The 49,952-nt window shown below is 34.0% G+C and carries 44 protein-coding genes; 16 read left to right on the forward strand and 28 right to left on the reverse strand.

The window, feature by feature from the left end; translation table 11 throughout:
* The first annotated feature begins 644 nt into the window (after positions 1-644).
* Both CJF42_RS12450 and CJF42_RS12455 read left to right on the forward strand, forming a co-directional pair.
* Positions 645-1,001, forward strand: coding sequence for a winged helix-turn-helix transcriptional regulator (locus tag CJF42_RS12450; protein WP_095366996.1), 357 nt, complete (start codon positions 645-647; stop codon positions 999-1,001).
* A gap of 8 nt (positions 1,002-1,009) precedes the next feature.
* On the forward strand, positions 1,010-1,627 hold the full coding sequence (locus tag CJF42_RS12455; RefSeq protein WP_095366997.1) for an acyl carrier protein phosphodiesterase: 618 nt from the start codon (positions 1,010-1,012) through the stop codon (positions 1,625-1,627).
* A 5-nt stretch (positions 1,628-1,632) separates the two neighbouring features.
* Here the strand turns inward: CJF42_RS12455 and CJF42_RS12460 are convergent, their stop codons facing one another.
* A complete protein-coding gene (locus CJF42_RS12460) occupies positions 1,633-2,532 on the reverse strand; it encodes a LysR family transcriptional regulator (RefSeq protein ID WP_095366998.1) in 900 nt (299 codons plus the stop codon).
* 105 nt (positions 2,533-2,637) lie between these two features.
* Between CJF42_RS12460 and CJF42_RS12465 the strand changes: the two genes are divergently transcribed.
* From CJF42_RS12465 to CJF42_RS12475, 3 genes are read left to right on the forward strand one after another with little or no spacing between them, the layout of a single operon-like run.
* On the forward strand, positions 2,638-3,459 hold the full coding sequence (locus tag CJF42_RS12465) for a CmcJ/NvfI family oxidoreductase (RefSeq protein ID WP_095366999.1): 822 nt from the start codon (positions 2,638-2,640) through the stop codon (positions 3,457-3,459).
* A gap of 44 nt (positions 3,460-3,503) precedes the next feature.
* Complete coding sequence (locus CJF42_RS12470; RefSeq protein WP_095367000.1) at positions 3,504-4,844, forward strand: aldehyde dehydrogenase family protein; 1,341 nt, start codon at positions 3,504-3,506, stop codon at positions 4,842-4,844.
* On the forward strand, positions 4,841-5,626 hold the full coding sequence (locus tag CJF42_RS12475) for a prolyl hydroxylase family protein (protein WP_095367001.1): 786 nt from the start codon (positions 4,841-4,843) through the stop codon (positions 5,624-5,626). Before CJF42_RS12470 ends, CJF42_RS12475 begins: the two co-directional genes overlap by 4 nt.
* Before the next feature lie 350 nt (positions 5,627-5,976).
* Here the strand turns inward: CJF42_RS12475 and CJF42_RS12480 are convergent, their stop codons facing one another.
* The 5 genes from CJF42_RS12480 to CJF42_RS12500 all read right to left on the reverse strand — a co-directional run bounded on the left by CJF42_RS12480 (position 5,977) and on the right by CJF42_RS12500 (position 11,508).
* On the reverse strand, positions 5,977-6,576 hold the full coding sequence (locus CJF42_RS12480) for a GTP cyclohydrolase II (RefSeq protein ID WP_095367002.1): 600 nt from the start codon (positions 6,574-6,576) through the stop codon (positions 5,977-5,979).
* A 257-nt stretch (positions 6,577-6,833) separates the two neighbouring features.
* Positions 6,834-7,523 (reverse strand): hypothetical protein, encoded by a 690-nt coding sequence (locus CJF42_RS12485; protein ID WP_095367003.1) that lies wholly within the window; start codon positions 7,521-7,523, stop codon positions 6,834-6,836.
* A 30-nt stretch (positions 7,524-7,553) separates the two neighbouring features.
* Entirely contained in the window at positions 7,554-9,758 is a 2,205-nt protein-coding gene (locus CJF42_RS12490; protein WP_502694791.1) for a xanthine dehydrogenase family protein molybdopterin-binding subunit, read from the reverse strand.
* 125 nt (positions 9,759-9,883) lie between these two features.
* Positions 9,884-10,375: a (2Fe-2S)-binding protein gene (locus tag CJF42_RS12495; protein ID WP_095367005.1), complete on the reverse strand. Its 492-nt coding sequence runs from the start codon at positions 10,373-10,375 to the stop codon at positions 9,884-9,886.
* Positions 10,376-10,449: 74 nt separating this feature from the next.
* On the reverse strand, positions 10,450-11,508 hold the full coding sequence (locus CJF42_RS12500; RefSeq protein ID WP_095367006.1) for an XdhC family protein: 1,059 nt from the start codon (positions 11,506-11,508) through the stop codon (positions 10,450-10,452).
* A 457-nt stretch (positions 11,509-11,965) separates the two neighbouring features.
* Between CJF42_RS12500 and CJF42_RS12505 the strand changes: the two genes are divergently transcribed.
* Positions 11,966-12,592 carry a GlxA family transcriptional regulator gene (locus CJF42_RS12505; RefSeq protein ID WP_095367007.1) on the forward strand — a complete coding sequence of 209 codons (627 nt, stop codon included), beginning with the start codon at positions 11,966-11,968 and terminating at the stop codon, positions 12,590-12,592.
* A 37-nt stretch (positions 12,593-12,629) separates the two neighbouring features.
* On the opposite strand, the gene CJF42_RS12510 is transcribed toward CJF42_RS12505, so the two are convergent.
* The 6 genes from CJF42_RS12510 to CJF42_RS12540 form a co-directional block, all read right to left on the reverse strand.
* Positions 12,630-13,220, reverse strand: coding sequence for a nucleotidyltransferase family protein (locus CJF42_RS12510; RefSeq protein ID WP_170940597.1), 591 nt, complete (start codon positions 13,218-13,220; stop codon positions 12,630-12,632).
* A gap of 214 nt (positions 13,221-13,434) precedes the next feature.
* Positions 13,435-14,574, reverse strand: coding sequence for a low temperature requirement protein A (locus tag CJF42_RS12515; RefSeq protein WP_095367009.1), 1,140 nt, complete (start codon positions 14,572-14,574; stop codon positions 13,435-13,437).
* Between the two features lie 2 nt (positions 14,575-14,576).
* Entirely contained in the window at positions 14,577-15,221 is a 645-nt protein-coding gene (locus CJF42_RS12520; protein ID WP_095367010.1) for a DsbA family oxidoreductase, read from the reverse strand.
* A 72-nt stretch (positions 15,222-15,293) separates the two neighbouring features.
* Positions 15,294-15,842 carry a redoxin domain-containing protein gene (locus CJF42_RS12525; RefSeq protein WP_095367011.1) on the reverse strand — a complete coding sequence of 183 codons (549 nt, stop codon included), beginning with the start codon at positions 15,840-15,842 and terminating at the stop codon, positions 15,294-15,296.
* A gap of 10 nt (positions 15,843-15,852) precedes the next feature.
* Positions 15,853-16,434, reverse strand: coding sequence for an NAD(P)H-dependent oxidoreductase (locus CJF42_RS12530; RefSeq protein ID WP_095367012.1), 582 nt, complete (start codon positions 16,432-16,434; stop codon positions 15,853-15,855).
* A gap of 882 nt (positions 16,435-17,316) precedes the next feature.
* Positions 17,317-18,834, reverse strand: a complete 1,518-nt coding sequence (locus CJF42_RS12540) for a sigma 54-interacting transcriptional regulator (RefSeq protein WP_095367013.1) — start codon at positions 18,832-18,834, stop codon at positions 17,317-17,319.
* Positions 18,835-19,113: 279 nt separating this feature from the next.
* Here CJF42_RS12540 and CJF42_RS12545 point away from each other — a divergent pair, with 279 nt between their 5' ends.
* Together CJF42_RS12545 and megL are read left to right on the forward strand one after the other, a co-directional pair.
* On the forward strand, positions 19,114-19,329 hold the full coding sequence (locus CJF42_RS12545; RefSeq protein ID WP_095367014.1) for a hypothetical protein: 216 nt from the start codon (positions 19,114-19,116) through the stop codon (positions 19,327-19,329).
* Between the two features lie 80 nt (positions 19,330-19,409).
* Positions 19,410-20,630, forward strand: a complete 1,221-nt coding sequence (megL, locus tag CJF42_RS12550) for a methionine gamma-lyase (protein WP_095367015.1) — start codon at positions 19,410-19,412, stop codon at positions 20,628-20,630.
* Positions 20,631-20,839: 209 nt separating this feature from the next.
* Here megL and CJF42_RS12555 read toward each other — a convergent pair whose 3' ends face one another.
* From CJF42_RS12555 to CJF42_RS12605, 11 genes are all read right to left on the reverse strand, one after another.
* Complete coding sequence (locus CJF42_RS12555) at positions 20,840-22,396, reverse strand: glycogen synthase (RefSeq protein ID WP_095367016.1); 1,557 nt, start codon at positions 22,394-22,396, stop codon at positions 20,840-20,842.
* A gap of 13 nt (positions 22,397-22,409) precedes the next feature.
* Positions 22,410-23,717: a glucose-1-phosphate adenylyltransferase gene (glgC, locus tag CJF42_RS12560; protein WP_095367017.1), complete on the reverse strand. Its 1,308-nt coding sequence runs from the start codon at positions 23,715-23,717 to the stop codon at positions 22,410-22,412.
* 20 nt (positions 23,718-23,737) lie between these two features.
* Positions 23,738-26,212 (reverse strand): glycogen/starch/alpha-glucan phosphorylase, encoded by a 2,475-nt coding sequence (locus CJF42_RS12565; protein ID WP_095367018.1) that lies wholly within the window; start codon positions 26,210-26,212, stop codon positions 23,738-23,740.
* Positions 26,205-28,307: a glycogen debranching protein GlgX gene (glgX, locus tag CJF42_RS12570; protein ID WP_095367019.1), complete on the reverse strand. Its 2,103-nt coding sequence runs from the start codon at positions 28,305-28,307 to the stop codon at positions 26,205-26,207. Before glgX ends, CJF42_RS12565 begins: the two co-directional genes overlap by 8 nt.
* Positions 28,307-30,556: a 1,4-alpha-glucan branching protein GlgB gene (gene glgB / locus CJF42_RS12575; RefSeq protein ID WP_095367020.1), complete on the reverse strand. Its 2,250-nt coding sequence runs from the start codon at positions 30,554-30,556 to the stop codon at positions 28,307-28,309. Before glgB ends, glgX begins: the two co-directional genes overlap by 1 nt.
* The gene (malQ, locus tag CJF42_RS12580) at positions 30,549-32,618 is read right to left on the reverse strand and encodes a 4-alpha-glucanotransferase (RefSeq protein ID WP_095367021.1); all 2,070 of its coding nucleotides are present in this window, start codon (positions 32,616-32,618) and stop codon (positions 30,549-30,551) included. Before malQ ends, glgB begins: the two co-directional genes overlap by 8 nt.
* 13 nt (positions 32,619-32,631) lie before the next feature.
* On the reverse strand, positions 32,632-32,931 hold the full coding sequence (locus tag CJF42_RS12585) for an isoamylase early set domain-containing protein (protein WP_095367022.1): 300 nt from the start codon (positions 32,929-32,931) through the stop codon (positions 32,632-32,634).
* A gap of 417 nt (positions 32,932-33,348) precedes the next feature.
* Complete coding sequence (gene yjjG, locus CJF42_RS12590; RefSeq protein ID WP_095367023.1) at positions 33,349-34,020, reverse strand: pyrimidine 5'-nucleotidase; 672 nt, start codon at positions 34,018-34,020, stop codon at positions 33,349-33,351.
* A gap of 9 nt (positions 34,021-34,029) precedes the next feature.
* Complete coding sequence (locus tag CJF42_RS12595) at positions 34,030-34,509, reverse strand: thioredoxin domain-containing protein (RefSeq protein ID WP_141235549.1); 480 nt, start codon at positions 34,507-34,509, stop codon at positions 34,030-34,032.
* Positions 34,506-35,729 (reverse strand): hypothetical protein, encoded by a 1,224-nt coding sequence (locus tag CJF42_RS12600; RefSeq protein WP_095367025.1) that lies wholly within the window; start codon positions 35,727-35,729, stop codon positions 34,506-34,508. Before CJF42_RS12600 ends, CJF42_RS12595 begins: the two co-directional genes overlap by 4 nt.
* Entirely contained in the window at positions 35,723-37,846 is a 2,124-nt protein-coding gene (locus tag CJF42_RS12605; RefSeq protein WP_095367026.1) for a TonB-dependent receptor, read from the reverse strand. Before CJF42_RS12605 ends, CJF42_RS12600 begins: the two co-directional genes overlap by 7 nt.
* 523 nt (positions 37,847-38,369) lie before the next feature.
* Between CJF42_RS12605 and CJF42_RS12610 the strand changes: the two genes are divergently transcribed.
* From CJF42_RS12610 to CJF42_RS12645, 8 genes are all read left to right on the forward strand, one after another.
* Positions 38,370-39,749 carry an alanine/glycine:cation symporter family protein gene (locus CJF42_RS12610; protein ID WP_095367027.1) on the forward strand — a complete coding sequence of 460 codons (1,380 nt, stop codon included), beginning with the start codon at positions 38,370-38,372 and terminating at the stop codon, positions 39,747-39,749.
* Between the two features lie 218 nt (positions 39,750-39,967).
* Positions 39,968-40,576, forward strand: a complete 609-nt coding sequence (locus tag CJF42_RS12615; RefSeq protein WP_095367028.1) for a PepSY-associated TM helix domain-containing protein — start codon at positions 39,968-39,970, stop codon at positions 40,574-40,576.
* A gap of 17 nt (positions 40,577-40,593) precedes the next feature.
* The gene (locus CJF42_RS12620) at positions 40,594-41,094 is read left to right on the forward strand and encodes a DUF2271 domain-containing protein (protein WP_095367029.1); all 501 of its coding nucleotides are present in this window, start codon (positions 40,594-40,596) and stop codon (positions 41,092-41,094) included.
* Between the two features lie 28 nt (positions 41,095-41,122).
* Entirely contained in the window at positions 41,123-41,956 is an 834-nt protein-coding gene (locus CJF42_RS12625; protein WP_095367030.1) for a DUF4198 domain-containing protein, read from the forward strand.
* Positions 41,957-42,168: 212 nt separating this feature from the next.
* Entirely contained in the window at positions 42,169-43,368 is a 1,200-nt protein-coding gene (locus CJF42_RS12630; RefSeq protein WP_095367031.1) for a beta-propeller fold lactonase family protein, read from the forward strand.
* 173 nt (positions 43,369-43,541) lie between these two features.
* Positions 43,542-44,042 carry a MotA/TolQ/ExbB proton channel family protein gene (locus CJF42_RS12635; RefSeq protein ID WP_252097600.1) on the forward strand — a complete coding sequence of 167 codons (501 nt, stop codon included), beginning with the start codon at positions 43,542-43,544 and terminating at the stop codon, positions 44,040-44,042.
* Positions 44,043-44,045: 3 nt separating this feature from the next.
* Complete coding sequence (locus tag CJF42_RS12640) at positions 44,046-44,384, forward strand: DUF2149 domain-containing protein (protein WP_095367033.1); 339 nt, start codon at positions 44,046-44,048, stop codon at positions 44,382-44,384.
* A 342-nt stretch (positions 44,385-44,726) separates the two neighbouring features.
* Positions 44,727-46,127 carry a sensor histidine kinase gene (locus CJF42_RS12645; protein WP_170940598.1) on the forward strand — a complete coding sequence of 467 codons (1,401 nt, stop codon included), beginning with the start codon at positions 44,727-44,729 and terminating at the stop codon, positions 46,125-46,127.
* A 74-nt stretch (positions 46,128-46,201) separates the two neighbouring features.
* Here the strand turns inward: CJF42_RS12645 and murQ are convergent, their stop codons facing one another.
* From murQ to CJF42_RS12670, 5 genes are all read right to left on the reverse strand, one after another.
* The gene (gene murQ / locus CJF42_RS12650; protein ID WP_095367035.1) at positions 46,202-47,140 is read right to left on the reverse strand and encodes an N-acetylmuramic acid 6-phosphate etherase; all 939 of its coding nucleotides are present in this window, start codon (positions 47,138-47,140) and stop codon (positions 46,202-46,204) included.
* A gap of 152 nt (positions 47,141-47,292) precedes the next feature.
* Complete coding sequence (locus CJF42_RS12655; protein ID WP_095367036.1) at positions 47,293-47,826, reverse strand: hypothetical protein; 534 nt, start codon at positions 47,824-47,826, stop codon at positions 47,293-47,295.
* Positions 47,827-47,836: 10 nt separating this feature from the next.
* Positions 47,837-48,535, reverse strand: a complete 699-nt coding sequence (locus CJF42_RS12660) for a HupE/UreJ family protein (protein ID WP_095367037.1) — start codon at positions 48,533-48,535, stop codon at positions 47,837-47,839.
* Positions 48,536-48,674: 139 nt separating this feature from the next.
* Positions 48,675-49,058, reverse strand: coding sequence for a hypothetical protein (locus CJF42_RS12665; RefSeq protein ID WP_141235550.1), 384 nt, complete (start codon positions 49,056-49,058; stop codon positions 48,675-48,677).
* A complete protein-coding gene (locus CJF42_RS12670; RefSeq protein WP_095367039.1) occupies positions 49,051-49,743 on the reverse strand; it encodes a Gfo/Idh/MocA family protein in 693 nt (230 codons plus the stop codon). Before CJF42_RS12670 ends, CJF42_RS12665 begins: the two co-directional genes overlap by 8 nt.
* Between the last annotated feature and the right edge of the window lie 209 nt (positions 49,744-49,952).

A 49,952-nucleotide genomic window follows, 5' to 3' on the forward strand; every position in this document is an offset into this window, starting at 1 on the left:
CCCAAAAACTATAGTTGCTGTTGTGTGAAATACACAACAGATTAATAATTAACTATGAAATACCAATACCGATAATAGAATGGCCACTCAGAGCAAATGAGCTTTAAAGTTTTAGTGCCTTATGATTATTTCCTTAGAGCTGACATAACAAAAATGCCAATTTTCCAGAAACGCTTTTAATTCACGTGAGTAAACAGCTAATTAACGGAGATGGTATAAATTTGGTTTTTGGTTATTCGTCGAACCATTCACTTAAATGAAAGTCCACAGAACATATATGCAGATCACTTGGAGTTTTTAATGTTTTATTTTTCATCTTACCTCCAGTGATTATTTGAATAGAATTTACAGCTAAGCTGTATCTATAACTTACCACTAATTGAAGGGATGTAAACAATCCATTTACAAAAAATACATTTGATTGTTACCTTAAATTCGATTTTATCATAAATATCAAATTTCTAGGTGTAAAAAGTTTTTGTACATTTTTAACTTGTTCTTTTTAGTTACACGGCTTTTTTAATATGGTGTATATATATCATATATTTTCCCTATTACATTCACATGTGGTATATTTTAGTATCTTAAGAAAATTTATAAGCCAGTTTACATTATGTAACTTAGGAGCTTTATAGGGCAATAAAATGGAAAGTATCGTAAAAACTGATAGTAAAGGTAGAAAAAAAGTATTAAATGCGTGTACTGAACCATGTGCTATCGAAAAAGGCATGCGTTTAATAGGCGGTAAATGGAAAGGCTCAATTATATATCATCTTAAAGATGAACCAGTTAGATTTAATGATTTAGCACGTATGTTAGGTGGCGCCAGTAAAAAAATGGTCGATCAGCGTCTCAAAGAATTAGAAAGTGAAGGCATGGTATTAAGAAAAGTAATCAGTGACAGACCTGTTGCTGTTACCTATGAATTGACTGATTTTGGTAAAACTGCTTTAAATATTTTAGATGAACTTAGAGTTTGGTCTGAGTCTCACAAGATATAAATTTAACCATGAATTATTTAGCGCATTTATATTTAGCACAAACAAATGCAGACTCCTATTATGGCAACCTATTAGGTGATTTTGGCGGTAAGAAGTTAGCTAAATTCTTACCGACACCAATAAGATTAGGTCTTGATAACCACTATTTAGTTGATAAATTTACAGATTCACATGCTGAAATTAAACAAGCTAAGCGACTATTTTCTAATAAAAGAAAGCGATTCTCGGGGATCGCTTTAGATGTTTTGTTTGACCATTTTTTAATTAAAAATTGGTCGAAATTTAGTAATAAAGATTTTAATGACTTTAAACATAATTGTTATAACATGCTTCAAACAAACCTTCCGAATATGCCTTCAAATATGCAGCAAGTTATTTCTCGTATAACACAAGATGATTGGTTCAAATCATATGAATCACCTGAAGGTATTGGTATTGCCCTAGATAATATTGCAAAACGAATTAGATTTAACAATGAGTTTTCTGGCTGTATCGACGATATCAATAAACATTATGACGAGTTAAACCAAGTGTTTTTAAGCTTATTCCCTCAATTAATCAACCACGTTTCATATCACGCATTAGAAAAAAATGAATCCTTATATGTGTTAAAAGTATTATCTTGATGTGATTAATTCAAACTACAAAACTCTGTTCTTAATATTTCTAATAACCATTTATGCATCGCACTGGTATCTGATCTTGGATGCCAAGCTGCAATTACTTCAAAACTTGGTGGAAGTTCATGCAAATCAATCGGAATTAGTTTTGGATCAGGCAGTATCCTTGAAGGTAAAAATGCAATTGTATTTGTTGATTGAATAATATCAGCTGCGGTGGCAAAGCTAGGAACTGACATAATAACATTTCTGGTTAAGCCTTTTTTAGCGAACCATGTATCATGAGAGCCTTTAAGATTTGGCCTTGAAGGAGAAACAATAACTTGCGCTAAACCAGCAAGTTGCTTAAGCGTAAATTTTTTATGTGCATAAGGCGAATTATTACCTGTTACACAAATATGTTGCTCATCAAATAACTTTAATGTTGAAAAGGTATTAGGAATAAATTCAGGAAAAGTAATCACCAAATCTAACTCACCGGTAACCATCAACGTTTCTAAATTATCTGATTCAAAGTCACGAATTACTATCTTTAAGTTTGGTGCTTGTTTATTCACTACTTTTAATAACTGAGGTAAAACCGTAGCAAGGGCATAATCAGATGTGCTGATTTGTAACAGGCCTGTCAGAATTGAGGGATCAAAATCTTCAGGATTTAGCAATTGCGCTATATCAAGCAAAATATGGTTTATTTTATGTGCCATATTTTCTGCTACTTGCGTCGGGATCACCCCATTATTCGTTCGTATAAATAATTCATCATTAAAAGTATCTCGTAACTTTCTTAATTGTTCACTTATCGCTTGCTGCGTTAAACCCATAAGATTTGCAACTTTAGATAAGTTTCTTTGTTGAAGTAACAATTGCAGTATTCTCAATTGTTTTATATCAAGACGATTGATACCAGCCAAAGTTGTATCCCCTACAAGATGTAGTTGTTTTTAATTGTATGAATTCAAGCATAACATACTGCTTAAGTTATTTAATAACAGCATTAGAATTTGTTGGAGATAAAGATGCAATTACACAGTAGTGCTAAAACACTTAACGCAACACTCAATTATATATTTCCCGAAAATATAGAAGCATTTGATCTGAAATCAGATGCTAAGAGCGCTGATGTCCTTGTATCTAAGGTAGATGCACGCTCAATGAATATCAATAATGCAAGAGTTTTAAAAACACCACCGACTTTAAATACTATGGGTTTTGAACTTGTTGACAATACATACAAAGTGACAGATTACTTTGATGACAATATCGTAAAAGAACAGCTTTACCCACAAGTGATCAAACACCTCAAGTCTCAAACAGGTGCAGTTTCGGGTTTGATTTTTGATCATACTATCCGTTCTGTTGAAGATTCACTGTCCAGATCTGAGAAGCGCTCTCCAGTAAAAACGATACATAATGATTATACCCAATCATCAGCTGAGCACAGGATAAACGTTGAACTTAATAAACATGGCATATCACCAGATAGTTTTAACCATTATCAGTTTATTAATACCTGGATCCCTTTAGTTGATTTAGTTGTAGATAGTCCGTTGGCATTTCTAGATATTAATACAGTTTCTGATCAGGAATCTAATTTAATGCCAGTCATATATCCCAATAGAACTGGAGAAATTGAAGTATTTAGTCACAGTGAAAAACATCAATGGTACTTTTATCCGAAAATGACAGCAAAAGAACAACTCATTTTTAAAGTATTTGACAGTAATTCAAATAGTCTAGTCAGTAGAGTACCTCATACAGGTTTTACAATTTCAAATGCCGATCCTGCACAAGCTAAACGCATCAGCATTGAAGTTAGAAGCATCATGCTTTTTGAATAAACCAACTTTTAAAATTTAAAAGATAGCACAAAATTGGAACAATTATGAAAGAAACAATTAAGTCAATCAATCCGAGTAATGGTGAAGTAATTGGTGAAGTATTGATTACTTCAGACAGAGAACTTTCAACTAAAATGAACCAAGCAAAGTCTGCATTTAAACTATGGCGCAATACACCTATTGATGTCAGAGTTGAAACAATCTCCCGTGCTTTTGAGTCTTTAGCCTCACAACAAAGAGATTTAGCACGACTAATGAGCATGGAAATGGGAAAAGATGCAAGACGCTCTTCTGGTGAAGTATCAGGTGTGATCCACAGTGCCGAATATATAGCCGATTTAGTATCTGATGCACTTAAACCAATCAAACAAGGACCTGGAACAGAAATTCAATATACACCATTAGGCGTAGCTGCAATCATATCACCTTGGAATTATCCGTTGGTAATGGCTGCTAATCTTATAATACCCGCTTTAGTTGCTGGTAATACCGTTATTTTTAAACCGTCAGAAGAAACGCCTCTTGTGGCAAATGAAATGGTTGCTTCATTAAATGAAATTTTACCAGAACATGTTTTACAAATTGTTCATGGTAAAAAGGAATTAGGCCAAAAACTTGTTAAATCAGATATCAACTTAGTGGCATTTACGGGTTCTAAAGATGCTGGTAAAGATATTATGGCTAAAGCAAGTTCGGGATTAAAGCGATTAATTATGGAGCTTGGTGGGAATGATCCTATGATAGTGATGCACAATGCAGATCTTGATGCTGCAGCTAGATTTGCAGTAGGCAGTAGTTTTGAGAATGCTGGCCAAATGTGTGTCTCTACCGAACGGGTTTATGTTGATGAGTCAGTAGCTGATGACTTTATACGTAAAGTCACAGATGTAGCAATGAGATATAGAGTAGGTACTTGGGATGATAGGCACGCTAACATTGGACCTATTGTAAATCATTCACAATATTCGAAAATAAAAAATCATATCAATGATGCCATAACTAAAGGCGCCAAATTAATATTAGGGGACGCCTCACACCCTGCCCCATTTATTGGTCCTACTGTTATTACACAAATGCAACCTGATATGTTGATAGAAATAGAGGAAACCTTTGGTCCTATCGTTAGCATTGCCACATTTGCACATATTGATGATGCCATAAATCGGGCCAATGATTCTGACTATGCTTTAGGTGCCGTTGTTTTTGGCACTAAAGGTGCAAATAATATCGCAAACCAATTAGAAGCAGGCATGGTAGGCATTAATCGAGGCGTTGGTGGAGATGGTGATAGCCCTTGGGTGGGTGCAAAACAAAGCGGTTTTGGTTACCGAGGTTCTGTAGAAGGTCATCGACAATTTGCTCAAGTAAAGGTCGTATCAAAATGAGTCATTCTAATATAAATAATAATCACGCATTCTATGTTGTTGCTAAAGAGCCTGGAGCAGAAAACCCAAGCTTGCCTACTTGGACCCCAGAAGCTATAAATCCATTTGAACTAAATAAAGAGTCAAGCAACAGTATTATAAGAAAAGACATTCCTGAAGTACCTGGTAGCTTCCAGTTACTCAATGTACTTTCGAAAGATGAATGTGATAAGTTAATAGAAGTTACTGAATCACTAGGTTATTTAGGTGATGCACCCGTTTCACTACCCAGAAACGTAAGACATAATGACAATGTGACTATGGTTGTAGATGAAACAACCGATACCATTATATGGGATCGTGTTGCTGCCTTATTTGAGCAAGGTGATGATAATTTTAATGGCTTAACCCCCCTTGGGATCAATGCAAGGTTTCGATTTTATCGTTATCAAAAAGGTGACTTTTTCAAGCCGCATATAGATGGTTCTTGGCCTGGTAGTCGTGTCATAAACAATAGATTAGTCGGTCAGGCTTATGACGATAGATGGAGTCAAATGACATTTTTAATATTATTATCAGATGACTTTGATGGCGGAGAAACACAGTTTTTGGTACATAAAGACAATCCGAATTTGCCAGCAAGATTAGAAAGTGATGCAAAAAAAGTTAATATTAGAACACCAAAAGGCAGTGTCTTAGTATTTCCACATGGGCATCACCCAATGCATTGTTTACATAGCTCTTTACCTATTACCAAAGGCACAAAATACATAGTGCGAACAGATGTATTGTTTGAAATATAAATTTTGATCTATTGCCAAAATATTTAAAAAAACTATCGTTTTCTTCCTTATACCTGTGCTGTTTTATAAAAAGCATAAAACAGCCCAGCTATTGCTAGCAAATTATTTTATAAAACAGGAAACTATTAAAAATATTTGCTAAACCTATTTAGCCTTCTATTAAAAATACGATAAACAGTGTAAGTTTAATCTTTATCTTTATCTTTGTTCATATTAATAACATTCTTTAAAGTTAGATGATATAACACGCAGTAATCGAGTTTATAATGAAAAAAATTAAGTGTTCCTTGTTTATTATGCTATTTTTTTGTCTTACCTCTCCTATTTTATATGCTAAGTTGTGGTAATAATCAATTAAAGACAATTTGATGTTCAGCTAATTTTGCTTTAGCTTTGAGATATGATTCATTATCAGTTTTTTCAAAAACTAAAGTTGGAATAATCTTATTTGTATTTATCTTGGCACTATTTAATGCTTCTGCTTTTAACGGGTTATTTGTTAGTAAATTGACCGCAGAGACATTCAGTGCTTTTAGAATATCTATTGCTTCTGAATACTCTCTAAGATCATCATCAAATCCTAGGGCATAATTTGCTTCGTAGGTATTCATGCCATTTGTTTGGTGTTTATATGCTTCAATTTTATTGTACAAGCCAATGCCTCTGCCTTCTTGACGTAAATACACTAAGATGCCACCTTGCATTGCCATCATATCGATAGCTTCATCTAACTGCTCACCGCAATCACATCTAGAAGAATGAAATATATCTCCTGTTAAACATTCAGAATGTATTCTCACTAAGGGGGATTTCTGAGTTTTATCTGCTTGATCAAAAATGAGTGCAATATGCTCTTTTTTGGATTTAATATTTTTAAAAGATACTATCTCTGCTGGAATATGACTTTTACTTCCAACTTTTAGAGATACTCTTGTCATCACTTCAACCATAAATAACCTTAATTAACTTAGCTGATTTGCTTGAAAAAACATTTATAAAATCTGTTAATATTAGCAAATTATTAATGTAGGTGTGATTTAGTAACCTTAAAGACCGTTTGCAACTAGTTAACTTTTCGTAACCTAAATTATAATGATAGATTTAAAGTTTAATATCTTTAAAAACAACAATTAAAAATACGAAAATAAGCATATAAATATTAATGCTTATTTTCGTATCTGTTTAACTGAATAAATGATTCAGCAATTTAACCATTCACTGGACAAGGGGCTTTAGCTGATATCCAAATATCTAACGCTTTTAAGAAGTCCTTGTTTGTTCCTGGTGCCGCTTCCCTTCCTAAACCAGGTTCCCATGCCCATAAAATGAGTGGGTCGACTTTAGCATGATGATCTAAAAATTCAGCTCTAAAGGTTTTTAAATCATCTCTGCCACCTCGATAGACCAAGTTAGAGTTTCTTGCTGGATCTAGCCACAGTTCGCAAAGTTGATTTGCAGTGATATCTCTAGGTACAGCCATAGTTGCAGGTGGCATATGCCAAACAAACCCAGGCATTTTATCGTTAGCTGCGCCCGGCGGCATACCTGGCTCTGGATAGTTTGTGTCTTGATGACAGCTTCTACAATTCATCGCTGCACTAGGAACCTGAACAAAATGATGATCTTTTACCGTTAACACTAAATTATTAAGGGCCGTAATGTTCATCGGATGGTTTTTACGATAATCACCCACTGTAGGTTTATGAACACCATTTTCTACGACGCCATGACAATTGGCACAACGCGGATGCTTAGCAACTTCAAAAAGATAAGAAAATGCATTTTTTGCGGTCGGATTTCTATCAAATTTTTTAAATACTTCATTGGCGTTTACAGTGAGTAACGACGAAAGCAAGATGATGTTTGTTGCTAGTAATATTTTGGTTAACTTAACCATGTTTATATCCTCTTGTTCTAATTGCTAGGCTCAGGCTTTGGCTTTTTGCTCACGAACATGTTCTGCTTTCATAGGTAACTCACGTAAGCGCACGCCCGAGGCATTGAAAATTGCATTAGCAATAGCAGGCGCTACTGCAATAACACCTGGTTCCCCTAAACCTACCGGGAACTCTTTACTGTCGATAAAGTTAATTTCCATCTCTGGCATATCGTTCATACGCAACGGGGTGTAATTATGAAAGTTTGTAGCCGCGTAGTTACTGTTTTTAATTTCTGTACCTTCAAATAACGCTAAGCTCACGCCCCACAATATTGAGCCTTCTATTTGCGCTCTTGCGCTGTCGGGGTGTACTACGGTGCCACAATCAAGTGTCATGGTAATTTTTTTCACCTTAACTTCGCCACTTCTAGGGTCTACCTTTACGTGTGCTGCACAGGCGATCCAAGTTGGCATTTCACGCTCTTGACCAAAACTGGTCGCAATCCCTATGCCCTCATTCTTAGACAGTTTTCCACCCCAATTTGCGGTTTTTCTACAGTGCTCTAACACTGTTTTTAGACGTTTTGCTCCATTAACACTTTGTGGATGATGACCTTTGTTCTTACCTTTTCCGTCAAGCAAGCTTAAACGCAGATCAATAGGATCAATGTTTATTTCATTAGCCACTTCATCAATAAATGATTCTGCACCAAAACTTATCCACCCAGGGCCTACTGAACGTAACCAGCCAGGATTAAACGCTTTTTGTGCCACTTGATTGTTAATGGTTCGTACACGATTATTCGCAATGGAATACCAGTGATCAGAACCAGAAGTAGAAAATGGGTCAAAATTGCCCTTGCCATCTAGCGCTTTTGGCATAAAACCTGGTGCCATCGCTAATGTTGGCCAACCGGCGCTAACATAGTGCTGATAGCCGATAAGTTCATTGTTTTTATTTAGCGCGCCCGATACTTTTTGTACCGATGCTGAACGCGCTTGATCGAACTTTGAATCATCTACGCGAGTGAATATAAATTTAACAGGTTTGCCAATTTGTTTAGCGGTAAGTGCAGCGGGAATAGCATAATCACCATAAGCACGTCGGCCAAATCCACCACCTAAGTAATATTGGTGGATCATTACTTCTTCAACTTTAACGCCAAGTGCTTTGGCGACTGCAGGTTGCGTTAACGAGTGGGATTGGTTACCACAGTGAACATGCCATATACCATCTTTAAATTCAGCGGTTGCGTTTAATGGTTCCATTTGAAAATGCATTGCCGTATGCGTGATGTAAGTAGCGGACATTGAACTAGCTGCCACTTTGAATGCTTTGTCTACATCACCGTCGTTTACAAACAGTACGCCAGATTCTTTTTGATTAACTAATTTTATTCCTTCATCAATAATGTCTTGTTCATTAATATTCGCAGAACTGCCTGCTTGGTAGCTAATTTTTAATACATCTGCGGCTTTAATTGCACTCTGGTATGTATCAGCGATCACGCTTACCCAACCTTCAATCCAGTTAGATTGATCTTTTAGTATTTCGTAACCTAAATAGCCTTTTATATTTTTGGCTTTTGAGTCATCTACACCTAATACTTTACTACCATAGCGCGTTGGTGGAATGACAGGGCGGGCGTAAACCATGCCCTTTAATTCAACATCTATACCATAAACAGCTTTACCATTTGTTTTTGGCGGGACATCTAAGGCAAGTCGATCAAAGCCGATCGTGTGCCTTTTATCGGGTGACTTGATTGACAGTTTTGCCATTTCTTCAGGGGTAAAAGTGCGATCAAATTTTCCTTTATTGATGATCTCTGAAAAAGTAATCGACTTATTACCAGAAATGACTTTACTATCTTTTACGTCACAACTATGGGCCGATACACCTAATATTTTAGCGCCAGCATCAATTAAAGTGAGTCTTCCTGCTGCACCAGCTTGAGATAATGGCTTATACATTTGAAATACAGACCAAGAGCCACCAGTCATTACGAAGCCCCATTTAGGATCTGAACTGGCATGTTCTACACGAATGTCATCCCAATTTGCACCTAGTTCCTCGGCAACAATTTGTGCTAAGGCTGTACCTACATGTTGCCCCATTTCACATCGTGCAACATGGACAGTAATTTCTCCAGTGTTTTTTATTTCAAACCAAACACTAGGCGAGAAAGCCCTGTCTGAAATTATTTGCGAAGCACTTGCTGTTAGCGACATAGCAAGTGGTGCAAACGCCATAATTAAGGACGACTTAGCTGCGCCAATCAAAAACTTTCTACGTGATAATTGGGGCGCCTCTTCGAAGTCGTTATCAATGCCTTTACTGGTATTGTTTAGTAGACTTTTGTTTAATAGCTTCATGATTACGCATCCTTTGATATAGAAGGATCAAAAATGTTAACGCCTAAAGTGCTTTGTTTAGCAGCTTCTTTAATCGCTTTTTTTATTCTTGGGTAAGCCATACAACGACAAATATTGGCGCTCATATGGGCTGAAATTTCGTCGTCACTTGGATTAGTATTTTTATCAAGCAATGTCGCCGCTTGCATTATTTGGCCTGATTGACAATAACCACACTGAGGTACTTGTTCTTTGACCCATGCTTTTTGTAATGGATGCTTGTTTTCGAACCCTTCAATGGTTTTGACTTCTTTACCATTTGCCATCGCTAATGGTAGTGAGCAAGATCGAACAGCATCATTGTCTATGTGGACAGTACATGCACCGCACATTGCAATTCCACAGCCAAATTTGGTTCCCTTGAGTCCAAATTCATCTCTAATCACCCATAAAAGCGGGGTATCATCAAATGCGTTTGATCGCACGACTTTTCCATTTAAATTAAATTCAATCATTATTATTCCTACTTGCTATATATCTCTAATTAAATTTTATGATCACGGTTTAAAATTAGAGGGTGGATTAAATATTAGGCTGACTTCTTTAAGTCATCGATTTGTGAACTTGGTACTAATACATTGCTAATGGATGAAGCAGGTTTGGCATATAAACTGGCATGACATTCACTTAAAATAGATAATGCGATACTTTCAGGTAATTGCGCTCCGATATTTAATCCTGCAGGACCGGCTATTGGAAAGTTAAGTGATAACTCATCTAAATTAGCTTGTTGTAGTACTTGAAACTTTCTGTGTGTTGGTCCTAGTAATGCTAAGTATCGAATTGATGAGTTACTTAAAGCAAATAATGATTTAGCATCTAAATTGATATTGTGGGTCATCACAACTGCAGCGTCTATTTGGCTCTGATTAACGTATTTTGATAACGCATTTACATCACCTTTTATGATTTGGTTTGCTTTTAAAAAAAACTCTCTTCGTGCATTAGCAGGTCTTGGATCCCATAAGCTAATATGCCAACCTAATTGATGTGCAATTTCAACCATAGGTCTGGCATCTAAACCGCCACCAGCGATTAAAATGTGAGGCTCTGGTATAATAGGCGTTTCTAACCAAGTATCATTTTGACTATTATAATCGAGATGATTAAGCTTAGTTTTTGAATTTTTTAAGCTTAAAACTTGTTGATTAAACCTAGCTTGATCATCAGATAATTCATGAGAAATTTTTTGTGAGTAAACACCTGTTTTTCTTTGTAACAGGCAATTAAAAACTTTATCTAGCGCAAGGTAGTTATTTTCAAAATTAATCGACTGCAACATGATATGCACGGTACCTCCACATCCAATGCCAAGCTGAAAGGCCATATCATCTTCATCACTGCCGTCGTAGCATAATTTAATTGTTTTTCCTGTGGTCATTACTTTTTGCGCTTTTTTAGCGATATCAGACTCTAAACAACCCCCACTGAGCATTCCAAACTGTTGGCCTAAGCTATTAAACAACATCATTGCACCAGCCTTTCGATAACAAGGCCCACAATGATCATAAATGGTTCCTAATACCCATGCACAATCATCTTTATTGTCATGCCATTGCTTTAGAATATGTGAAAGTTGATTACTCATGTATTACACCTATAAATTTTCAACGCTAAATATTTTGATCGTTATTTTGTTTTAACAATGCCTACAAAACCACAGTAATAAATACCAATATGATGCATAAAGCTATCAAGTTACGACATGTGTAAACCTTATTTATTTGCTAAATAAGTCACTGATAAATGAGTATAGTTAAAAGGTGACATTAAACAACCAGTATACTTTTAGTTACCTGGTGTATTGGTAAGACTTTATTATAAAATGACTTATAAAGCGGGGTTATTTCTGAGTGGGAAGGTTTTTATTTACTTTAAATCAGTGGCTTAATCATTATTTATGAACTAGGAGTCTTATTTAGATTTATTGTTAAATAAACTGCATAGGTAGCTCAACTGATTGAAAATAAGATTTCTTTTGATTGGGCTACTTTGCAATGATTGGTCAGTATATTAATCTTTATAAATATTTTTGATCCGCATCATTGGCATATTCTGGGCTTTTAGATAACATAAAGGCAACCTCTCATTGGAAATTTAATGATGATTTTATTACTCGATTTCCACAGGTCAAGTTCGATACTAACCCTTTATTTATCGATTCAGATAATATCATTACGTCAGCAGGAAGCGCTGCTGCAATAGATTGCTGTCTTTATATTGTTAAACGTTTCTATGGTGTAAAAATTGCAAATCAAGTAGCACGGATAATGGTATCTGCACCTGAACGAAGTGGCGGTCAAAACCAATACATAGAGCAACCTACACTGCAAAGACCAAGTGATGAACGTATCACAAAATTAGTTGATCATATTTTATTAGCAATTAGTGAAAGCTATTCATTAGTTCAGGCTGCAATATTTTGTTCAATGAGTGTGAGAAGTTTTAGCAGGCATTTTAAATTAACATATGGCATAAGTTTTACTATTTGGTTAGCTAATATGAGACTAAATCATAGCTTAAACCTTTTAGAGTCAACAAATTTACCTATTAGTCAAATTTCAGAATTGTCAGGTTTTAGTTCAGAACAAAACTTTAGAAAACATTTTAAACAAAAATTTGATACCATACCGAATACTTGGCGCGGATTATTTAAGAGCGATAATATCTAATTATGAGATTTCCGTTTATAAAATAAGACCTTTTATTTTATGTAATCTTGTATAAGTCTTCAGGTCTATCAATATCATATTTAGCCTCAGGCAGATCAATACACATTAAATTTTCTTGATGTGCCATCAACACCTTCTTACCCCCTTTATCGCCACTTAATGCTAATAGCTCATGAAAATATTGCTTAGGAAAAATACTCGGTATTGCAATTTGATTATCAAATTTTGCTGTTATTAACTTAGTTGGGTATTTTAACCAACATTGTATTAATTTTGCTAATTTCTTATACTCAACCAATACTTGATCTGCTGCTAAAAACAAAATACCATCATAAAGATGGCCTAGCTCAGTTATGGCTGCTTTTATCGAACTAGACATACCCGAATGCCAATGAATATTATGAATAACTTGGCAGTTGCCAAAATCAGTCGCGGCTATAATCTGCTGATAAGCAGCGCCCAAAACAACGTAACTATCGTATTGATTAAGCTGACAACAAGTATCTATTTTATGTTGCAATAAAGTCTTATTTTGATGAACAGCTAATTGCTTAACCGAGCCAAATCGAGAGGCTGCGCCTGCAGCTAAAATAACGATAGCGAGTGATGAGTTTTTGTTTTTATTCAAAAGTTTTCTTATTGAATCGGACTATTAGTATGAAATAAGCTAACTCTACTTCTTCAGCGCAAGTCATTTTAGCTACCGATAGAGTGGATAACATAAGTAAAAAACTGCTCAAACGCATATCCACTCCATCAACAAAGTTACCCATCTATTGTAGTCATAATTTGATTGAAAACTGGTTTTTAGCTGAATTCTTCTATTGTCCAACCAAATTCAATTAATGCTCCTCAGCTAAATATTTATCTACATTTACCGAGATAATGCGTTTAAAAGTCAAATAAACATAAACAAACATACCAAATGTCATACCTATTAATGAATATTCAATCTTAGGTAGAAAACTACTCGCAACTGTAATACTTACACATATTAAGGTGTTAGATATTATAGCCTTACGCCACGGTGGAAATGCATACCAATAAGGAATTTGTTTACCTAAATAAAAGAAGACCAAACCTGTTATGGCTAATAAACCAAATGTTGCTCTATCTAAATCGCCTAAAATTGTATGGCGTATCATATTAGCTAATATCAATAGCCCCATACATAACAATAAATGTGTATAAATAAGTACATTACCAGTTGTTAGTTTTTTTGCTCTTTCTAAAATTGGAAAGCTATCAAAGTATATCCACCAAATCATGCCTATTAATACGAAGCCTGTTGATGCAGAAATAATATCAGATATATTCCACTGCTCATGAGATAAACTTGCGACCATAGCTATCATAGATTCACCTAGAATAATAATTGCGAGTAATCCAATGCGTTCAACAAAGTGCTCTCTATCAAGCGGTTTATTATGTAATTTAACTCTTAATCTAAACTGCAATAAAATATCTAATGCAATTCCGATATAAAAGATAACGTACTTCAAATACCCTTCTATGAGTATTGAAGACAAACTTACAATCGCGCCAGCTGTAATCGCAAAACTTAACTCTTTCGCAAAAACGAGCTCATCAGTATCTTGTTTATGCGCAAACCAATATAACAGAGCAAGCATAAATCTAAGCAGTGCGTACAGGGCTGTAAAATATATAAACCCTTGACTTAAACTTGTTTCAGCAAAGGTAGACAGTACAACCATTACCGCCATAATAGCTAAACTAAACAGTCTATGCTCTCTATTGTCTTTATCAAAGCGATTGGCATATAAGGTATGTGTCATCCAAACCCACCAAACAGGAATGAAAACCAGAGGAAACCGTATTAATTGTTCTAAGCCAATATGGCCATCATGTGTATGCGCTAAATCGTGAGTAACTACGCCTATTACTGCGACAAATACAAGATCAAAGAATAATTCTAACCAAGTCGCATGGCGCCCTTCTGATTTATAAAGACTATTTATCATTATTATTCCTTATCTTGTATTAAAGAATGTATTACAGAAATAAAAGTTTCTACTTCCTGTGCGCCAAGGAGTATTTCTTGTTTATTAAAAATAAACGCAGGTACAGCTTCTACACCTTGTTGTCGCCATTGATTTTCTATTCTTTTGACTTCTTGTGAAAAGAGATTAGTTTGTAAAATGTGTTCAGCTTCTTTTGTATTTAAGCGAAGCACAGTGACAACTTCTAATAGCTGTTCTTGAGTAAACTCACTTTTATTTGTAAAGAATAGCTCAAATAAAGCCATAGCTAATTGCGTTTGTTTTCCTGAGCCTTTTGCCCATAATAAAAGTTGATGACATTGATGTGTGTTTAACATTTTCATTTCATCAAAATAGTTAAACTGGAAATCTACATCTTGACCTAGATCTGTCAGCATTTTACGCGCTTTAATACTGCCTTCTAATGTCGTGCCATACTTTTTAGCAAGATGGGCACGTAAGTTTTCTCCTGTATCTGACATACTTGGATTTAACTCAAATGGATGCCAATTAATTTTGACATCTATTTGATTACCCAGCTGTTCAATCGCTTTTTGTAAACGAGAAAAGCCGATAACACACCAAGGACACACTACATCAGAAATAATATCTATCTCTAACTGTTTCATTCGTGCTCCTTTATGCTGGCAGCTTTACGTTCAACAATTATTGCAGTATTTATATGTTTCATCGCTAATGCCTTATTTATGCATGCCACGCACAGGATAATTATTTGCAGGATTACGGATCCAGCCTAAACCATTTACTAAAGCTTGTAATTCAGGTCTAACAAATGGGTTATTCGAAATATCAACTACTTGAATATTCCCTTGTTGATTCACTACAAATATTCCCGGCTCAGCAAAAGGGTGATCTGTTTCTTGTTCAGATCTCGGATCTGAAATATATACACCTAACTCATTCATTTGCTCTAATTCTAAACCGTAAGCAATCGGGAAACTGATATTTAAATCATTTAAGTGGTTTTCTAATTGCGCTTTGCTATCTCCAGATACTGCTACTAAATCCACGCCAATCTCACGTAAAGAATTTTTGTATCCTTCAAGTTGATTTAAGTAACGTGTACAAAGTGGACAATGACGACCACGATATACAACAACCAACTGCCAATCGGCACCGTTTTGAGGTTTACCTAATTCAACAGTATCACCTGAAAGCAATTTAGCTGTTATTTCAGGAAAAGCGCTACCAGCATGTAGTTTATTTGTATAAGTTAGTTCTTGAGACATTTTAAAATCCTTAAAAATTTGCGTTAATATGTGCTTCAAAGCGTTTGAAGTCGTTTTCTACATCAGCGTTTTTCATAACATCAAAACAAGCAAATGTTTCCATTGGCTCTAATCCAAAGAACTTAAAGTTCATATGCATAGGAAACATCAAGTCATCTACACTTTTCCCTTCAAAAAATTCATGTGTATCATTAAATGATTCTTCAGGTGCATTAAAAGTAAGTGACATCATGTATTTTTTACCTTTTAAAGTACCGCCTGTACCATAGTTCTTTTTAGGTGCATCTTCATTTCTGCCATCACCAATACACAATGCACCACCCATGCCTGCGGTATAAACCTCATCCATATATTTTTTAAATGACCAAGGCACCCCCATCCAATTACTTGGTGATTGCAAAATAATCGTATCTGCCCATTGATGGTGAGCTAGCTCTTTTTCAACATCAATTGAATCTTGCATTGTTAGTACTCTTACTTTATGTCCATTACCACTAAGCATAGTTGCTGCTTTATCAACTAAAGCGGCATTTAATTTACCTTCTGAAAATGGGTAGTACTGATGCGCATTAATAATTAGAATGTTGCTCATAATAAACTCCGTTAAATCATTTATATTTGTCTTAAACTAAAAAACAGTATTTGTTTTCATTGACTGAGGTTTATTTTAGTTACCTAGATTTATATCGCAATTAGTATAGTTTTGGTAACCTAGGTGTTTTTTAAGTGAAAGCGATGAAATTCATCTTAAAAACAACAATTTAAATTATTAATTTTTATGTTTTTATTATATTGATTGAAATTTTTAACGTGATTGTCTTTATTTTAATCCTGTCGAATAATTAAAAAAACAAAATATGCTTAGATGATTTACTGTTTATATTGGTATGAATTTAGCTTTATAATTTTTGAGCTTTGTTAAATGAATATGATATTGTGCTTTCATTTAAAATGAGATTTTAACGATTTATTTTCCTTTAAAACTGTTATTTAATTTGTCTATTAATGCTTGACAAATATCAGTTTCATTAAAAGAAATTAATTTCAGGTAGTTTTAATGTATTATTTTCGATACTTTTAAGCAGTAATTTACTCATAAAGTTCATATATTGCTGTGCACATAAGCTTTTTTAAAGCCAAGCACCAGCAAGTGAAACGACACTTATATTAGGGGCTTTTCTGAACATTTGTTGTTAATCAAAAACAGGTAACGGCTTTAAACAAGCGATCGAACGACAAAAACGCATTGATTATATATTTCTCATGGTAGTTTCGCCTCCTATTGAATCAATCACAGCATCAAAACCCGTTGCGCCTAGCTCCCTTTTTATTTTGGGTTTGATGCATATTATTGTAATCAAATGCAAATCAGCACCTAAGTATTTAACAAGCTTATGGTTCTTTTTGATGCAGTTGTAAAAACATCGGCACCACGTTGTTTAGCAAACTGAATTGCGAACTACTTGAGAGGTCATTACTTGATGCCATATTTATTTAATTTTCTTGAAATAGTGGCATTTGATACATTTAAGCGCTGTGCTAATTTTCGCGTTGATGAGTGAATTAAATAAAGCTCTTGTAAAAGTGATTTTTCATAACTCTCTATTGCCGAGCCTAAAGATTTTACTTCATGAGAGTTCGCTTTAATTTTAACTTGTTCTGTCGTTGATGATGTAAAGCAAATATCATCATGATCAATCAGATTTTTATCAACCATAGCTAAAGTTCTAAAAATAACATTTTGTAATTCTCGGATATTACCCGGCCAAGGCGCATTCTGCAGTCGTGTTATCGCACTGTGTGTGAATTGTGGACATGCAATATTAACTTGTTCAGCGGCATTTATTGCAAAACGTTGCGTTAAAGCGGGAATATCTTCTAATCGTTCTTTTAAAGGAGGTAAATTTAAGTTTAATACATTCAAACGATAGAACAAATCATCCCTAAACTCCCCTGTTGCTATCATTTCATCTAAATCTTTATGTGTTGCACAAACGATGCGTATATTCACCTTGATCTCTTGTGTTCCGCCTATTCTTCTGAAAGTAAACTCTTGTAAAAATCGTAATAACTTAGCTTGTAAATAGATAGACAACTCTGCAATTTCATCTAAAAATACAGTACCATTTTCTGCTAATTCAAATAAACCAGGTTTACCTCCTTGTTTTGATCCTGTAAAGGCGCCAGGTGCATAGCCAAATAACTCACTTTCTAATAAATTCTCAGCCAGAGTTGCACAGTTTATTGCTAAAAATGGTGCTTTAGCCCGTGGTCCTGATTCATGTAATGCTCTTGCTAATAACTCTTTGCCGGTACCTGTTTCACCGATAATTAAAACTGGTAAATCCAATTTAGCAAAGCGTATAGTTTGTTGCTGAATCAATTTCATTTGATGGCATTGACCCACCATAGATTCAATATTTTCTCCTTTGTTTGGTGATATTGCAGATATTTGTTGACCTAATCTTTGTGGGCTGCGTAATACAATAACAGCGCCAGTTGTTTTATTTTGCGTATAAACAGGCGTGATATCCATTAAATATTGTTTATTAGCACAAGAAACTTCAAAAGATGTTTCATCATTAGGCAGCATCCTTTTAGTTGAAATCCCTATTAACTCGTTGATCCTACTGCCGATTAGTTTTTTTCTCTCGATACCAAATGCAATTTCAGCGGCAGTATTAGCAACTAATATCTCCCCCTTAAAATCAATATCTACAAGGGGATCGGGTAACTTTGATAGCAAAGCATCTAAGTGTTTTCGTTTCAATTCGCTGGGTAACAAATCAACTTCAACTACATCTGTCACACCACGAATAGACTTGAAGGAGGAACTGATTGTTTCAAAGTTGCCGCCACGCTCTTCAAAATGAACAAATATTTTTTGACTTACCATTTCCATAGCAGTCAAGTTCCAACCTTTTTGAACAATTGTATTGAGAATTTCTTGGGTCATGCCTAAACGGTCTTCACATAAAATATTTAGCTTCATTTAATTGAAATTTCAAATATGTAACACGTTTCATAAAGGTAACACACCATTAACTTTCTGAAAACTCAGGATTTCAATAAAAACACAAATGAACAAACCTGTCACCGTTACATACTTGTAACAACCATTCATTAAAATACCGCCCCGAGAAACCTAATAGCTTGATAATTAAGGGTATTTATTGTTGGCTCGTTTAATGCCTTATTACTTATTAACATGAAAAGTTAATAATATAAATTTTAGCTGAACGCTAAATTTGTTTCTCCAAATCGAGTGCACATGACTATTAATAGACCTGTAAAAAAACGATCTAATATGCCTGATCAAAATGAGATCAACATGTTAGTTGAAATAGAAAATAAGGTAGGTGGGCACCAAGCATCATGTGCCTCTATCTCAACTGTCACTCAAGATTATGTCATGGACCACAATTTCACCGCTGAAAAAACAGGTCGAATGATCTCTATTTTAGGAGATGCTGTAGATGAAAAATAGCAAAAGTATCAAATATTTTATTCAAAAAATTATACTAATTATTAGTCTGAAATTAAAAAAGACTATTTGAGGACAACAAAATGACTTACAAAATAGAAACTAAAGCGGTACACGCAGGTAGAATTAATGATGAGCAATTTGGCTCTCTTGCAACGCCACTTTATCAAACATCTACTTTTGTTTTTAAAAATGCAGAGCAAGGAAGAGCCCGTTTTGCAGGTGAGGAAGAAGGTTATATCTATACTCGATTAGGAAACCCTACTACTCGCCAATTTGAGCAAAAATTAGCTGCTCTTGAAGGCATGGAAGATGCTGCAGCAACTGCTACTGGCATGGCTGCGGTTTCAGCATCAGTGATGGCAAATATTCAAGCAGGCGATCACATCATTGCCTCAAAAGCACTATATGGCTGTAGTTTTGCTTTATTTAGCCACATGTTAACTAAGTTTGCTGTTGAAGTGACTTTTGTGGATATGACACAACCTGAAGAGTTAGAAGCTGCATTACAAGAAAATACTAAAATTGTATTTATCGAAACGCCAATCAATCCAAATTTAGTTGTAATTGATTTAAAAATGGTAGGCGACTTTGCTAAAAAGCATAATTTAATCTCCATCTGTGATAATACTTTTTTAACGCCAATTTTACAGCGTCCTTTTGAGTTTGGTTTTGATATCGTAATCCACAGCGCAACTAAGTATTTAAATGGTCATGGTGATGTTGTTGCAGGTATTATCTGTGGCTCTAACGAGATGATTGAACACATTAAATTAACGGCATTAAAAGATATTGGCGGTACAATAAGTCCGCACGATGCTTGGTTAATTTTGCGCGGTTTAAAAACATTACATATCAGAATGAAAGCACACTGTGAAAATGCGCAAAAAGTAGCCGAATTTTTAGATCAACATCAAATGATAAGCAATGTTTATTATCCTGGTCTTAAAAATCATCAAGGTAACAAATATATAGGCAAACAAATGAAAGCTGCGGGTGGTGTTATTGCTTTTGAAATTAAAGGTAACATTGAAGACGGGCAAAGATTTATTGATTCAACTCACTTATTCAGTATTGCAGTAAGCTTAGGTGATGCAGAATCGTTGATTCAACATCCGGCATCAATGACGCATAGCCCATATACACCAGAAGAACGTGCAGAAGCTGGGATCAGCGATGGTTTGATCCGTATTTCTGTAGGTTTAGAAAATGCAGATGATTTAATTGAAGATTTAAATATAGCTTTACTTCAAGCTATGAGCCATAAATCAGCTTCATCTGATAAAGATCTTATTCTGGAATAAAAAATTAACACAATTAAAATGAGACCGCTCCTCCTACCCAGGTAGTGTTCATAAATCTGTGTCATTTCAGTATAATAGTTAAAAAGGAATGACACATGACCAATACATTTGATTTTGAAGGGCGCTTAGACAGTGTACTCGATATTTAGAATTTATACGCTGACACAGAATTATGAACACCCTCAATATTTCAAAATATACCTTTGTGATTATTGATATAAATATTTTACATAAGCATTTGCACTATCATGCCAATTAAACCTAGCTTCTTTTGCGTTGTTTACTATATTTATCCATCTTTTTTGTTTTGAGCAATATATATCTAAAGATAGTTTAAATACTGATATTAAATTTTCTTGTTGCTGCTTTATAGAGTTTCCATCGAAACAAAAACCATTTTCTAAATGTTTTATTGTATCTTTCAGTCCACCAACAGAATGTACTAAACAAGGTTGACCTGCTCTTAAAGCTAGCATCTGACTAATACCACATGGTTCAAATGAGCTTGGCATTAAAAACAAATTTCCCATTTGATACAAGTCATCGCTAAGTTCATGACCATATCCATTTAGAAATAAAAAGTTATCATGTTTAACCATTAACTGCATAAGCTCAATTTCTATCAGACTATCACCAGAACCTAAGATAATCATTCTGCCATCTCTAGTTTCTAAAAAGTTTAAGATTTTAGAGAGAGTATCTTCATGACCTATATTTTGTCTTAACAGTAATACTTTTTGATCTGTAAGGCGTCCAATACTTGTTATTAAAGGACCATTAAAATCATCTTTTATAAGCCATTCATTTATCCGTTCACTTGCTAAATAATGAACCGTTTTTAACTGAGCGGTTGCTGACATCCAATTTGTAATAGATCGTTTCGCTTTTTTTAGTAACATCTCATGTGTCGTTGCATTTTTTGGCACTTGTTGGTAATCGCAACCATTTAAAATTCCGCAGACTTTGCCTTCTTCAGATGCTTTAGTTAAATCTGCTTCTAATCCCTCTCCCCCAAAAAAACCTTTATCATAATTACTTTTTTCTATTACCTCTAATGCATAGGTTGGTGATACTAAATGAACTTTATCAACTAAGTTAATCGCTGCGCGCATAGGATTAAAGCAATGAGGATATCTAGGATCACATATTATTTGTCCATCATAAGATAATGAACCGAACCAATGCTCCAAGCTTGATTCATCATGTGAAAACGGACGTATCCCTTGTAAAGCAAGATTATGAACTGTATATACCATATGAATTTCTTTTAGAGATTTATACCGTGCTCCATATTCACATAGCACAGCAATAAGTGCGCTATGCCAGTCATGTAAATGTAATACATCTGGTTTTGGTAAATGTTGCTCATAAAGTGCTTGTACAACTGCAGCACAAAATAAAGCGTATTTAGTGGCATCTGAAGAGAATGGACGATCATTGGGGTCATCCAAATAAACGCGCCCAATTCCCCCAGAGCTAAATAAAGGATGACTTAAAATATACTGCCTTACCTTTACTTCATTTTTATCTGTAAATATTTCATGTAATTTAACTTCTTCATGATGACCACTAAATGGTACATAAAAAGATGCAATGGTTCTAAATTCATAGACTTTTGTATAATTCCCATAATCAGGAATAATCACGTTAACATTATGATCAAGATGAGAAAGTGCTACAGGTATATCTCTAACTACATCTGCAACACCACCTACTTTAGCGCCTTTAATCGCATCATTTTCCGCTGCGACCATTAAAATTTTCATATCTATTTTAACCTTAAGCCAATTCAGCCACTTCTTTTGTGTTATCTGTTACTTGCTGTTTTTCTGCTAAAGCGGTTAACATATCTCTTGTCACTAAAACGATACCTTTTTTAGATACCCGAAAACCATTTTTGATGTCTTGTTCCTTGTCATACCCTATCTCTAAGTCATCAGGAATAACACAGCTACGATCTATGATCGCACGCTTTATTCTACAATTTCGACCTATTACAGCTGCAGGCAAAATCACACTTTCATTGATTTCACAAAATGAATGAACATGAACGTTTGAGAACAATAATGACTTTCTAACTGTTGCGCCAGAAATAATACAACCTCCAGAAACAGTAGAATCAACCGCCATACCACGTCGCTCATCATTATCAAATACAAATTTGGCAGGTGCTAATTGTTCTTGGTATGTCCAAATTGGCCAATTAGCATCATAAAGATCAAGTTGTGGCTCAGGCGAAGCCAGTTCCATATTCGCTTCCCAAAATGAATCTAAAGTACCTACATCTCGCCAATAAGGTTGACCTTTATGCCCAGGATCACTAAATGGAAAAGCAAATACATTATGTTCTTCAATTATTGCAGGAATGATATCATGTCCAAAATCACGACCTGATCCTGCTCTTTGTGCATCTTTCTTAAGTTGCTCAAATAGAAACTCAGTATTAAAAACATAATTACCCATGGAAGCTAAACACGTGCCTGATTTTCCTGGAATTGAAGTAGGACTTTCCGGCTTTTCATCAAATCTTTTAACGCGATTTTGATTATCCACTGTCATTACACCAAATGTATCTGCGGCCTCAGCTACATCGGTTTCAATACAACATACTGTCATATCTGCATTTGTTTCTACGTGCTTCGCAATTAGAGCACCATAATCCATTCTATAGACATGATCACCCGATAAAATCATTACGTATTTAGGTAATTCATGACGAATAATATCCATATTTTGAAAAACAGCATCGGCGGTTCCACAATACCAGTCATCTCCATATCTTTGCGATGCAGGAAGAATTTCAACAGATTCACCAAGCTCTTTTTTAAAGTGACCCCAAGCACGATTTACATGGCGTATTAAAGAATGGGATTTATATTGTGTTGCAATACCGACTCTTCTGATCCCAGAATTGATACAATTAGATAATGGAAAGTCAATGATCCTAAATTTTCCTCCAAAATATACAGCAGGTTTGGCACGCCAATCAGTGAGTTCATGTAAACGAGACCCTCTGCCACCCGCTAAAATGAGTGCATAAGTTTCTCTTGTTAAATTACTAATATAACGATTTTCATAATTTGGCATTTTTACTTCTCCGTAAGTATTTAAATGTTTTTCAATTGCCAGATCTCCTGGCTATATTCGTTAATAGTGCGATCACTTGAAAATGAACCACTGGCCGCGGTGTTCAAAATACTTAACCGAGTCCAATGGGTTTTATCTTGGTACGCAATTTCTGCCATATGCTGTGCTTTGACATAACTTTCAAAATCATAAGCGACTAGCCATTCATCGGTTGGGCTTTTAATTGAATCTAGTAGAGGGTTAAATAAACCTGGTTCAAACAAATTGAAATGACCAGAGTCAATGAGTGATATAACTTCTTTTAAATCTTGTGAGTTTTCGATGATATTAATTGGATCATATGCTTTTCTTATATTGGCTAATTGCTCTGATTTGGCTCCAAATAAAAAGAAATTCTCATCACCTACCGCATCTTTGATTTCTATATTGGCACCATCTAAAGTGCCAATTGTTATGGCACCATTCATCATAAACTTCATGTTACCAGTACCTGATGCTTCTTTACCTGTGGTTGAAATTTGCTCTGATAGATCTGTAGCAGGACATATGGTTTCCATTGCAGTCACATTATAATTTGGTAAAAATGCAACTCGTAAATAAGATTTAGCAAGGGGATCTGAATTGATTGTCTGTGCGACATTATTTATTAATTTAATAATGAGTTTTGCAATAAAATAACCCGGTGCGGCTTTACCACCAAATAAAACACAACGCGGTGTTAAAGTTTCAGTATCGCCTTTACGAATTCGCTCATATAAATGAATAACATGTAATACATTTAAAAGCTGACGTTTATATTCATGTATACGTTTTACTTGTACATCAAACATCATATTCGGATCAAACTCTACGTTACAATCTCTTTTTACTAAAGCAATTAGCTTTTGTTTATTTTTAAACTTAACTTGCTGCCATTTTAGTTGAAATGCTTTATTATCATAAAGTCTGCGTATTTGCTTTACCTTTGAAAAGTCATTTATCCAATCGTTACCAATATTGTCCGAGATTAACTTTGCTAAATTTTCATTACAATGAGAAAGCCAACGCCTAGGTGTGACACCATTGGTCTTATTGTTAAATTTAGTAGGCCAAAGTAGATAAAAGTCGTTAAATAACCCTTTTGTGAGTAATTGTGTATGTAAAGCAGCTACGCCATTAACCGAAAAGCTCCCTACAATAGCAAGATATGCCATTCTTACTTGAGGTACATCTCCTTCCTCAATTAACGACATAGCGCTTTGTTTTTGGGTATCGCCAGGCCATTTACAAGCAACTTCGACTAAAAATCGAGCGTTAATCTCAAAAATAATCTCGAGTAATCTTGGTAGCAAGTTTTTAAATAAAGGAACTGACCACTTTTCTAATGCCTCAGGAAGTAAAGTATGATTTGTATAAGCCATCGTTTTTGTTGTAATTGACCAAGATTGCTCCCAATTAAGCTCATAATCATCTATTAATAATCGCATTAACTCAGCAACTGCAATACTTGGATGAGTATCATTTAATTGAAATACATTGTAGCTTGAAAAATCTCTAAAATTTTCTCCATAACGGCTAACCCAGTCGGCTAAAATATCTTGTAAACTGGCTGAAGTTAAAAAATATTGTTGACGTAATCTCAGTTCTTTACCATTTTCACTAGCATCATTGGGGTATAAAACCATGGTAATTTGTTCAGCTAAATTTTTATGCGCTACGGCTTCTGTATAGCTTCCTGCATTAAATTCATTTAAATCAAATTCATCAGTAGCTTCTGCTTTCCATAATCTTAATGTATTGACAACATTATTTTTATACCCTGGAATAGGTACATCGTAGGGAACGGCTAGTACATCTTGCGTTCCCAGCCATTGATGATGTTTTCTTCCTTGTTTATCTTGATAGACTTCTACAGTGCCAAAAAATTTTATACGTCGAGTATGTTCCGGTGCCGATATTTCCCATGGATGCCCTTCTCTTAACCAGTTATCTGGATGTTCAACTTGATGACCTTTTTCAATACTCTGATTAAACATGCCATATTCATACCTGATCCCATATCCTGTAACAGGTAATGCTAAACTTGCACAACTATCCAAAAAGCATGCAGCTAATCGGCCTAAGCCGCCATTACCAAGCCCAGCGTCATGTTCAGCAGCTGATACCTCTTCTAAAGTACTTGAGTATTGCTCTAACGCTTTTTTTACACTTTCATCTAAATCTAAATTTAAAATCGCATTACCAAGTGCTCTACCCATTAAAAACTCTAATGACAAATATGCGACTTGTTTTGTCGGTTTTTTAAGTAAATCTTGTCTTGTTTGACGACATCGCGCGATAAGTCTGTCACGAATAGTTAATGCCAGTGCGTTATATAAATATAAATGCGACTTTCCTACGCGATCGCGCCCTAAGGTATAATAAAAATGCCTTGTTAAATCGTCATGTAGTGTACTTTCATCTATGACAGGTCCGTCTTGAAAATCACACAAACTAGAAATGTTTTCACTACTCACTTAATATTCCTTCTTTATCTGCAGACAATACCCAAGCAGTTTGAGAGTTAATATGAATACTCTGTTGTGCTTTATAAGTTTTATTAAAATCAGGTGAAGGCAAAGTATTTAAACGCATTTGCCAATGCTTTACGGTGTGAATTTGTGGTAGTTCAAATGTAAAATCCTCTGGTGATGCATTAAAAATGATGAGTAATACATCATTGTTATTTTGTGGTGATTTACTAGATAGCATATACCCTAAAATATGATTATCATCTTGTTTCCAGTCTATTTCTGACATCAGCTCACTATTTTTGTTAAACCACAACAAGTCAAAAAGCGCATCATCTTGGTGGATAAAGCGAGATTGTTTAAAGACTTTAAATTGTTTTCTCAAAGACAAAGCTTGGCTAATAAAACGATATAAAACTGATTTATGAAATATATTCTGATCAGCTAACCAGTTAATATTATTATCTTGGCAATATGCGTTATTATTTCCATTTTGAGAGTGCTCACTTTCGGTACCAGAACAAATCATGGGTACACCCTGTGAAAATATTAAAGTAAGTAAAATATTTTTTTGTTGCTTTAATCTTAATTCTAGTATCTGTGCATCATCTGTTTCACCTTCAACACCATAGTTATGTGAATAATTATCAGTGTGACCATCTCTATTGCCTTCACCATTATCAAGATTGTTTTTATTATTAAAACTCACCAGATCTAACAGAGTAAAACCATCATGCGCACTAACGAAATTGATACTGGCACTGCAATCACGTCCACTGTGTTCAAACAAATCATTTGAACCATGAAAACGTAATGCAAATTCAGGTAATAGACCGAGATCTGCTCGCCAAAATTTACGAACAACATCTCTATATTTATCATTCCATTCACGCCAATTTGGCGGAAAATGACCTAATTGATAACCACCAGGTCCAATATCCCAAGGTTCTGCAATTAATTTAACCCGATTTAAAATGGGATCTTGATTAATTGATTGAAAAAATGTGTGATGCGTTTTAAATCCTGAATGGTTTCTCCCTAATATGGGAGCTAAGTCAAACCTAAAACCATCAACACCCATCACTTCAACCCAATATCTAAGACTATCCATCACTAGTTGCAATGTTCTAGGGTGACTAATATTTAATGTATTCCCGCATCCTGTATCATTGATATAAGTACTTAAATTTATTGGGTCAAGTCGATAATAACTTTCATTATCAAACCCTTTAAAACATAAAGTTGGACCTTGATTATTACCTTCAGCAGTGTGATTGAATACCACATCCAATATCACTTCAATATTGGATTTATGCAGCTTAGTAACCATTGTTTGAAATTCTATGATTTGGCCATGACTCAAATAAGCATTATGTGGAGTGAAGAAATTTAAACTATTATAACCCCAGTAGTTTGTAAGGTTTTTACCATGTAAAAAACACTCACTTATAAATTGATGGACAGGTAGAAGCTCTATAGTTGTTATACCAAGGTTCTTTAAATGGGCGATAAACGCAGGCTCTGCTAGGCCTAAGAACTTTCCGCGATGCGCTTCACTTATTAAGGTATTATTTATAGTTGCACCTTTTACATGACATTCATAAATAACCGTTTCATGCCAAGGAGTATTTGGTTTTTTACCTTTATATGCCTGTAAATTGGCAACTCTAGACTTAGGTATGTAGGCTGCTGTGTCTAAATTGTTTATTTTTTCAGTTACAGTGTTTTCATTTGAACTTAAAATAAAATCAAACGCAGGTGACGGGTTAAATTCGCCAAATAATTCTTTGGCATATGGATCTATCAGTAAATTATTAGGATTAAACCTTAACCCTAACTCAGGAGTAAAATCCCCAAATACACGATAGCCATATAATTGTGCTTGTGGTAAGCCAACTATTTGACCATGCCAAATATGCCCTTCGCCTTTAAAAAGTTCGAATTGAGCAATTTCGCTAATCCCATCTTCATCAAATAAACATAAGCGCACTGCTTTTGCTGAGCTTGAAAATACAGCAAAATTGACGCTGTTATTTGATGAAACGACAGTGGCACCTAAAGGATAAATTTCTCCAGGTATTAACGCGTAGGCCATTTGCATTAATTGGCTCTTTTTAAATACAAAGTGGCTAAAGGCGGTATATCTAAATAAATACTATTATCATAACCTTGCCAGGGTATTTGTTGCGTTTCAAATTGTGTTAGATGCGAAAAATCCGAGCCTGAAAATAAGATATTGTCCGTATTTATTAAAAGCTCATAACTGGTTTGACTTGGCACCCCTACCCTGAAGTTATTATAGGTGTTAGGCGTCATATTACTGATAATAACGATATGGTCGTCCGCGTTTTTTGCAAAACGAATAAAACTGAAAATACTTTGACATGCATTCCCACCATCTATCCATTTAAACCCTTCTTGCTTATTATCTAATTGATGTAAAGCGGGGTTTGCACAATATAGTTTATTGAGCTGTTTTATTAAATGATGCATGCCTTGATGTGGTGCGTATTCTAGTAGGTGCCAATCTAACGAATTATCGTGATCCCATTCATTGTATTGTGCAAATTCACCACCCATAAATAATAATTTTTTACCTGGATGTGCCCACATAAATGCATAATAAGCACGCAGGTTTGCAAACTTTTGCCAATCATCTCCTGGCATTTTATTAATTAATGACCTTTTACCATGAACAACTTCATCATGAGACAGGGGTAAAATATAATTCTCACTAAAAGCATATACAAGAGAAAATGTCATTTCATTATGATGATGTGCTCTATGGATAGGATCTTTTGACATGTAACTTAAGCTGTCATTCATCCACCCCATATTCCATTTATAACCAAAACCTAAACCTCCATGTTCAACAAATTGTGTCACCCCAGGCCAAGCCGTAGACTCTTCTGCTGCCATCATGATACCGGGATGATTGCCATAACACCTTTGATTTACTTGTTTTAATAACTCAATCGCCTCAAGGTTTTCTCGACCACCATGAATATTAGGGATCCACTCGCCTGCTTCCCTGCTATAATCTAAATAAAGCATTGAAGCTACGGCATCAACTCTTAATCCATCAATTGCAAAATTATCAAACCAATACATGGCATTTGAAATTAAAAAGCTTTGTATTTCTGCACGACCATAATTATAAATATGCGTATTCCAATCAGGATGAAAACCTTGACGTTTATCGGCATGTTCATAAAGATGAGAACCATCAAATTTAGCAAGACCATGTGGATCAGATGGAAAGTGGCCTGGGACCCAGTCAATTAATAAGCCAAGATTGTTTTCATGACAAGCATCGATCAAATATTGAAAATCAGCAAGACTACCGAAACGACTTGTAGGAGCATACATACCTACTGGCTGGTAACCCCAAGAACCATCAAATGGAAATTCACAAATGGGCATTAATTGAATATGTGTGAAACCAAGGTCCTTAACATAAGGAACTAATTGTTGCGCTAATTGCTGATAGCTAAGATAACCTTTTAACCCTTGAGATAACTTTTCACTATCATGTTTCCATGAACCAGCATGAACTTCATAAATACTAATCGGTTTATCAATGGCATTACGTAATTGACGATCACGTTGCAGTTTTATTTGTTGTTTTTTATTCTTATGACAACCAGATAATACTTCTTTTTGAGGTATTATTGAGGCTGTATCTGAAGGCTGTTGCATTGAAAACGAAAAAGGATCTGCTTTTTCTAACTTTTCTCCCTCTTGGCTAACAATATTAAATTTATAACTTTGCCCTGCGTTCACTTGAGGTATGAATATTTCCCACACACCACACGCTGGGTGTTTTCGTAATATATGCCGTTTATCATTCCAATGATTAAAATCTCCAATAATACTGACACTTTGTGCGTTTGGAGCCCATAGCGTGAATCGTACACCCGTTTGGTTTTTTTGAGTTTGCCAATGTGCTCCTAAATGCTTATATGCTTGTTCTAGAGTTCCCTCACTAAATAGGTACATAGCGTTTAGATCTAGGCTTGAGTCAAATGAATATACATCACTTTGTTTTTCAGTTGACAATGGATAGCTAATATTTAATTGATAGTTTTCATCAAAATATTTTTTATTTAATAGTAAAGTAAATAAATCACTATTTTGATAACGCTGATAAGGAAACCTGTGTTTTGTGCTTTCATAACACACCCCTTTTACTCCGGGTATATATGCCCTTAACTCAAGCTGTTTGTCATCAAAAGAATGTACGCCTAAAAATGCAAACGGGTCCGCAAAAACACCATTATTCAATGCATTCACCTGTACGTCATAATCAGGGTTGTAAATATTAGATTTCATTAAGATTGCTTCACTCATTATGCTTCCTTGCCTGATTTAGGTGATTAAAAAAAGAATTGTCTGAAAATAATTCACTTGGCTTATGTGATAACCGTCTTCGCCAATTTGGGTAAGCTTTATCTGTTCCAGGGATATTTATAGGTAATTCATTATCATCAAGATCGTCTAACTGAATCGTGACGACTTTCACTTTTGATTGGGCTAAAATAGTTAATAAGTTTTGATAAATCTCTCTATGTGATGAATCTAAGGTAAACTCTGCAATATCTGTTTGAGAAATATATTGATTTAGCCAGCTAATCAACTTTAATTTATCTGAATTACGCTGTGAAATAGCCTCACAACATTCATCTTGGGTTTCAAATAATTTTAAATTATTACGCAAAGTGATATCACTTTGATGCCACCAAGCCATAAAGGTCGGTACATCATGATTTGCTATCATCAACATGGCATGTGTTTTAAATTCACAAGGAGAGATAAACTCATCAACATGATTTTTCTCAAAATAAAATAATAAATTTGAATAGATGTCAGATTCATCCAATGCAGATTTTATTTCAGCTGGTACAACGCCTAAGTCTTCACCAAAAATGACACATTTATTTAAATGTGACTCTAATTTAAGCAAAGCTAACATTTCATTAAATGGATAATAAACATAACAGCCTTTATTTAAATCATTAGTATCTAAGGTGCACCACCATAATCGTAATAACGCCATTACATGATCAATGCGAAGCGCACCACAGTGCTTCATATTTGATTGTAATAAATCAATATAATGCTTAAATCCTGTATTTTTTAATGTGACAGGTTCCATCGGAGGCAGTCCCCAATTTTGTCCCTCTGATGCCCAAGGATCAGGGGGGGCACCTATGCTAACATTCTTAATGAATAGACATTCATTTTGTAGAAATTCATTACCATCTTGTGCACAACCTACAGCTAAGTCTCTGATCAAGCCTATTGTCATATTGCACTGCTTTGAATATTGCTGACATTGCTCAAACTGTAGCTGCGTTTGCCATTGTAAATAAGCAATAAAATCAGGATCTTTATAATTACTATCTATGTTATCTAAAGCACATACCCACTCACAGTATTGCTTGATACTAACGCCATGATCAGTTTTGAAATCTGTAAATAATTTAAAATACGCTGTTTTAGCTGCACAATGTTGTTTAATAAAATGGTTAAACAATAAGTAGAAAACGTGATACTTATAAGTTGTGATCAATTGATAATTAATATAAACATCATTTTTATGTTTTTTTAAATCGCTTGATAATAAATGTGACTTAAGTAAAGTTTGTGCGTCAGCGCAATGTTCAAAATCTGGTATATCTTGTATGTGTATATATAAAGGATTGAGGAATAAACGATCACTTGGACTATAAGGGCTTGCCCTTTCTGGGTCATCATCAAAAAGGGCATGTAATGGATTAATAAGTATAAAATCGGCGCCGCGCTTTGATGAATACATGATAGTTTGTCTTAAGTCATTGAAATCACCTATTCCATAATTATCATCACCTCTGAGACTATATAATTGTAATGACACTCCCCAAACTTTATTGTCAATGCTTTGATAGGCTTTTTCAGGATATACAATCAAGTCACCAGATTGATGAATATCATCAATAGCAACGTTAATTTGATAATACCCAATTTCTAAACTTGTTATTTTTAATACTATCTCTCGAAAACACTCATTGTTGTAATGATAGTTACCAATTTCTTTTAGAGTCGATATATCTGCAATATGCTCTATCACATGCTGAGTATTTTGATAGATCTGGCAGGTTATTCTTGAATTCAGCTGTGATTCATTTACCCTTAACTTTAATAAAAAATCGCAACTACTTATAAAACTGGTTGGATTAATAATTTTAAACCAAGGTGCCACATCTAATTGAAAATTAGCTTCATTTATTGAAGCGCTATCATCTAAGTTATATCCACATGCAGTTAAAAAACACCGCCTTACATCATTACTTATAATGATTTTTTCTGTGTTGTATCCCGTATATTGTTGTCCAATACCTTGTAAATATAAGAGTTGTTCTACCGATTGCATAAGGTGTTATACCTTAAACTTGAAAGGTGTTAACAACGCTGTTATCACTTCCAAAGCTATTTTGAATATAAGCGTCAGCGTGATGGTCGTTTTCCCATTTATCTTCATTGATTAGATATCGAAAGTGAAAATCTTTATCTTTAGGTAACCTTACTTTAGTACGGTAAACTTTATCTTTTTTATTGAATTTCATATCAATAGGTTGCCAGTCGTTAAACTCAGCTACTAATTGCACTTTTTTCACATCTGAAATATTAAATTCAAATGTCACTTCTGCTTCTTGTTTGGTTTTAAAAAATCTTTTAGTTAACATCTTGGCTCCTAACAGTCTTTAACAGATAATTCCTTGCCACAAGCTATAAAAAATGTGATTACAGCCCGATAAATAATTGTATTTAAATTACTCTCAAATAAAGTAAACCATATATATTTAGATTTTATGACAATGAATAACTTAATTCACTGCACCAAAATAAAGCAATATGTTATGCCTTTTAATTTGAAAATTAAATGTAGTAGATTTAGCAATAAATTAATTTTCATATTTAATATAAATTAATTTACTGAAGTTTCAAATGATAATAAATCTTATTTAGGTGAGCATTTTTCATCTTGAACCCATTTAAGGTCCATAAAGTAAAGTTGAATGAATTTACTTCATATAAAGCATTGATCTAGTACTATAATATGATTTTGTTTGCACTAAAATAGAGCAAACAAAAACGATTATTTATTTAAATTTGTCCAGTAATTGCCATAAAGACTGTACTTCATGTGTGGGTTTGATTCCTTCTGGTGCGTCTTGCTTGTTGATATTTAGCCAGCAAGTATCAATACCTGCATTAATCCCACCTTGTATATCAGAATGCGGATTATCGCCTACCATCAGAACTTCATTCTTACTCGGGTTACCCATAGTATTCAAAGCATGTTGAAATATACCGATATCCGGTTTGGCTATACCAACTTGTTCTGAAATTACTAAAGTAGAAAATACGTCTTTAAACCCTGTTCTTTCAAGTCTAATAGATTGCAGTTGTGTAAAGCCGTTAGTAATTATTCCCAACTTTACTTTAGTAGATAAAAAGTCAATCAATTCTTTAGCGCCATCTAATGGTTTACAAATATCTGCCATTGCATGCAAAAATTCACTATTAAGTTGTTGTGTAGATATTTTTAGTTTTTGGCACCAAGATTCAAACCTTCGGTTTTGTAACTGTTTGGCGCTGATCTGCCCATTTTGATAATCAACCCATAAGGGTTTATTTAATTTTTGATAGTGCTCATAATCAGCTAATGTAAAATCAACTTCAAATCGTGAAAACATCAACTTTAAACCTTGAAAAGCATCAAAATGAAATAATGTTTCATCTGCGTCAAATAATACCCATTTATACTTCATTTTAGTCTCTTACTTTAACCACTGTTGTAGAATATTTTTATCAACCAAACCGCTTCGCCCTTGACTTTGTCCTGCTCTATTAAAAAAATAGCTACGCGGTAATTCTCCATACCAAGTAGGATCTATAATGTAGCGGTTTTGGGATGCTTGTTCATCAGCAAAGTGCAGCAAGGTTAAATCATTTAATTGATACTTATTAATGACCTCGTCCATTTTTTCTTTCATGTCATTGTCAGCATCAGTATTTATTAACACCAATTTGAGATCTGGGGTTGATTTGATGATACCTGATATTGTTTGTAGCTCTTTGAAACACGGTGGGCATTCTAATGACCAAAAAACTGCAATCCAATTCTCATTTAAATTTTGTTGTTGGATACTTTGCCATATTTTTTTATCAAATTTTGAACTTTGAGCAAAACTCATCATCGAAAAGAAACAAACAGATAAACAACACAATACCTTAAATCTAATCTTTAATTTTCTCATAATTTTGCTGTCCAATGTCCTACCTTAGGTCTATGCCATGAAACATAGTTATCACCTTTGTTTGTGGTATATAAAAAGGGTCTATCTGCACCAAAGCCCGATGATGCTAGTTTTGTAGCTTGTTTAAATGTATCGCCTTTATCAAAAGATTGTTGGTGCCATAATTCATGCTCCGCTCCATTAAATTCAAGCCATACAATATCAACTTTATTACCATTACTGATTATATTCGGGTGAACAGCTTGACGTGCTATATTTCCGATAAAGATTGGCGTTGACAATGTGTCACCTAAATTATCTGTAAACGCATAGAATATGCCCTTGCCTTTGCTACCTTGATTAAACCAAGTAAGGTGCATTCTTTGATCTGTTTTAGAAATACCAGCACCTTGATGTGGACAGCCATTTATAAACCATTCATCAAAAGTCACTCTATTGCTATTTACCACTTTATTATTTGCTAAATCATAATTGACTAAAGAGAAGTCGCGAATATTGTCACCAAATATATCCCGATACATGATTGATATCTGGTTAGTATCACTCTGTAACAGCGTTAACCGACAACAAACGCAAGTTCCTTGAGAAATTTTTTCATTGGAAAAGCTTACAGTTTTATTTACATCAAACATTACTTGAGCTGAATAAATAGAAGAGCCATTAAATTCCTTACCTGCTTTTTTTGCATTATATTTATCTCGACTATCAAGCCAAACTAAAATTAACTTATTCTCATCAGTCACTATCATTTCATTAAAGCTATGGCCTGTTATTAGCTCATCATTATTGATCGTAACCGGTTTGCTAAAGCTAATGCCATCATCATTTGAAAAACTAAATCGTATATCTCCTACATACTTTTTAGCACCGGGTCTTGCCCAAGATAAATAAACATCACCAATTTGTGAAAAAGCAATCTTTGGTCGATTTTCACCTCGAGAAGAAATTTTCTCATTTATCGATGTTATTTTAACTGCTTTATTAAAACTCCCCCCATAGTCATTAGATACTGCATAAAATACCTGATTTTTATATGCCCAAACACGCCAGATATCACCATTAGGATGCGTAGCGATAGTCACCGTTTTTGCACAGATGACCTCTTGAGGTTTGCACTGTTTTTTTGTTTTATCTGTGTCTGATGTGTGTTGATGTGCGTCTATAAACGAACACCAAGTGATTAATAGTAAGAACAATAGATTTAATATAATTTTTACCATTGATAATTCAACCCTAAATATGCCGTTCGTGGTGCTGCTGGTTGGTATATTTCTTTACCATATCGTACTTGTGCTTCTTGTACATAGAACTTATCTGTTAAGTTAAGTATTCTAGCGTTAAGACTCAATTTATTTGTTACATCAAAGTATAATTTTATATTAGCGATTGTATACCCATCATAGCTTTGCTCATTCGCTTCATCCATCCAGTATTCACCAATTGATTGAACTTCTAACATAGTTGATAGGCCAGCGATGGCTTCTGGTTGATATCTTAATCTCAAATTTGTTAAATACTCAGGAGCCATCACCATGGTTTTTCCTGATAAATCTTTTTCAACTAATTCACCACGTTTAATACGGCCTGCATCTATAATGAATTCGTCATATTCATGTTCGGCTTTGCTATAGGCTACAGATACATCGAAATTATTTGCTACTTGCCAATTTATAGAGGCTTCAAAACCTTTATGTATTACACGTCCAGCATTTGTTAAAAATCTTTGGCCATTATCATCATATGCTCTGACTATAGCATCATCAACATCCATATAAAATAGTGCTAAATCAATTGATATTTTTTCTAAATTGCTTTTATAACCAAGTTCAAATGTATCTGAAACTTCTGCATCAATACTTGTTATATTATCTGCAGTATCGCTAGATTTTATGTGATATAGGCTTCCCGCTGTCGGCAATCTAAAACTGTTTGCATAACGTAGATAGGTACTTGAATTATCTGTTAAATGGTAATTTAAGCTTGTTTTAGGGCTTAAATGCTTAAAGCTATCATTCCTATCTGCTAAGCTTTGTAAACCATGGCCAATATCTCCAATTACTGACATATGATTATCAAAATCAAATTTTGTATAATCTAAGCGCGCACCCACAGTAAACTCTAAGTTTTCTGCAAGTGATCGTTGATGCTGAAAATACGGAGCAATGCTTGTATAACGTGTCGTATCATCATAATAAACTTCTCCTTTAACAAAAATATCAGCACCATATCCTGTTGTTGTGATGTTAGTAGGCTGATCAGAGAATTGTTCGCCCTCAGTTAGTTCAATATCTATTCCTAGAATTGAATTTGCATCATTATGGTGTTGCCAATTTGCTAAAGCCAACAAACCCAAAGAATTAACTTGAGATTGGTTATTTGGCATATTTGCACTCCATGTTGCGGTGTAGTCATTTGTTCTGTGCCGTATATATCCGATAGCAGAATAATAATCTTCATCAACGTAAAAATCCCATTGTGTTGAAAGCTTTAAATATTGACTTTTCCTTAAAGGATCACTTTGAAGTATCTGTTGTGGTAAACCTGAATTAGTTGGATCAGTTTCAAATAATTCTTTCGATAAGCCTGCGGCCATTTCTTGTTCTAAATCACTCATAACAAGCGATGTTGTTAATGTTTGAGCATGACTTAATTTAAGTTCATGTCTTGCTGTTAGCTCACTACGCTCAGATCCAGTATGATCACGCCAACCTTGATTTGATAAATAAGAAGCAGATACGCCTAACCCATTTTTATCATCTATTTTTTGGCTATGGCTCAGTGCTATTTTATTATATTCAGACTCTCCTAAAGTCATGCTTAAATTAGTTTCAGGGTTTTTACTAATCGGTTTAGACAAAACATTAATTGTTGCAGCAACAGCACCCGAACCATATAGTGCTGTACCAGCGCCTTTTAGTACTTCAACACGAGAAGCATTTGAGTTAAAGCTAGACCACCATAAGGCATTGTGATTAAAAAATGCCGCTGATTGAATTGGCACATTATCTTGCAAAAATAAGTAATAGCCACTGGTATTCAGTGGCATTCTGATTGCTGTTTTATGCCCTTGCCCACCTGATAGTTGATCAATTAAAACTCCTGAAACACTATTTAGTGATTCAGCAATATGCTGACCATTATCTATTTTCAACTCATCAGAATTAATACTATGAACCGACATTGCTAAATCTGTATTTAACGACTCTTTTCGTGTTGCTATAATTGATATTCTTTCGATATTTTCTATTACATTATTTGCTATAACTTTTTGAGAAATAGAAGAAAATGAGGCAAAAACACTTACGGCTATTAGAGTTCTCTTTAAACTAGGTAGCATAATTTACTGCTCAATAAAAAGTATAACCTAATTGTAATCTGCAATTAGCCATTTGGGGGTGTGACAAAATGTCGCAATTGTTAAGCTTTAAAGATAGGATTGTGATACAACTCAAATTATCACTTATAAATCAATATTCTTGAAATATATAATACACAAATTCAGGTCAAAAATGGATAAATATCAGATCACAGTGAGTACTTTCGATAAATTTGCTGAAAAATACCAAGATAAATATATGCATGTAAAAGAGATATTAAATGTTTAATTGCAGATTCAACTAAATTACTTAATCCTGATGGCATTATTTAAGTACAATGGAAGATACAGATGAAAAGTCAGGCTTCCAGACTTCGAGTAGTGGTGATCAGGTGTATATTCATTATCATCAAAGTGGGTTTTGATTAATACCCTGTTAGAAAGTGGTTTTGAAATATTAGATACCACAAGAAAATCATTGCCTGCTGAAATAGGTACTCCCGCCACTGATTTATTTATCATTGCAAAATTAATAAGAGTTTAAATGTCATTACAATTTTTAAATCAAATTGAGATCGCGCTAGGTAGTATTGCTAGTTTTTTGTGGGGATTGCCACTAGTTATTATTCTTGTAGGCGGAGGTTTGTTTTTTTTAATTTATTCCAAACTTCAGCCTTATCTTCATATAAAACATGCAATTGAAATTACACTTGGAAAGTATGGTGAAGAAAAAAAATCCAAAGGAGAACTCAGTCATTTTCAAGCATTAATGGTTGCACTATCTGGTACCTTAGGCTTGGGTAATATAAGTGGCGTTGCTGTTGCGATTACTTTAGGAGGGTCTGGAGCAATATTTTGGATGTGGGTCACTGCGATTGTAGGTATTTCTACCAAATTTTATACTGCTACATTGGCTGTAAAGTTTCGAGGATACGATAAAAGTGGTCAACTACAAGGTGGCCCCATGTATGTGATACGTGAAGGTTTAGGTCAAAAATGGTTGCCTCTTGCTTGGTTGTTTTGTATTGCTTGTATGTTTGGTTCCTTACCTATATTTCAAATAAATCAACTTGTACAAATTTTAAGAGACTTTATTGCGATACCAAATGGACTTGCCACCGATAATCAACATTTTGCATTTGATCTTATTTGTGGCCTTATTTTATGTACATTAATCTCCTTTATAGTAATTGGAAAATTATCAAGAATTGCAAAAGTAACCAGTCGTGTAGTGCCATTTATGGTTATTGTTTATATGCTTATGACATTAACTGTTTTGTTTATTAATTTTGATAAAATATTATCGGCGTTTGCTTCGATTTTTATTAATGCATTTAATCCAAACTCTGTCACTGGTGGGCTATTGGGAACCATTATTATGATAGGCGTTCAACGAGGTGCATTCTCAAATGAAGCTGGTATAGGAACTGAATCTATGGCACATGGTGCAGCTAAAACCGACGAGCCTATTCGTGAAGGTTTAGTCGCAACGTTAGGACCTATTATAGATACGTTAATTGTATGTACTTGTACTGCATTAACGATATTAGTCACTGGTGTATTAGATGGAGGTTTCACCGGTGTAAGTTTAACAGCGCAAGCTTTTGAAAATACCTTTCCTAATATAGGCGGCTATTTACTTATTTTAGTTGTGTTCTTTTTAAGTACCAGTACCGTATTAAGTTTTTCGTATTATGGCGGTAAATGTGCTGAGTTTTTATTAGGAAAAACTTTTCAAAAATTTTATATCGTGTTTTATTTAGCTTTGATTATCATTGGTGCAGTCGCATCATTTAAACTCGTTATAAATCTGATTGATGTTATGTACGCACTGATGGCAATACCGACTATGGTTTCAACTATTTTACTCGCTAAAAAAGTAAATAGTGAATCTAAAAAGTATTTTAAGAAGATGAATGATTAGGGGCTATTGATCTTTCAGGGTTAAATTTTGTTCGAGATAAAATCATTGAAAGTATAAGCTAATAATTCTCTGGCAAAGACTATCTTTTAAATACGATTATTAATCATATTTAATCTAATGATATATTTAAAATAAAAATTATTATAAAATGATAATCACTCTCATTAGTAATGGTATTAATTATTGAATCGATACCAGTAGTACAAAAGTAGACCACATTGAAATTTCAAAATAAAAAGCGTGTTAATAAAAAATCGCTTAGTATAGCTCGTACAATTCATATATATGTATCAATGGCATTATTGTTATTTATGCTATTTTTTGCATTTACCGGCATTACATTAAATCATCCAAAATGGTTTGATAGTGATATTAATAAGAATGATTTCATAGAACTCCCTATTCCTGAATATTTGCTTCCAACTCAACCATCAAATACAAATTGGCAACAAGCAAGTGGCCATTGGCTTAAAAGCCAGTGGGGAGTTGAGTTTAATCAAATAGAGTTTGGTGAAGATGAAGTTATTGTCGTTCATAAAGGCCCTGGGACATACAAAAATATCACTTTAGACTTACTAGACAATATCGCGATTGTCGATAATCAAAATTATGGTGTTATTGCGGTATTAAACGACTTACATAAAGGAAGAAATTCAGGCCTAGCTTGGCGACTAATTTTAGATATCAGCTCTGTATTAATCATTTTATTTTCTCTTACAGGCGCCTACTTATTATTACCACAAACTCGAAAATTAAAAAAGTCAGTGTTTTATATGTTACTTGTTAGCTCCGGCTGCGTTCTAGTTTATATCACTTTAGTTCCATAAATTTAAAAGAGATTAAAATGAAAATTAAAACCCCACTTACTTGTGCAATATTATTTTGCAGTGCTTTACCTATTTATGCCCAATCTAATCTGACAGTATCACTGACCTTGCCTGAGATCGCAACAGGCCAATATTACCGCCCGTATACTGCAGTGTGGATAGAAAATAACAAAGGAAAACACGTAAAAACCCTTGCACTTTGGAGTGAGCCTAAAGGTCAAAAATGGTTAAAAGATATTCGTCGTTGGTGGCGAAAAAAAGGTCGTAGTGATTCGCAATGGGTAGATGGTATTTCATCTGCGACTCGCCCTGCAGGTACATATGATTTAAATTGGAACTTAATGACTGAAGAAAATATTCAAATTAAAAATGGCGATTACAAAGTTTTTATCGAAGTTGTAAGAGAACATGGAGGGCGAAACTTACTTAAGCATAGTTTCTCGTTAAATAGAAATTTTAAAACAACATTAAAACCGACAGCAGAAACAGGCCCGATAAAAATTCAATTTAATAAATAATTTATAATCATTAGTAATAGGAAAACATATGAAAACTCAACATATTTTTGCGATAACATGTTCTTTTTTAGTCGCTTCATTTATATCTAATAGTGTCAATGCACACGATCGCTGGATTCTACCGAATGAGTTTAATGCCTCAGCTAAAGGTTCAAAAGGGGTTTGGATCACTTCTGATGTCACCGCAGGAAATCAAGTTTTTGTATTTGATAAACCATTTGGTTCTGAAGATATCGAAATCATTACACCCGAAGGCAAAAAAGATTACCCTTCTTCTAGCTATCGAGGTGGACGTAAATCAGTATTTGATTATCAATTATTACAATCTGGTACTTATCGTTTTCAAAAAGAAGTTTCTGCTAAGTATTATTCTCAATATAAAGTTAAAGGCTCTGACAAACCCGTTCGTTCTCGTACTGATAAACTTACAACAAAAGCTATGATGCCAAATGGAGCATATGATTTACAAGGTACTTTATATTTCTCCCGCGTTGAAACTTATGTAACATTAAATAAACCAAATGAAACTGCATTTAAACCAACAGGTCAATATTTAGAATTATTACCAGTAACCCACCCTGCCGATATCATCGAAAATAATGAAGCAACGTTTCAATTTTTATTTAAAGGAAAGGCGATTAAGAATGTTGAAATATCTGTTGTAAGAGAGGGAACTTTATACCGTAATCAGATAGAAGCAATTGAAGTAAAATCAGATAACCAAGGTTTAATTCAGTTCACACCACCAAAAGCTGGCCGTTACCTATTACATGCCACTTATAAAAAAGAATTAAAAAATAATGCACTAGCAAATAAAATGGTCAATGCTATTTTTCTTACATTTGAAGCTGGGTTAGAGTAATTATATTTATACCCAAACCACTTCAAGAGGCAGTCCTGAAACTCGCATCTTGAAGTGGATTAAGCATAGGTTTAAACCCATTTATTAATTTAATACCATAACGATTAAAATGTACCCAATATATAAGTTTTTTTACCTTCTTATATATAAAAATGAGGTAAAAAGTTCAATTAAAGATTAAAATAAAACTACGACATTATCATGAGAAATCTATGTTTTATTACAAACCTCTATTTACTTTTCTTTGTATTTTATTTTTATTCAGCTTAGTTGGCTGCACTTTTAATCCACAATATCAAAACTTGAAACAATTACTTTTATTACAAGATGAGATAAATGACATTGATGGCTTAGATAATCCAAGAATTGCCAAACTTAACAATGAAGCAACGCAATTGTTTGTAGTAAGCGCCGATGATGATTCATTGGCTGTATTTGATGTTTCAAATGACTTCGATTTATCTTTATCTCAAGTTTTTAAAAATGATGAAAATATAACCGGTTTAAGAGGGGCCACGAAAGTCGCTATCTCTAAAGATGGTCTATTTGCTTATGTGGTTAGCTTTTATGATAGCGCTTTGGTTATATTCAAAAAAGGTGTCGATGGTAAGTTTTATTATCAACATACTTATTCAGATAATATAAATTGGTGGGAATACAAAGGTAAACCTATTGCATCTTCATTACAAAAACTCGCTTTATTAGGTGCGTATGACATAGAAATCAATGATGCTTCTGATCAAATATATATAGCGAGCTCTGTTAGTAATGCAATAAGCATTTTTAATATTAATACAGATGGCTTTCCAATATTTTCTCATGCAATTCGTGATACAGATAATATCAATTACAACTTAGAAGGAACTGTTGATGTTTTGCTTTCACCAAGTAATTCAAAATTATTTGCTGCAGGATATAACGAGAATGCTATCAACATTTTTTTAAAACAAGATAAACTAAAATTTAATTTATCACAAAGACTTATAAATAATACTGATGGTATTAAGCATCTTGAGAAACCATTAAGTATGGCTATTTCCCATGACGAATTATACTTATATATCGCATGTGCCAACGGTTCTATTGTTATATTTACTCAAAACCCTAAAGGCAAATATTCTTTCTTACAATCAATAACCGATGTTGGAGAATCAGTTTTAGCAGGGGCAGGAAATATTACAATAAGTCCTGATGATAAAACCATATTTGTTGCCTCTGAATCTGATAATGCGATCTCTATATTTTCGAAAAATAATGACGGTACACTTAAGTATGAGAGTGCAATAACTAGCAAAAAAGTGCATATAAATACATTATTAGGAGCATCCTCGGTAAATGTTTCTCCTGATGGAAAATATCTATTGGTAACCGCTGGAAAGGGTAACTCATTAAGTATTTTTAATTTGAGGTGAATCATTCAGTGCAATTTTAACTTTAGATTCACTTCACAAAAGAAATGCAACAAGACTAATGCAAAGGTTAATAATAACTATTATCTTTTGAGATGTATGTTAAAATCATTAAAATTTTAGCTTCATTTTATAAGAGATGTCGAAGAGTGAATATTCAAATAATAGAAACCCTAATGGCCAATGTATCAGAAATTCTTATGGCACCCGTCTTAGTAGCCATCCTTATACTGTTTATATATGCGATTTATACCTTAGGGCGATTTCTATCTCAGTATTTAATTCGTAAAAAGAACTATATAAATTATTTTAAAAATATCGAAAATAAAAAAAATAAACTCTTTACTGGTTTTCCAATACATAACTACTTCGTTAAAAATCCAACAGCTTCTGAAGATGAAATTGAAGTATATGCGCTGAAAAAGCTAGAAACGCTTCGCATAGTGACCAGAATAGCACCTATGTTAGGTTTAATCGCAACGATGATCCCAATGGGCCCTGCACTTAAATCATTAGCCGATGGCAATATTCAAGGTATAAGTGAAAACCTGATCATCGCTTTTGCAGCAGTAATTTGGGGTCTTGTTATATCAACGATTACTTTTTGGCCAGCTTCTGTTAAAAAGCGTTGGTTTGCCCAAGAGATTATTAATATTCGAAAAATAAAAGGCGAATAAATAATGCGTTTTTTAGATGAAGATGAAGAATTAAATCCTATCGTCAGTGCGGTTAATCTAGTTGATGTGTTTTTGGTGATCATTGCAGCTTTATTGATTGCCATTGCGCAAAACCCATTAAGCACCTTTTCAGTCGATAATGTCACTGTTATTAAAAATGCGGGTCAACCAAACATGGAAATTATCATAAAAGAAGGAAAAGAAATTAAACAATATAAAGCAAATGATACGATTGGTTCTGGTGAGGGCGCGCGTGCTGGTATCGCTTATAAAATGGCTGACGGTAGTTTTGTTTATGTGCCTGAAGGTGCTGATAAGACTCAAACAGGGGCTAAACTTTAATCCGATTTTTAACCTCTTCGGGTCTAATTTCCCGCAGCTTGCTGTGGGTTTTTTGGTTTTTATGCTTATTTAATTAGTTTTTTGTGGAGTATATATCCATATTATTCCGATCATTTAGATTCTGGATAAAATAATAAAGGCTTACTATTCTTTTAGTCGTAATTTTATCAACTACATTGAAATCTCACATTAATTGCTATTATTAATATATAAAGACTTAAATACATGCCTAAAATGTTTAGTAAATTAAGGAGCCAATTTTTTTTAACAAAATCAATTTTTATTATTTGTATATTTTTTCTTATTATGTGCATTGTACTTGGTACTAGTACGGCTTTTACATTGATAAAACTCAATCACGCCATGCAAATTAAGTTTAACCAATCTCAAAAGCAATCTGAGGTCATATTCAGTGCATATAAGTCGGTAAATCAATTAGAGTCCGCACTTATTAAGCTTATTGCTGTTAGTAAACCAATCGATATTAGAACTGCTGCAATTTCATCAATTAAAGCAAATTCTTTTTTAGATGAAGCAATTCAAAACCTACAAGAGCAGCTGAATAATAATACAGTGAACAACTTAGCTAAAAACCTTATTGAACTTAAACCACAAAGAATGAAGATAATCAAATTTGGCAAGAAAAATAAAGATGACTTAGCCTTTTTAATTATTAAACAAATCGAACCACAAGTTAATGATATTGCTAAAAATTTAGATTTATTAATCCAAAAAGATAAATTGAAAATTTCAAATTTACTCCTGCAATTTGAAACTCAAACCTTGCAAACACTTCAAACTTTAGGTCTTATTATTATTGCAACCATAGTTTTACTGTTCATTATTAATCACTTTCTAAGATCTGCAAAACTTGAATTAAAGAAACTTAATCAAAATCTTGAAATGAAAGTAAAGAAAAGAACTCAGCAACTTGAGGATTCGAATCATGAAATTCAACACACAATAGATAAGTTAAAGAAAACTAAAAATAAATTAGTTGAATCAGAAAAAATGGCATCGCTAGTAGACCTAGTTACAGGTGTTGCTCATGAAATTAATACACCCATTGGTATTTGCATTTCTTCTGCTACACATTGGCAAGATCAAACAAATTATTTCTCATCCCTGTATAGTTCTGGTGTATTACAAAAAAAGGACTTTGAAAAATATATAGTTGATGCTAATGAAACTGCCACTTTACTTAATTCAAATTTGAGTAAAGCAGCAAACTTGATCAGTAGTTTTAAAGAAGTGGCTGTTGATCCTAAAAATGAGTTACCAACAGAATTTGATCTAAATTTTTATATAAAAGGAATTATTTTAAGTCTGAAACCGGAACTTAATAAAACTCCTCACCTTATAGAGTTAATTTGTAAGGAGGAAGTTATGGTAACTTCGATGCAAAGTACATTCTCTCCAATGATTTCACATTTAATTTCGAACAGTCTCACTCATGCTTTTGATGGTATTGAGTCGGGAAGAATTACGCTTGAACTTAAAAAAGAAAGTAAGATAATTCAAATAATCTATACAGATAACGGTATTGGTATTTCAAAAGAGAATATACATAAGATATTTGACCCTTTTTATACCACTAAACGCGGATCTGATTGCTATGGCTTAGGGTTATGTATTATTTATAATTTAATCACGCATACGCTAAATGGCACAATAAAATGTTCCAGTGAATTAGATAGATACACAAAGTTTGTAATCGAATTCCCACAAAAATTATTGTCGTAAATGGTAAAAATTATTTTCAGATACATCATAAAATCATTACTAACCATTAATAATAGTTTATGCATTTATCTAGTTTACAAAACTTTATCTGCCGCTTTTCTTAAAAAACCATAATTTTCCTCTAAAAGTTTGATACCTTCATCAACAGAAATACCTGTTAGTATATTTAATATAGCAAGCTTAGCATTTAGTTTAGCGTTGTTTAGCGCTTTATTTGCAGTCTCAAAATCACACTCTGTTGCTTGCATTACAATTCGAATCGCACGTGCATTTAATTTTTTGTTTGATGCGTTAACATCAACCATTAAATTTTTATAGGTTTTACCTATTCTTATCATGCTTGCTGTGCTTAGTGTATTTAGAATAAGCTTCTGTGCTGTACCAGATTTCATTCTTGTAGATCCCGAGAGTACTTCCGGACCTACTTGAGCGCATATCGCAATATCAGCAAACTCTGAAACACCTTGGTTTGGGCTGCAAGTTACTCCAATAACAGTACAGTTAATTTTCTTAGCGTAATTCATAGCTGATATAACATAAGGTGTACGGCCACTCGCCGCTATACCAACAACAACGTCATTGTCTGTCACCCTTATATCTTTTAAGTCTTGTACTGCTAATGCCTCATTATCTTCAGCACCCTCAACCGCATTTTGAATCGCAGTTTGACCACCTGCAATAATACCTACAACCATATTATCTGACACACTAAATGTTGGACGACACTCTACTGCGTCTAGAATACCTAAGCGGCCACTCGTACCAGCGCCAATATAAATCAATCGACCGCCTTTATTAAATGCATTAACGATTTTGTCTACCGCTTGCGCTATTTTCGGTAATACTTTTTTTACAGCATCTGCTACTTTTTGATCTTCATTGTTAATTTTAGTAACTACACCTAAAGAATCTAATAAATCTATATCCAAAGTATTTAAATTTTGCTCTTCAGTGGCGATTGATGTTAATGAATTGACTAAATTAATTTGATTATTATGTACAATGCTTTGCATTTTTTTCCTTAGTACTAAAATGGAGCGCTTTATAAGATTTTACACCTTTAATTAACTGCCTTTCAAAATATTTTTGATTCGTGTTTAAATGAGTTGAATACGTTTTCTATCTCCATACAAAACAGGTAAAGTATGGAGATAAATAATGAGTATTATGCTCCCTTAATTGTATAAACCCCTTTGATAGAAAGCGTTACAACAACGGGTTCATCGGTTGTATTTTTCCAATACCAACCATGAGACCCTTCAAATGGTGTTGTTAAAGAACCTTTCATATTATCCGACGTGGTAATTGAAAAGCTTTCAAAATAACCTGTAGTATCTCCCTTTGGTTCACCATGAAAGTCAAAATATAATTCTGTACCATCAGTCTGCCAGTTATATTCCAAATGCGCATATTTATTCATTAATAATTTATACTCAATCCCTCGATTAGCAGGGATCTCTATTTGAACAATATCACTTTTGATTTCTCTGTCACTATTCACACTCTTGAGAGCTTCGGAGTTAATTGATGTTTGAGAAAGTTTGGTTAAACCTAACGCTTTACCAACACCTGTTGGATCAATATTATATTCTGATGGTAAGATGCATGTTATTAATAACAAACCTGCGATAACTGAAGCGCTTAGACTCGCTTTTATTAACGTTTTTGTTGAATGAATTGGTACGTTTATTGTCTTCATGATTGACCCTTTATATACTATTGAAATAGCCCGTTAATTGAAAACCAACTAGCATTAAACCACCACTCATTAGCAGGGTATTTGCTGTAACTGAAAACTGCATAAAACTATTATGCTTTCGCCAAAAATTCATCAAAATAAGCACTAAAGCTAATGCTAAAAACTGACCCATTTCAACGCCTACATTAAATGCAATAATGTTCGCAATAAGACCGTCATCTGGTAGTTTAAACTCTTGGATTTTTGTGGCCAAACCAAATCCATGAAATAAACCAAAAATCATAACAGCAGCTTGTGTATTTGGCTGATAACCAAATAACCTTTTAAAGCCACCCAAATTATCAAATCCTTTATATACAATAGATAAACCGATAATGGCATCAATTAAATAGGCATTAACCTGCACATCATTTAAAACTCCAAATAGTAAGGTAATACTATGACCCACGGTGAACAAACTGACGTATAACACGACATCTTTAGTTCTAAACAAGAAGAAAATCACACCAACTAAAAACAATAAATGATCATAACCCGTCACCATATGCTTAGCACCAATATAAATAAAAGGGATAATCGACACTCCCTGATTATTTGTTAAGAATTGCTTTGTATCTTCATCTACACCATGTGCTAACAGTGAAAAAGAGGCCAAGAATGCTAACAATATGCTAACGTTACGCACAATATTTACGGATGAAATATTCATAAATTCCACCTGTGTTGTATTAAGTATATTTTCATAGTTACTTCTGTATATTATTAATTAAATCCACCAATAAGCATTTATATGTACGAACATTTAAATGTTTTATTGAAATTTCATATATATTTGTTAAATAATATAATTAAGCTGTTGGAGGCGGTATAGGTGGTGCGTATGTTACGTTTTCATATGCTTTACTAATGCTAAATACATTATGAGATAGATAGTGAATGTCCGTTAAAGCGACATATGTTGTTGAATAAAAAACAGTGTGTGTATGGTTAGCATGCTCATGTACGTTTAAATCAGAATCTAACTGGTTATAATTTTCAGTTTTTTCGTATAAATGTTTATGATTATGGCTATGATGGTGACTCACTTGTGTTCCCATAAGGTGTTTACCATCAGGGTAGTGAACTAAACTGCTGTTGGTTACAAAGAATAGTTGGCAAGTAAATACAGTTAACATTAAAACTAATGTTAACTGCTTTAGCAAAAACTGCTTTTTAGCATTCATATTACTCAATTAAAGCCTTTACATTAAATAAATTGTCACCAAAATCAGTTCCATTAGAGCAAAGCTGAATCATATTGTCTACTTTCATTTTAGTAAATGACTTATCAGTTTTAAAATAAATAACATTATTATGTAGACCATCAAAATATCCACCAACTGCAATTTTTTTATCGGTACGCCAGTTGTAGTTCCCTGACATATCGATGTCATTAGCAGCTTTGCTTAAATGCCAAGTAATATGCCTAACAACTCCGATTTCACTTTGCTCTAATAACGCTTTAACTTTATTAAATCGTGGTAATGATCGGCGATAATAAGCGACAAATAAAGGAATATTTACTTGTTCAAATGCTTGAACTATTTCCTTACAGTCTTGATAGCTAGGCGCTAATGGTTTTTCTATACAGCATATCTTGCCTGCTTGTGCCACCTTTAACCCATATAACTTATGCGTATCTGGAGGGGTTGCAATATAAATAGCATCTATCTCACTATCATTAATAAGCTCACTTGCATTAGTATAAAATTTTTCAACATGGTGTCTTTTAGCGTAATCTTTACCTAATTTTTCATCACGCCTCATTACGGCTGTTAATTCAAACCCATTTGTTTTTTGATAAGCTGGGCCACTTTTTATTTCTGTCACGGCACCACAACCGATAATTCCCCAACGTAACACGCTTTTATTTTGCATATACTTTAAAAAGCCTTAAAAAATAGTTTTATGAAAATTTAATGAGAACAGCCAAACAATCATCTTTTATTAAATCAAAGACCATTAAAATTTAACCGTAATTGAAATACCAGCTTGCACATTTTCAATATGTAACCTCTGTTTATGATGCTCGCATAAACGTTTTACAATTGATAACCCTAACCCGCAGGGCGGGATTATGCTTAGGT

Origin of the sequence: Pseudoalteromonas sp. NBT06-2, from assembly GCF_002276045.1 — a bacterium.
GTDB lineage: Bacteria > Pseudomonadota > Gammaproteobacteria > Enterobacterales > Alteromonadaceae > Pseudoalteromonas.

Bases quoted from the DNA above. Each gene is read 5' to 3' on its own strand.
- CJF42_RS12450 (WP_095366996.1), top strand. From the start codon at position 645: ATGGAAAGTATCGTAAAAACTGATAGTAAAGGTAGAAAAAAAGTATTA.
- CJF42_RS12455 (WP_095366997.1), top strand. From the start codon at position 1,010: ATGAATTATTTAGCGCATTTATATTTAGCACAAACAAATGCAGACTCC.
- CJF42_RS12465 (WP_095366999.1), top strand. From the start codon at position 2,638: ATGCAATTACACAGTAGTGCTAAAACACTTAACGCAACACTCAATTAT.
- CJF42_RS12470 (WP_095367000.1), top strand. From the start codon at position 3,504: ATGAAAGAAACAATTAAGTCAATCAATCCGAGTAATGGTGAAGTAATT.
- CJF42_RS12475 (WP_095367001.1), top strand. From the start codon at position 4,841: ATGAGTCATTCTAATATAAATAATAATCACGCATTCTATGTTGTTGCT.
- CJF42_RS12480 (WP_095367002.1), bottom strand. From the start codon at position 6,576: ATGGTTGAAGTGATGACAAGAGTATCTCTAAAAGTTGGAAGTAAAAGT.
- CJF42_RS12485 (WP_095367003.1), bottom strand. From the start codon at position 7,523: ATGGTTAAGTTAACCAAAATATTACTAGCAACAAACATCATCTTGCTT.
- CJF42_RS12490 (WP_502694791.1), bottom strand. From the start codon at position 9,758: ATGGCGTTTGCACCACTTGCTATGTCGCTAACAGCAAGTGCTTCGCAA.
- CJF42_RS12495 (WP_095367005.1), bottom strand. From the start codon at position 10,375: ATGATTGAATTTAATTTAAATGGAAAAGTCGTGCGATCAAACGCATTT.
- CJF42_RS12500 (WP_095367006.1), bottom strand. From the start codon at position 11,508: ATGAGTAATCAACTTTCACATATTCTAAAGCAATGGCATGACAATAAA.
- CJF42_RS12515 (WP_095367009.1), bottom strand. From the start codon at position 14,574: ATGATAAATAGTCTTTATAAATCAGAAGGGCGCCATGCGACTTGGTTA.
- CJF42_RS12520 (WP_095367010.1), bottom strand. From the start codon at position 15,221: ATGAAACAGTTAGAGATAGATATTATTTCTGATGTAGTGTGTCCTTGG.
- CJF42_RS12525 (WP_095367011.1), bottom strand. From the start codon at position 15,842: ATGTCTCAAGAACTAACTTATACAAATAAACTACATGCTGGTAGCGCT.
- CJF42_RS12530 (WP_095367012.1), bottom strand. From the start codon at position 16,434: ATGAGCAACATTCTAATTATTAATGCGCATCAGTACTACCCATTTTCA.
- CJF42_RS12540 (WP_095367013.1), bottom strand. From the start codon at position 18,834: ATGAAGCTAAATATTTTATGTGAAGACCGTTTAGGCATGACCCAAGAA.
- CJF42_RS12545 (WP_095367014.1), top strand. From the start codon at position 19,114: ATGACTATTAATAGACCTGTAAAAAAACGATCTAATATGCCTGATCAA.
- megL (WP_095367015.1), top strand. From the start codon at position 19,410: ATGACTTACAAAATAGAAACTAAAGCGGTACACGCAGGTAGAATTAAT.
- CJF42_RS12555 (WP_095367016.1), bottom strand. From the start codon at position 22,396: ATGAAAATTTTAATGGTCGCAGCGGAAAATGATGCGATTAAAGGCGCT.
- glgC (WP_095367017.1), bottom strand. From the start codon at position 23,717: ATGCCAAATTATGAAAATCGTTATATTAGTAATTTAACAAGAGAAACT.
- glgX (WP_095367019.1), bottom strand. From the start codon at position 28,307: ATGCAAATGGCCTACGCGTTAATACCTGGAGAAATTTATCCTTTAGGT.
- glgB (WP_095367020.1), bottom strand. From the start codon at position 30,556: ATGAGTGAAGCAATCTTAATGAAATCTAATATTTACAACCCTGATTAT.
- malQ (WP_095367021.1), bottom strand. From the start codon at position 32,618: ATGCAATCGGTAGAACAACTCTTATATTTACAAGGTATTGGACAACAA.
- CJF42_RS12585 (WP_095367022.1), bottom strand. From the start codon at position 32,931: ATGTTAACTAAAAGATTTTTTAAAACCAAACAAGAAGCAGAAGTGACA.
- yjjG (WP_095367023.1), bottom strand. From the start codon at position 34,020: ATGAAGTATAAATGGGTATTATTTGACGCAGATGAAACATTATTTCAT.
- CJF42_RS12595 (WP_141235549.1), bottom strand. From the start codon at position 34,509: ATGAGAAAATTAAAGATTAGATTTAAGGTATTGTGTTGTTTATCTGTT.
- CJF42_RS12600 (WP_095367025.1), bottom strand. From the start codon at position 35,729: ATGGTAAAAATTATATTAAATCTATTGTTCTTACTATTAATCACTTGG.
- CJF42_RS12605 (WP_095367026.1), bottom strand. From the start codon at position 37,846: ATGCTACCTAGTTTAAAGAGAACTCTAATAGCCGTAAGTGTTTTTGCC.
- CJF42_RS12610 (WP_095367027.1), top strand. From the start codon at position 38,370: ATGTCATTACAATTTTTAAATCAAATTGAGATCGCGCTAGGTAGTATT.
- CJF42_RS12620 (WP_095367029.1), top strand. From the start codon at position 40,594: ATGAAAATTAAAACCCCACTTACTTGTGCAATATTATTTTGCAGTGCT.
- CJF42_RS12625 (WP_095367030.1), top strand. From the start codon at position 41,123: ATGAAAACTCAACATATTTTTGCGATAACATGTTCTTTTTTAGTCGCT.
- CJF42_RS12630 (WP_095367031.1), top strand. From the start codon at position 42,169: ATGTTTTATTACAAACCTCTATTTACTTTTCTTTGTATTTTATTTTTA.
- CJF42_RS12635 (WP_252097600.1), top strand. From the start codon at position 43,542: ATGGCCAATGTATCAGAAATTCTTATGGCACCCGTCTTAGTAGCCATC.
- CJF42_RS12640 (WP_095367033.1), top strand. From the start codon at position 44,046: ATGCGTTTTTTAGATGAAGATGAAGAATTAAATCCTATCGTCAGTGCG.
- murQ (WP_095367035.1), bottom strand. From the start codon at position 47,140: ATGCAAAGCATTGTACATAATAATCAAATTAATTTAGTCAATTCATTA.
- CJF42_RS12655 (WP_095367036.1), bottom strand. From the start codon at position 47,826: ATGAAGACAATAAACGTACCAATTCATTCAACAAAAACGTTAATAAAA.
- CJF42_RS12660 (WP_095367037.1), bottom strand. From the start codon at position 48,535: ATGAATATTTCATCCGTAAATATTGTGCGTAACGTTAGCATATTGTTA.
- CJF42_RS12670 (WP_095367039.1), bottom strand. From the start codon at position 49,743: ATGCAAAATAAAAGCGTGTTACGTTGGGGAATTATCGGTTGTGGTGCC.